The following is a 57,671-nucleotide window of genomic DNA, read 5'->3' as shown; positions in this document are numbered from 1 at the left end:
GAAGACCGAGGTTTGGTAGATGGGTGTGATTTTGGGCTGGATGTTAGGCATGAGCATGGACGCGCAGTCAGAACGTGAAAGCGCAAAGGTCGCTCTTTTACCCTGCTTTGCTCTGGTCAGCCTGAGCGGCCTTGTGCGCCCGGTTTTCGCGTCGAAACACCTCCATCAGCACCAGGAAATACGACACCAGCAGCGGCCCCACCACCAGCCCAATCAGGCCAAAAATCTCCACGCCCAGCACCAGTCCCACCAGCGTCACCAGCGGATGAATGTCGCCCATGCGCTTGGCCAGCATGATGCGCAGCACGTTGTCCACGTTGATAATCACGATGAAGCCTACCAGCAGAATCCCGATGGCCTGCCCGTTGTTTCCCTGCGAGAACTGGTACAGCGCCGCCGGTCCCCACACCAGAGGCGTGCCCAGCACCGGCAGAAACGCCATAAAAAAAGCTACCACTCCCCAGAACAAAGAATCCGGCACCCCAAAAATCCACAGCGTCAGCCCGGTTAGAATGCTTTGCACTAAGGCCACCACCACCTGCCCCAACACGTTGGCGTTCACGTTGTTTTTCAACGACTCGCCCAGCTCCTGCAGTGTCTCGTTCCGAAACGGCAGGTAGCGGTGCAGCCCCAGCAGAAAGTAGGTTTCCTGCATAAACATGTAGTACATCGTGAACAGCATCAAGCCCACGATTACCAGGAAGTTGAGCGCGCTGCTGGCCAGCGTGGGCAACCAGCCACTCACCTTGGCGCCGCCCTGCAGCAGCAGTTGCCGCACATTCAACTGCTCCGCGATTTTAAAGCCTACGGCCTTCTCCACCTTGTGCACCACTTCCAGAATTTGCTCCGGGTTCTGAGCAAACGCAATGAGCCGGTCGAGCAGCAGCGAGCTGAGCGCGTAAAACGGAATCACCAACACCACCAGCGTCACCACCAGAATGCCTATCGTGACCAGCTGCCGGTTCCAGCGTCGCCGGTGCACCAGCGCCACCCACCACGGCCGAAACACTACAAACAAGATGCCGGCCGCCAAAAAAGCCGTCAGGTACTGCGCCAGTCCGAACACCATCAGGCCTACCAGGCCCAGCAGCGAGGCCACCAGCAGCACATAGCGCTGGCGCGGCGTGTAAATATTCTCAACGGCAGCAAAAGGGTCGAATACGTTTGGCATTGCGCAAATGGAAAAGGTGGCAGTCTCGCCTTTTCCATACGGACAAGCCAGAATTTCGCCGCCCGCTGGACGCAAAAAAGGCCGTCCCTGCAGTGCAGGAACGGCCTTTGTATCCGTCAGATAAGCGGGAAGCCGCGGCTAAACTAAGCCAGTGCGCCTTCGGCCAGCACAATTAAGTTGTTGCGCAGCACTTCCACCACGCCGCCTTCGATGCGGATAACCTCGCGGCCACCCGCGCCGCCGGTCAGCGTCACGTCGCCGGCTTTGAGCGCGGCAATCAGCGGAGCGTGGTTGTTCAGCACTTCAAAAGAGCCATCGGCGCCCGGAAACTGGGCCGACGTCACTTCGCCTTCAAATACCTTGCGGTCGGGGGTGATGATTTCTAGGTGCATGTTTTTGAGATGAATTGTCAGGCTAAAAAAGAACGTCATGCTGAGCGAAGCCGAAGCATCTCTACCGCGCAAGTAACTATTTACTCTCGCGGTAGAGATACTTCGACTCCGCTCAGCATGACGTTCCACCGGACGTTCTTAGTTACTTGGCTTCGGCAATCAGGCGCTCACCTTTGGCCACGGCATCCTCGATGTTACCAACCAGGTTGAAGGCCGCCTCGGGGAGGTGGTCGTACTTGCCGTCGATGATTTCGTTGAAGCCTTTGATGGTGTCTTTGATGTCAACGAGTACGCCTTTGAGGCCGGTGAACTGCTCGGCCACGAAGAAGGGCTGCGACAGGAAGCGCTGCACCCGACGGGCGCGGTTTACCACCTGCTTGTCCTCTTCGGAGAGTTCGTCCATACCCAGAATGGCGATGATGTCCTGGAGTTCTTTATAGCGCTGGAGTAGCTCTTTCACGCGCTGGGCGGTGTTGTAGTGCTCGTCGCCCAGCACGTCGGCCGACAGGATGCGCGAGGTCGAGTCCAGCGGGTCAACGGCCGGGTAGATGCCCAGCTCGGCGATTTTGCGGCTCAGTACCGTCGTGGCGTCCAAGTGGGCAAAGGTGTTGGCCGGGGCCGGGTCAGTCAAGTCATCAGCCGGCACGTAAACGGCCTGAACCGAGGTGATTGAACCGCGCTTCGTCGAGGTAATACGCTCCTGCATGGCACCCATTTCGGTGGCCAGCGTGGGCTGGTAACCTACGGCCGAAGGCATCCGACCCAAGAGAGCCGATACTTCCGAACCCGCCTGCGTGAAGCGGAAAATATTGTCGATGAAGAACAGGATGTCGCGGCCGGCACCGGTGCCGTCGCCATCGCGGAAGCTCTCGGCAATGGTCAGACCCGACAGGGCCACGCGGGCACGGGCTCCGGGGGGCTCGTTCATCTGGCCGAACACGAGGGTAGCCTGCGATTTTTCCATCGCCGCCATGTCCACTTTGCTCAAATCCCAGCCACCTTCTTCCATCGAGTGTTTGAAGGCATCGCCGTAGAGAATGATGTTAGATTCGATGAATTCACGCAGCAAGTCGTTGCCTTCACGGGTACGCTCACCCACGCCGGCAAACACCGACAGGCCTTCGTAGGCCTTGGCCACGTTGTTGATAAGCTCCTGAATCAGTACGGTTTTGCCCACGCCGGCACCACCGAACAATCCAATCTTGCCGCCCTTTACATAAGGAGCCAGCAAGTCGATAACTTTAATGCCGGTGAAGAATACTTCCGACGACGTAGCCAGTTCCTCGAACGCCGGGGCGTTGCGGTGAATCGACAGACGCTGGCCGCTCTTGGGCTGCGGAATGCCATCAATGGCTTCGCCGATAACGTTGAACAGGCGGCCTTTCACGCCGTCGCCGGTGGGCATCGAGATGGGCGTACCCAGGTCGCGCACTTCGGCGCCGCGGGCCAGGCCCTCGGTCGAGTCCATGGCAATGGTCCGCACCCGGTCTTCGCCCAGGTGTTGCTGGCACTCCAGTACCACTACCTGGCCGTTCTCTTTGGTTACTTCGAGGGCGTCGAGGATGTTGGGTAGCTTCGTGTTTTCACCCGCGAAGCTTACGTCCACGACGGGTCCGATAACCTGGGTGATTTTGCCGGTATTGGCCATTTGGTTGTATTTATGATGAAGTTGATGCTCTTTTCAGGCCGCAAAATTACGGTAGAAGCCTGGCTTTTCCAACCATAACGTTTGCGGCGCCTGGCCCAATCGAAAAAAAACCCGAGACACCCTACCCCGTGAAAATCAGGCACCAATGAACCGAAAGCCGCTTTCCGGGCCGGTACCGTCATTTTTTTCTTCAAATTTTTTTCAAAAAATCCTTGCCTCGAATTTTTCCGGTAGTACATTTGCACTCCCAAACGGCACGTAGCCCGCCGGGAAATTGTCCGATGGTGTAACTGGCAACACGCTTGATTTTGATTCAAGAAAGTCCAGGTTCGAGCCCTGGTCGGACAACGACAACGCTCGAGTAAACGAAAAGGCGCTGGCTTCTCCAATTTCCGGAGTGGTCAGCGCCTTTCGCTTTTCTAGCCCGTCCCGGACGGCAGGCTTTCGCTGGCCTCATCCGATTATTCCGCGCCAAACCATTCAGCGGGCCGCGCAGGCTTCCCGCACAAAATCAGCACCTTCCCCTATGAAACAGGTCAAAATCTTCGCCGGCAGCGCCTCCAAGGCATTGGGCGAAAGCATTGCCGCTGCTTACGGCACCACTCTCGGCGACCTCAGCCTCCAGCGCTTCGCCGACAACGAGATGGGCCCGAGCTTCAACGAAAGCGTGCGCGGCTGCGAGGTGTTCCTCGTGCAAAGCACCTGCCCGCCCGCCGAGCACCTCATGGAGCTCATGCTGATGGTGGACGCGGCCAAGCGTGCCTCGGCCCACAAAGTCGTCATCGTGATGCCCTACATGGGCTACGCCCGCCAGGACCGCAAAGACAAGCCCCGCGTGAGCATCGGCGCCAAAGTGGTGGCCAACATCATCCAAAGCGTGGGCACCGACCGCCTGATGACCTGCGACCTGCACGCCGGCCAGATTCAGGGCTTCTTCGACATCCCAGTCGACCACCTCGATGGCGCCACCGTCACGGCGCCCTACATCAAGTCGCTGAACCTGAAAAACCTGATTTTCGCCTCGCCCGACGTGGGCGGCGTGGTGCGCACCCGCGCCTTCGCCAAGAAATTCGGCGCCGAAATCGTGGTCTGCGACAAGATGCGCCTGCGGGCCAATGAAATTGCCTCGATGCAAGTCATCGGCGACGTGAAGGGTATGGACGTGGTGTTCGTGGACGATATGGTAGACACGGCCGGCACCATCTGCAAAGCCGCCGACCTGGTGATGGAGCGCGGCGCCAACTCGGTGCGGGCTGTCATCACGCACCCGCTGCTCAGCGGCCCGGCCCACGAGCGCATTCGCGCCTCCCAGCTCACCGAGCTGATTACGACCGACACCATTCCGCTGCGCGAGGAGAACGACAAAATCCGGGTGATTTCGCTGGCGCCACTGTTTGCGGCCGCTATTCGCAACGTGGTGACGCACGAGAGCATCAGCTCTCTGTTTGTGTAGATTAGGTTCCTGAATGGGCATCACTCAGCACGTCATGCTGAGCGCAGCCGAAGCATCTCGCGTGTGGCAGTAATTTATTTACTATTGCGGTAGAGATGCTTCGACTGCGCTCAGCATGACGTGCTTTTTTTCAGCATTACTTAATTACTGCGCTCAAAACTGGCACAATTTTGTAGAATAGACTTCCCAACTGGAACCTTTTTCTGCAAACGTGATGCACAAGCTTTACACTTCCACCCTCACCCTTTTCGCGGCGCTGCTACTGAGCGCCTGTGTTTCTTCCGTTCACATCCGGGCGCTGGCCCCGGCAGCGGTGCCCATGCCGGCCAACCTGCAAAGCGTGGCCACCGCCAACCGCATTATCCCGGAATCGCGCCGCGATAAATTCTTCGACGTGCTGGAAGGCGCCTTCACGGGCGAAGGCGTGGGCGTGGACCGCGCCGGGGCCGACGAGTGCGTGAACGTGGTGGGCCAGGCCCTAGCTAACAACAGCTACCGCTTCAAGGTGACGCAGGCGCAGCTGCAGCTGCTGGGCCGCAGCCGCGAGTTTTTCCTGCCGCCGCTGGCCCCGCGCTACGTGCAGGACTTGTGCCGCCGCACGCAGGTCGACGGCCTCGTGGTACTCGAAGCCTTCGATTCCGACATGCTGCTGAGCCACACCAACGGCTTCCGCACTTATAAGGACAAAGAAGGCAAGGAGCACAAAGTGCCTACCGTGAGCGTGGAAATGGTAATGAAAATTGTGAGCGGCTTCCGCACCTACGGCGCGGCCCAGGGCTTCGTGCTCGACCAGGCCCGGCAGGAAGACCAACTGGTGTTTCGGGGCGAGGGCGACTCCTACCCCGCCGCCCTGCGCCAGCTGCCCCCACCCGAGGAGTGCATTCGGCGGGTGGCCCAGCGGGCCGGCGACGGCTACGCCCGCCGCATCGCGCCCTCCTACATCGACCTGCACCGCGACTACTTCGCGCAGGCCAAAAAAGATGCCCGCATGAAGGAGGCCGCCCAGCGTGCCGAAGCCGGCGACTGGGCCGGGGCGGCCACCCTCTGGCAGCAGTCGGCCCGCCACCTCAACCCCAAGATTGCCGGCCGGGCCTTCTACAACCTGGCCGTAGCCAGCGAGGTGCGCGGCGACCTGCCCGGGGCCATCGATTGGGCCAAGAAAGCCGCTTTCACCTGCAACAACGCCCAGGCCCGCTCCTACCTGCGCGTGCTAAACAACCGGATGCAGGCGCAAGCGCTGGTGCAGGAGCAACTCAAAAGCGTGCCGATAGCGAACTAGCGCAGCCAGTTTTTCTTCGTAACAGGTTGGCTTTTCGGCCGGTTTCGCCCTACCTTTGCGGCCCGTTTGCCTCCAACGTCGGAAGCAGGCGGGCCATTTTTTATCTTCAAAAGACCACTTTTATGAAAAGCCTCGAGATTGTAGGGTTTAAAAGAGCGAATCTCGGTAAAACGGACGCCAAGGCATTGCGCCTCGACGCTCAAGTACCGTGCGTATTGTATGGCGGCACCGATACCGTGCACTTCTCCGTGCCCGCTATCCTGTTCCGCGAACTGTTGTACACGCCGGAGGCTCACATTGTGGACCTGAACGTGGAAGGCACTATGTACAAAGCCATTGTGCAGGACGCCCAGTTCCACCCCGTAAATGAAATGCTCCTCCACGTTGACTTCCTCGAGCTGGAAGCCGGCAAAGAGGTGAAAATGGACATTCCCGTGAAATACATCGGCGTTTCGCCGGGCGTGCTGGCCGGTGGTAAACTGGTGAGCAAGCTGCGCAAAGTGCGCGTGCGCGCCACGATGGACAACCTCCCCGACTACGTGGAAGTGAACATCGGCGGCATGGAGCTCGGCAAATCCATCAAGGTGGGTGCCGTAGAGCCCAAAGGCTACACCATCCTGACCAACGCGGCGGCTCCCATTGCCACCATCACCATCCCGCGCGCCCTGAAAGGCGAAATGGCAGCCAACAAGTAATTCTGGACCGCAGATTTAACGGATTAAACGGATTTCACCGATTCTTTTCATCCAGCAATTTGCGTTTCAATCAAAAAGCCGCTCCAATTTTGGGGCGGCTTTTTATTTGGGAGCGAAAGCATCACACGCTTCATCATACCAAATGGCCGCAGTTTCTGAGAGTTGATGCCGGAACCTGCGAAATCCGTTCAATCTGTTAAATCTGCGGTTCAGATGAAATTTCTGGTTCTTTGCCTGGGCAACATTGGCCCCGAATACGCCGACACGCGCCACAACATCGGTTTCATGGTGGCCGATTATCTGGCTGCTAAGTTCGACGCGCCGCGCTTTGAAATCGGCCGCCACGCCTTCACCACCGAGTTCAAGCACAAAGGCCACACCTACGTGCTGGTGAAGCCCACCACCTACATGAACCTGAGTGGCAAAGCAGCAGCACACTGGTTGGCTACACTGAAAATAACGGCCGAAAACATGGTTGTGGTCACGGATGACCTGGCCCTACCCTTCGGCAAGCTGCGGCTGAAAGGCCAGGGGTCGGCCGGCGGCCACAATGGTTTGAAAGACATTCAGGCCACGCTGGGCACCGATGTGTATGCCCGCCTGCGCTTCGGCGTAGATGCTAATTTCCCGAAAGGCCGGCAGGTCGATTATGTGTTGAATCCGTTTTCGGCCGATGAATTAATTGAGTTACCGACGCGCATTGAAAAAGCCGGTGATGCCGTGCTGGCATTTGGCTCGATGGGTTTGGAGCGCGCGATGAATATTGTAAATGTGAAATAGCATCCGTCATTACGAGGCCGTAGGCCGTGGCAATCCGTCCTCTAAACGCGACAAGCTTTGGGAAGTGATAAGCTAGTTTTTAGAATGCAGAAAGTCCCAGTACCTGGCAGTACTGGGGCTTTTCTTGATGTTTTTTGGCATTGAGATGACGGATTGCCGCGTTGCGCTACGCTCCTCTCGCAATGACAAACGATATAATTACGCTATGCTACTGCCGTTGCGCACCGGGATGCCGGGCTGCATGAGTGCCAGTGTGCCATCAGCATTTTCAGCCATGAGCAGCATGCCCTGGCTTTGGATGCCTTTGATTTCGCGCGGCGCTAAATTCAGCAAAACCTGTACCTGCTGGCCAATGAGGGCTTCGGGAATAAAATATTCCGCAATGCCGCTCACAATGGTGCGCTGCTCCAGGCCTAAATCGACGGTGAGCTTAAGCAGCTTTTTGGTTTTGGCTACTTTTTCGGCAGCTACAATGGTGCCGATGCGCAAATCCATCCGCCCGAAATCATCGAACGACACGTCGGATTTTGCGGGCGTTACGGGTGTGTTGGCCAGCTGATTTTCTTTTTTGGTATCAAGCAGTTTTTGCACCTGCGTTTCGACCACTGCATCTTCGATTTTGGCGAATAGCAGCGCGGCTTCGCGCAACTGATGACCGGCGGGCAGGGCATCGCGGCGGCCGGCGCTGGCCCAACTGTCCAGTTCCAAATTGAGCATGTCGGCTAGTTTCTGGGCCGATTCGGGCAGGAAAGGCTCCAGCAGCGGCGCCAGGGCGGCAGCTATTTGCAGCGATACGTGCAACACCGTGCCGGTGCGCGCGGCATCGGTTTTAATGAGGTGCCAGGGCTGCGTTTCGGCCAAATATTTATTTCCCAAACGCGCCAGATTTAATACTTCGGCCAGTGCATCGCGGAAACGGTAGTTTTCAATCAGCTCCCCAATTTTCGCGGGAAATTCAGCCAACTGCGCAAAGGCGTCTTCGTCAATTGGCGCTAATTCGCCCAATTCCGGCACTTTACCTTCAAAGAATTTGTGCGTGAGCACCGTAGCACGGTTCACGAAATTACCGAGCGTGGCGACCAATTCGTTATTGTTCCGCGCCTGGAAGTCCTTCCAGGTGAAGTCGTTATCTTTGGTTTCGGGAGCGTTGGCGCACAGCACGTAGCGCAGTACATCGGCCTGGCCGGGGAAATCGGCGAGGTATTCGTGCAGCCACACGGCCCAGTTGCGCGAAGTGCTGATTTTATCGCCTTCCAGGTTCAGAAATTCGTTGGCGGGCACGTTATCCGGCAGGATGTAGTCGCCGTGCGCTTTCAGCATTACCGGGAAAATAATGCAGTGGAAAACGATGTTGTCCTTGCCGATGAAATGCACCAGTTTGGAATCCTTGTCCTTCCAGTAAGTTTCCCATTCGTCAGGGAAGGCTTCCTTAGTGGCCGAGATATAGCCGATGGGCGCATCGAACCACACGTACAACACTTTACCTTCGGCGCCGGGCACTGGCACGGGTACACCCCAATCGAGGTCGCGCGTGACGGCACGCGGGTGTAGGCCCTGGTCAATCCACGATTTGCACTGGCCGTACACGTTAGTTTTCCAGTCGCTTTTGTGGCCTTCCACTATCCATTCGCGAAGCCAGGGCTCGTACTGGTCGAGGGGCAGAAACCAATGCTTAGTATCGCGCAGAATGGGCTGCGCGCCGCTGAGCATGCTACGCGGATTAATTAATTCTGTCGGGCTGAGTGAAGTGCCGCAGCGCTCGCACTGGTCACCGTAGGCATTTTCGTTGCCGCAATTCGGGCAGGTGCCCACGATGTAGCGGTCGGCCAGAAACTGCTGCGCCTTTTCGTCGAAGTATTGCTGCGTGGTTTGCTCAATGAATTTGCCTTCTTTATTGAGCTTGGTGAAAAAACCACTCGAAACCTCGGCGTGCGTGGCCGACGACGTGCGCGAATACACGTCGAACGACACGTTAAAATCTTTAAACGAGTCGCGAATCAACGCGTGGTATTTATCAACTACCTGCTGCGGCGTCACGCCTTCTTTTTGGGCGCGAATGGTGATGGGAACCCCGTGCTCATCGGAGCCACAAATGAATTTTACGTCGCGCCCCGCCGACCGCAAATACCGCACGTAAATGTCGGCCGGCAAGTAAACACCCGCCAGATGGCCAATATGGACCGGCCCGTTTGCGTAAGGAAGCGCGGCGGTGACGGTATAACGTTTAGGAAATGAAGACATACAAAACAGAAAAAGAAACCGGCGGACTAAACGTTAATTTTTGAAAAAACACGCAGCAAGACTGCACTAAACAAAAGAACAAAGAAAAAAGGTTGAAACTAAATCAACCTAAAAACCAGCGAAACCGTTTGACAACTAATTCATTTTATATTTGACCGCGCCTATAATTAGGGCGATGTACAAATACGCATTTCTACCCTCTCCTTCTTCACCTTCATTCAACCATTTTTTTTCACATGAAAAAACCTGCTTCTCCGGTTAAAACCGAAAAACGCGCCAAGCGCACGCCCGAAGAAAAAGCGGCTCGCAAATCGGCCAAAAGCGCCGGTCGTGCCACTGCCGCCCTCGACGATGACCGGGCCAACAGCAAGGCCAGCCAGAAAAAGTCGCTTAAATCGGCCGCCAAACAATTGCAGAAAGAGTTGAACAACCGCATGAGTGAGGTGGTGGCTCGCATCCGCAAAGAAACGAAAGCCAAGCTGAAGGAAGTGGTGAAGGAAGCCACGCGCCGTCTTGATGGCGACACAGAGCGCATGTTTGAAGAAGCCCTGCATACCATTGTGCGGCACTACGATTCCGTTTCGGGTTCAGCCAGTACCGGCAGCGCTGCTGGCACAGCAGCAGCCAGCAGTTCCGCTACTGCGGGCCGCAGCCGTAAAAAAGGCCAGACCCTGAACAAGGACGGCTCGCCCCGCAAGCCCCGCGCTGCGCGCGCTGATGCCGCTTCGGATGCCACCGAAGATACGGATGCGCCCGCCGCTGCTTCTGGCCGCAAGCCGGCTACCGGCGCCAAGCGGGGCCCCAAACCAGCCGCTACTACCGCTGCCCCTTCCCGCCGCGGCCCCAAGCCCGGTACGCCCGCTACCGGCGCCCGCCGCGGCCCCAAGCCCCGCACCCAGGCCGCTTCTGAGCCCGAAGCCACGGGCCTGCTCAACTCGGCCGATAGCCCCAGCACCGGCGAGGTAAGCGCCTAGTTTTCCGTTGCCGCAATGACCAAAAAAAGCCCGCTCCATTTATGGAAGCGGGCTTTTTTAATATCGGAGTTGCTTAAACGTCGTGTCGAGTTCGCCGAGGTATCTCGTGTGTGGTAGCAATTCTTTTTTTTGCGATTGACTTACTGCGCGAGATGGCCCGGCAAGCTCGATATGATGTTCTCAATACGTACTCACGGACTTCACCAACCCAATTCCCTAAGGCCGACGGCGGGTAGTGTCCACGGGTGGGTCGTAGTTGAGGCGCTGGATGCGTGTTTCGGGCGAAGTGTTGTTGGGGTCGTTGGTGTTTACGTTTTCGATGCGCTTCTGGCTGTTGATGCCTGCTGCCTGCTCGCCCAGGCGCACGCGGTTAGGGGTGGCGTCGGGCAGCTCGCGGCCACCCACGGTGCCCGTGCCGTTGCTATTGTAGATGGCCCGGCGGTCGGCGTCGGAATTGACGGAGGTGGGCACGGCGGTTTCGGCCGTCTGCTCGGTGGCCGTGCAGGCCGGGAGGGCGAGCGCTAGGCTCAGGGCCAGCCACGGGCGGCCCAGCTTAATTGGGAAATGTATCATGAAGGGACGCCGGAAAAGAGCAGCCGGAACAGGCTGCCCGCTTCAAACGCATCGCAGGCCTATGTGGTTGGCTGAATTTAAGCTAACGCCGCGCGGTGCTGGCCGAACTTCACGCCGTCCCAGAGGGCCATGCGGGCCTCCAGGCAACGAATGGCCACTTGCTGGGCTTCCTGCCAACGCTCAGGCGCGTCGGCGCACAACTCGCGCACCATCTGGTGGGCCAAGGGCGCGTGCACGTCTTCGTCGAGCTCAATGTGGCGGTTGAGGTAATAGTTGAACGTATCAAGCTGTCCGGGAAAGCGGCGGCCCAGGTCGCCCACCAACTGGCGAAACATGTCGGGAATCAGGTCTTCGCGACCAAAGGTAAAAGCGGCAGCAATGACGTGGGGTTTGCCGGTGGCAATGACATCGAAAGTAGTGAGCACAAAATCGCGCACCGAAGCGGGGGCATTCGCTATTTCCAGGGCGCGCTCAATTGAGCGGCCCTCGGCCACGGCCGCCACCAGCTTGCGGATGGGCGCCGTATCGGCCCCGCATTCCTCCATGGCGCGCACATACAACTCAAAATGGCTGGTGGGCTGGCCCTGCGGGTCCACGTCGGACTCTTCTTCGAGCACGATTTCGTTGATGAGGCGGCGCGTGGCCGGCCGGGCGCTGGGTATCCACGGCACCTGCACACACGTCAAATCCCGCTGCAAGGCCTTAAGCAAGGACATGAAATCCCACACGGCATACACGTGGTGCTCCATAAACCGGCGCAGGTCGGTGAGGCTCTGCAGGCTGTGGTAGAGGCCGTTGTTGAGCAGTTGGCGGCGGGTGGCGGCCACCTCTTGCTGCAAAAAGTCGATTGGGTCAGAAGCACTTTCCATAGCACTGAAAGATTGAAGTATGATTATTCCGATTAATTTATTTCAAAAGCACACACCCACTATGGCCTATTGCTTTTACACAGCAACGAAATAGCCCCTGCGGATGGATTCCGCAGAGGCTACGTTTTGTGAATTTTCCCAGAATAATGCAGAGCACTCTACTTTTTCTTCTCAAACACCAATGCGTTTCCGTCCATGCAGTAGCGCTGGCCGGTGGGCTTGGGGCCGTCGTCGAACACGTGGCCGAGGTGGCCGCCGCACTTGGCGCACACAATCTCGTCGCGGCTCATGCCGAAGGTGTTGTCGGAAGCCACTTTCACGCTGTTGTCGGTGGCCGGGGCGTAGAAGCTGGGCCAGCCGGTGCCCGACTCAAACTTGGTGTCGGAGGTGAAGAGCAGGTTGTGGTCGGCGGCGCAGTAGTAGGTGCCGGCGGCGTGGTTGTCGTGGTATTTGCCGGTGAAAGCGCGCTCGGTGCCTTTTTCCCGCAGGATGTAGTACTGGTCGGGCGTGAGCAGTTTCTTCCATTCGGCCTCGGTGTGGCGCACCGGGAATTCGTCGGGCTTGCCCGTCACGGGCTTGGGCTGGAAGTAGGTTTTGCCGGCCACCGTACGGGCCGTTGGCGCGGTATTGGCGGCCACGTCGCGCTTCTGCGAGCAGGCTACGTTGAGGGTGAGCGCCGAAATAAACAAAAACAACAAGGAGAAACGCATGGTCAGGAAGCAGCTTAAGTGAGGAGTGGACTACATACGACGCGGGGCCGTGCTTGGGTCGGTGGGGTAGACGCGAATAGCGCGGGAACCTTACACCCCGGCTAAGCCATTTAAGGCGACGCGCTTGGCTCCCAAGTGGCTTCGGCCGGGCCTCACCCCAGCCGGCCGTTTGTTAATAGTTGAGTACCACAAGGCTTTGCGCCTTTTTATCCGTACCTTTGCACCCGCAAAACCAACCCATATGGCCAACAATATCCGGAACATTGCCATCATCGCTCACGTTGACCACGGCAAGACCACCTTGGTGGATAAGATTATCCACGCTTCCAAGATTTTCGACGCGCACCAGCAGTTCGACGACCTGATTCTCGACAACAACGACCTGGAGCGCGAGCGCGGCATTACCATCGTTTCCAAAAACGTGTCGGTACGCTACAACGGCACCAAAATCAACATCATCGACACCCCTGGTCACGCCGACTTCGGCGGTGAGGTAGAGCGCGTGTTGAAGCTGGCCGACGGCGTACTGCTGCTCGTGGATGCCTTCGAAGGCGCCATGCCGCAGACCCGTTTCGTACTCGGCAAAGCCATTGCTCTGGGTTTGAAGCCCATCGTGGTGGTGAACAAAGTAGACAAGGAAAACTGCCGCCCCGACGAGGTACACGAGCAGGTTTTCGACCTCATGTTCAACCTCGGCGCGTCGGAAGACCAGCTCGATTTCGTGACCTTGTACGGCTCCTCGAAGCAGGGCTGGATGAGCACCGACTGGAAGCACAAAACCGACAACCTGATTCCACTGCTCGACGCGGTTATCGAATCGATTCCGGCCGCGCCGACCCTGGAAGGCACGCCCCAGATGCAGATTACCTCGCTCGACTACTCGTCGTTCGTGGGTCGTATCGCCATCGGCCGCGTGCACCGCGGCACGATTAAGGAAGGCGGCAACATGAGCCTGATGAAGGCTGATGGCAGCATTAAAAAGGTGAAAGTGCGCGAGCTGCACGTATTTGAAGGCCTCGGCCGCGTGAAGGTGTCGGAAGTGAGCAGCGGCGAAATCTGCGCTGTGTCGGGCATCGAAGGCTTCGACATTGGCGACACGCTGGCCGATGCCGACAACCCGGAGGCCCTGGAGCGCATCAGCATCGACGAGCCAACGATGAACATGCTGTTCACCATCAACAACTCGCCGTTCTTCGGCAAGGAAGGCAAGTTTGTGACCTCGCGCCACTTGCGTGACCGCCTGTTCAAGGAAACCGAGAAAAACCTGGCTCTGCGCGTGCAGGCTACCGATAAGGAGGACTCGTTCCTCGTGTTCGGCCGCGGCATTCTGCACTTGTCGGTGCTCATCGAGACGATGCGTCGCGAAGGTTACGAGCTGCAAGTGGGCCAGCCCCAGGTTATTTTCAAGGAAGATGACAACGGCAAACGCCAGGAGCCCATTGAGCTGCTCGTGGTGGACGTGCCCGAGGAATCGGCCGGCAAGGTGATTGAGCTGGTGAGCATGCGCAAAGGCGAAATGACCATCATGGAGCCCAAGGGCGACCTGCAGCACCTGGAGTTCATGATTCCGTCGCGCGGCCTGATTGGCCTGCGCAACAACGTGCTGACCGCCACCGGCGGCGAGGCCATCATGAACCACCGCTTCGTGGACTACGAAGACCACAAAGGCACCATCCCCGGCCGTATCGCCGGTTCGCTGATTTCGCTGGAAGCCGGCCCCGGCACGGCTTACACGATTGACAAGCTGCAGGACCGAGGCTCGTTCTTCGTAGACCCGGGCGAGGAAGTGTACGGCGGCCAGGTTATCGGCGAGCACACCCGCCCCAATGACCTGACGGTGAACATCCAGAAAGGCAAGAAGCTGACCAACATGCGTGCTTCGGGCACGGACGACAACGCCAAGATTGTTCCCAAGCGCCAGTTCTCCTTGGAAGAAGCTATGGAATACATCCAGAAGGATGAGTACCTGGAAGTGACGCCGAAGTCGATTCGGATGCGCAAGATTCTGCTCGACGAAAACGAGCGTCTGCGCTACGCCAAGCAGGCTGACTAATGAGTGTTGGCTCGCTTTAATTAAGCAATACGCCCAGCTTCGCACCCCGAGGCTGGGCGCATTGTTTACAGGCGGGCCGGAGTGCGGACAGGTTGTTAGTTTTGTTGGTTGCTTGCTGGATATTTTCGCTGATTTCCTTTCATTCCATCTGCGTATTTATGCTCAAAAAATCTACCCTGCTTCTCCTGTTTTCCTTACTCGCCATGGGGCGGCCGGGCCACGCCCAGACGCCGGCCGCAACGATGACCGAACACCCGGACAAATCCGACTACAAACTCTCCCGCGCGGGTTTCGAAGATGCTTACGCGTTCAATGACACGGCGCGCGCCATTATTCGCATGTACTACGCCAAGTGGAACAGCGGGCGCAAAATCATGCGGTTTGCAGCCATTCCGGTGCCGGTGGTTACCCTTGTGGGACGGCACTACGAGCCCAATCCTGCCACCTACGGCGCCTCGCCCAACTACAACGCCTATTACTACGACTCGTGGGTGGCCCCTACGGCCTTCAGCCTGCTGGGCGTCTCGGCATTTGGCGTGATTCGGGCCGTTAGCAACGGACGCGACCAACTGTATCAGGTCATCCGGCAGTACCGGGCTACGCGGCGTCTGCCGCCGTCGGTGCGGCCGGCTGCCTTGGTGCCATTCCTCATGCAGGTGCAACAAGAGGGCGTGCAGCCCCGCTAATCTTAAACTTATGACGAATTTGCCATCTACCGATGCCCTGCACCGCTTCGTGCAGCTCTTTACCCTGAATGACGCGGAGGCCACTCAGCGCGTGAGCGAGCGGCTGGCGCTGGTATTGCGCGACCCGTCGGGCTACCAAGCGCAATATGCCGAGGAGTTGGAGGAACGCGGCATCGCGGCGGCGCTGCCGGCGCAGGAGCTGCGCGATTTGGCGCTGATTGATGCGTTGCTGAGCGAGGAACTACTCTGGGAAAGCGACTGGAAGGATACGGCGGCCGACCTAGTTTACGGTATCAATGAAACGCTGACGCAGCAAAAGCAGCCTGTGCAGCTTGCTGAACCTGCCAGTGGCCGGGCCACTGTGACCGGCCCTGAAGCGCTGGATATTGTGCAGGATTTGGCCGAGCCGGCTGGTCTGGCGGTGGTGCTGTTTACACTGGATAGTGACTCTTATGCCTTAAGCGTTGTAGCCGATGCGCAGGCTGAAGAAGCTCGCCAGCTGGCCAAAGAGCTGGGTTTCGGAGTGACGGTTTACTAGCGCGGTCCGCGCTGACGCACGGCTTCAAACGCCAGCACGGCGCCAGCCACGCTCACGTTGAGCGAATCGATGCGCCCCATCATGGGGATGATGATGGTTTCGTCGCAGGCGGCCTGGGCGGCGGGCGTCAGGCCGTCGGCTTCGGTGCCGAGGACGAGGGCCGTGGGCGGGCGGAAGTCGCACTCCAGGTAGGAATGGGCCTGGGGCGTGAGGGCAGCGGCGTAACTGCGGATGCCTTTTTGGCGCAGGAAATCGATGATTTCAGCAATGGGCGCGGCCACCACGGGCACCGAAAACACGCAGCCGATGCTGGAGCGAATGGTATTGGGGTTGAACAGGTCGGTGCGCGGGTCGCCGATGAGGACGGCGTCGACCGGGGCGGCGTCGGCGGTGCGGAGGATGGCGCCGAGGTTGCCGGGCTTTTCCACGGCTTCGAGCACGAGGAGGAGCGGGTTGGCGGGCAGGCGCAGGTCGGCGAGGGTACGGGCGGGGGTTTTGAGCACGGCCAGCAGGCCGTCGGAGCCTTCGCGGTAGGCTACTTTCTCGAAGACGGGGCGGGTAACCTCAAACCACTCGGGTGCGTCTCGTTTGCCCGAAAACAGGTTTTGCAAATCGGCCAGGCCGGTTTCGCCGGCCAGCTCGGGGCAGGTGTAGAGGGTGGCCACGGCCACGCCAGCTTCTACGGCAATGCTGAGCTCGCGCAGGCCTTCGACCAGGGTGAGGCCCAGGGCGCGGCGCTCGGCCGACTTCTGCTGCAGCTTCAGCAGCTGCTTGATGCGGGGGTTTTGGGGGCTGCTGAGGCGGTCAGTCGGGGCGAAGGGCATGGGCGCAAAGATACCCGGCGGCGCGCCGGGCCCAACCTTGGCGGCAGCGCGGGCGTAGGGCGGGCCAGTACCTTCGCTGCCAATGAAATCGAAAATTGACCCTAAAATCGTTGTGGGCTTGGCGCTGGCCGTGGGCGTGCTGCTGCTCACGGCGGCGGCCTCGTTCTGGAGCATCCGGGGGCTGAAAGTGCAGACCGGGCGCGTGCAGCACACCTACCAAGTGCTGCAAGAAGCCGAAGCCATCACGGCCGTGCTCAAGGATGCACAGGCCGGCACCCGCGGCTACCTGCTCACCGGCGACACGGTGTATCTGCGCCCCTACAGCATGGCGTCCAACCAGTTGCCCGACGCGCTGGCGCGAATGCGCGCCCTCACGGTGGACAACCCAGAACAGCGCGCCCGCCTCGATTCGCTGCAGATGCTGGTGGAGCAGGAATTCCGCATTCTGCGGCCGCTCACCGAAATCAAGAAATCCATGAGCCAGTCGGCTATGCAGACCTTGCTAGACACCGACCGCCAGACCCTGCGCCAGGTGCGCATCCTGTACGCCCGCATCAAGCGCAACGAGCTGGCGCTGCTGGCCCAGCGCAGCGAATTGCAAGACATTTTTGAAACCGCCACGCCCATTGTGGTGCTGGTGTCGGCCGTGCTGGCGGTGCTGATTGTGGTGTGGCTGGTGATGAAAATCGTGAGTGAGCTGGCCGACAACCGCCGCCTGCAGAGTGAATTGACGAACATCAACGCTGAAGTAAGCCGGCGCATTGCCCAGATTCGGGCCTTGGCCGAGCAAGTGGTGCAGGGTGATTACACGGTGAAAATCACCGATTCGGAAGCCGATAACCTCGGCGGCCTGGCCATTTCCCTCAACCGCATGACCCAGACGCTGGACGAGAGTTTCAGCGCCCTCGAAAAGCGCAACCAGGAGCTTGACCAGTTTGCCTACGTGGCCTCGCACGACCTAAAGGCGCCCCTGCGCGGCGTGACTACCATTGTGAAGTGGATTGAGGACGAGCTTTCGGCCGAGCTCTCGCCCCAGCTCCGCACCTACCTCGACCAGATGAAGGGCCGCCTCAGCCGCCTCGAAGACCTCATAAACGGCCTGCTGGCCTACGCCCGCATAGGCCGCACCGCCCAGCCGCCTGCCCCGGTGGAAGTGGGCCCACTGTTGGAAGAAGTGGCCGAGCTGGTAGTGCCGCCCGATTTCACGCTGCGCATCGGCCCCGACATGCCCACGCTGGTGACGGACCGCTTGGGCCTGCAGCAGGTATTCACCAACCTGCTGTCGAACGCTGTGAAATACCACCACCGCGGCGCCGGCCACCTCGAAGTAAGTTGCCAGGACATTGGCCGCTACTACGAATTCCGGGTGCAAGACGACGGGCCGGGCATTGCGCCGGAGTATCATCAGAAAATATTTCTGCTCTTCCAGACCCTGCGCGACCGGCACACGGCCGAAAGCACGGGCATAGGCCTGAGCATCGTGCAGAAAATCATCGACGAGCACAAGGGCACCATTCGAGTGGAATCGGCCCCGGGCCAGGGCGCCGGTTTTATCTTTACGTGGCCGAAGTAAACCCCGGCGTGCGGGAACCAGTCTGACCCGTTTTACCCTTATCCGGGTTCGTTTTTTTTGGCCGACCTGCCCTATTTTTCGTTTCTTATGCGTTCTGTTTTACTCGTCGAAGACGACATTTTTGATACCATGACAGCGGAGAAGTCCTTCGCCAAATTCAATGTGCCGCACCAGCTGCACACGGCCTTCAACGGCGAAGAAGCCCTCGACCTGCTCATGGGCCGCAACGGCACTGAGGCCCTGCGCCCCTTGCCCGAAGTGATTCTGCTCGACCTGAACATGCCGCGCATGAACGGCGTCGAATTCCTGACCGAGCTGCGCGCCAACCCCGAATTTCAGCACATTCCGGTGTTCATCACCACCACATCGAGCATGGATGTGGACCGCCTCAATACCGAGCGGCTGGGCGTAAGCGGCTACATTCTCAAGCCGCTGGACTTTGAAACCGGCACCGACCTTTCCGACAGCTTGAGCCTGCTCGAAAAGCTGTTGAACTAGCCCAGGCGGCTGCCCGGCCACTCACTTGAACTTCACGGGCGCTGGCGGAATTTGTGGGCTTTGCCGATGGTTTCGATTTTATGGCGGGGCCGGCGGCGCACGGCAACCGGGGCCCGGCCCTGCGAATTTGCCGGCCGTTGCTACCTTGTCTGGCCTCATTGCTGTTCCTGCTGTCTTCGTTATGAGAATCCCCGTTGTTTTCCCGGCTTTGCTCGCAGCGCTGCTTGGCGCGCAGGCCGCTCAGGCCCAAGACGATGGCCCACGCCAGCTCGGCGCTCCGCCCACCTTGCCCACCGCCCCCAAGCCGCGCCCCGCGCCCGCGCCGCGCCAACTCGATGCCGTGCCCACGCCGCCGCCCGACACCACGCGCCGCGCGGCCGTGACAGCCCCGCTGCCGGCGCCCATGCCCGCGCCCGTGTATGCGCCCACGCCGGCCGGCCAGTTGCCGGGCAGCAACACCCGCCCGCCCCGCTTTCAGGTGGGCCTGAAAAATGGCATGGTGTACAGCGGCAACGATGTGGAAACGAAAAATCCTCTCTTTGGCCGGCCGTACCTGTTGCTTGACGGGCAGCGCAAGTTTGAGATGGCCGAGGTGGGGTTCTACGACGACGAAACGGGCCACTATGTGCGCACTAATCTACCGGGCTCGTCGCGCGAGACAACCCTGCGCCGCGAGAAAACCGGCCGCATCAGCCTATATTCCATCACCACCACGCAGTATAGCTCGGGGCCGGGCAGCTTCGGCTACCCGGGGTACGGCTACGGCGGCTATGGCTACGGCGGTTTCGGCGGCTACCCCTACGGCGGCTATCGCACCGTGAAAACCGAGTACTTCTCCAAGGACAACGGCCCGATTCAAAACCTAAGCTCAAAAAACCTGATGCTGGCTACCAGCGACAACGCCGGGGCCCAGCAGTTGCTGTTTGAGGCCCGGCGCTACCAGCAGGCCACCGTGGCCAGCTACCTGGTGGGCGGCGGCCTGCTGGTGGCGGGCCTGCTCCAAAGCATCCGGCCCACCGATGCGGGCCGCAGCATCTCGCCGCTGGTGTACGTGGCCATTCCGGTGCTCATCGTGCCCATTGTGCTGCAAAGCAAGCAGGCGAATAACCAGCGCCAAGCCATTGCCCTGTATAATGCCGGAAGGTGAGAAAGAATTGTCATTGCGAGGCCGCAGGCCGTGGCAACCGAAGGTCCGCGTAGCTAATCCGTCCTGTTCTCAGCGACCAGGCTACTGATGTGATAAAGTTTTAAAAACGTAAAAAGCCCCGACGCTGTGCTATGTTGGGGCTTTTTGCTTATAAACAGAAGGCTTTCTGATGACAGCGCGTGTCTGGTTCTGACAGGACGGATTAGCTACGCGGACCTTCGGTTGCCAGGGGCTGCGGCCTCGCAATAACGGTCCCTTACTCCTACCGGCAACCCCAGCCCCGCCCACCCGCGTAGGCGCAGGATGAAACTGCCCGCCGCTACTGCTGAAACTTCCGCCACTGATTTCGCAGCCCGCCAGGCCAAGGCGCTGCTGGTTCACAAGCGGCTGTGCGCCGAGTACGGGGCCCCGTTCCTTTTCTTCAGCACCAAAGACCCGCTCAGCGAGCTGGTGAGTGCCTTGCTTTCGCACCGCACCAAAAACGCCGACTCGCACCGCGCCTATCAGGAGCTCACGGCCACATTTCCCACCTGGGAGGCTGTGCGCGACGCGCCCACCGAAGCCGTGCAGCACGCCATCCGGGCCTGCACCTGGCCAGAGCAGAAGGCGCCGCGCATTCAGGCCGTGCTGCGCGAAATCAGCGAACGGTGCGGGTCGGATGCTCCTTGTTCGCTCGATTTCCTGGCCGACATGCCCATTCCCGAAGCGCGAGCCTGGCTGGAAAGCATCAGCGGCGTGGGGCCGAAAACCAGCGCAGCTACGCTCCTGTTCAGCACCCTGCGCATCCCGGCCATGCCCGTCGACAGCCACCACCACCGCGTGGCCCAGCGCCTGGGCCTCATCGGGCCGAAGGTGGGCGAAGGGCCAGCCCACAAGCTGCTGGAGGCCCTGCTGCCGCCCGGCTGGGATGCCCAGCAGGTGTACGACCACCACGAGGCGCTCATGTTCCATGGGCAGAAGTGCTGCTATTTCAGCGGCCCCGCTTGCGGCCGTTGTGTGGTGCTGGACCAGTGCCCATTTGGGCAGGCGCGGATGGGCGGGTAGTGGGTTAGGTGAGCAAAAAGGACGTCATGCTGAGCGAAGTCGAAGCATCTCGCTTGTGGTCACTAACTAAAGTAGTCCTCACGATTGATTTATTACCACACGCGAGATGCTTCGACTCCGCTCAGCATGACGTCCTTTTTACAACCCATCAACTCACCAACCCACCAAATCATGATTCTGCACCTGCGCGCCAAGCCCAATGCCCGCGCAAACCAACTACTGCGCGCTGCCGACGGCACCCTCACCGTACGGCTGAAGGCACCCCCGCAGGAAGGCCAGGCCAATGCCGTGCTGTTGGCGTTTCTGGGCGAAACATTTGGTGTCTCCAAGAGTAGCGTGACATTGCTGAGCGGCCACACGACGCCGTTCAAGAAGGTGGAGATTGAAGGTGTGAGCGAGGAAGAGGGCGAACGGGTGCTGGCGCAGTTGCTGGCCTGAGGCCAGTTTGAGTTCGCCGAACATGTACCCAGAAGCGGTGCTCCGGTTCGCGTCAGAGCATATCGAAACCTTCGTGTATGCGCGGGCGCGGGCCGAAACACCGCTTCGGGGTAAGTTTGGCGGGCTTCAACAACTCCGGCGGGTGCTAACTTTCCATCTGAATTTCCCAGCCCTCCCCTCCCGCTATGTCTGCCGACCTCCAGCCGCTACTCGACGCCCTGCAATTTTCGCCCGATAACCTGCCCCTGCGCCAGCACCTGGCCCGCCAGCTCAACGCCGCCGGCCGCCACCAGGAAGCCGAAACCCTGTGCCGCGAAGGCCTGCGCCAGCATCCCACCGATGACGCCCTGCGCCTGAGTCTGGCCGAAGCCTACTTTGCCAGCAACAAGCATTCGGCCGCCTTCGTGGTGGTGGAGGAGCTACTGGAGCAGCGCGCCGACCACGCCGCCGCCCACCTGCTGCACGCCCGCCTGCTGCTGGCCGCCGGCCAGCCCGCCGAAGCCCGCGAAGCCTACGCCCACGCCCTGGAAATAAACCCCGGCCTGGCCGACCGCGACCTCGGCCAGGCCCTGGAAGCCGCCGCGCCGGTCAAGCGCGTGCCCGCGCCCGCTAATGGCGGCTACGCGCCCGCCCCGGACGAGGACGAGCCCAATGCGCAGGCCAAGCTCCTGGGGCTGGAGCGGCCCAAAATCAACTTCTCCGACGTGGGCGGCATGGAAGCGGTGAAGGACGAAATCCGGCTCAAAATCATTCACCCGCTGCAATTACCGGACCTGTACAAGGCCTACGGCAAGGCCAGCGGCGGCGGACTGCTGCTGTACGGCCCGCCCGGCTGCGGCAAAACCCACCTGGCCCGGGCCACGGCCGGCGAGGTACAGGCCAGTTTCATCAGCGTGGGCATTGCCGATATTTTGGACATGTGGCTGGGCAACTCCGAAAAAAACCTCCATCAGCTGTTTGAGCTGGCCCGCAGCCAGGCGCCGTGCGTGCTGTTTTTTGATGAGGTGGACGCCCTGGCCGCCAACCGCCACGACCTGCGCCAGAGCGCCGGCCGCACCGTCATCAACCAGTTTCTGGAGGAGCTCGACGGGGCCACGCGCTCCAACGAGGGCGTGCTTATCATGGCCGCCACCAACGCGCCCTGGCACCTCGACCCCGCCTTCCGCCGCCCCGGCCGCTTCGACCGCATCACGCTCGTGACACCACCCGACGAGCCGGCCCGCGCCGCCATTCTCGACATCCTGCTGCGCGGCAAGCCCCTAGCGCCGGGCGTGAACACGGCCGCCGTGGCCGCCCGCACCGCCGGCCTGAGCGGCGCCGACCTGATGGCGCTGGTGGACGGCGCCGTGGACGTGTGCCTGCGCGCCTCCATGCGCAGTGGCCGCCCCCTGCCCATCGAGCAAAGCCACCTGCTGGACGCCGCCAAGCTCGTGAAGCCCAGCACCAAGGAATGGTTTGCCACGGCCCGCAACTACGCGCTGTACTCGAACGAGGGCGGACTGTATGACGACATTCTGGTGTATTTGGGCGTGAAGAAGCCGGGCGGGCTGTGATGGCTGCGGCGGAGAGGCAGGCGCTTCGGCAGGAGCCGGACTGGTTTGTGCATGCCCGCAACCTGGTGGCGGTGCGCCGCTACGCGCTGGCCGAAGAGCTGACCCGCCGGGAGCTGGCCCGGAACCCGCGCTCGGCCGTGGCGCTCACGGTGCTGAGCATGGTGTTGAGCGAGCAGAAGCGCTACCCCGAAGCCGAAGCCGCTGCCCGAAGCGCCATTGCTGTGCGGCCTCTATACGGCGAAGCCTACTACCTGCTGGCCGTCTGCCTCATCAACCAGAAGCGCGCCACCGAAGCCGGCGCGGCCATCAACACGGCCTTGGAGCTGGACGCCAGCGACCCCAAATTCTACGCCCTGCGCGCCCAGATGGAGTTGGTCTGGCACTACCCGGCCCAGGCCCGGGCCACGGCCGAAGTGGGCCTGCGCTGGAACCCAACGAATCTGGATTGCCTGTACCAGTTGCTGCGGGCGTTGCGCCAGCTCGAGGACAACGCCCGGGCCGAAGCCACCGCCCGCACCATCGTTGGCCTGAACCCGAACCACTGGCGGGCGCACCTGGCGCTGGGCGAGCTATTGCTGCTGCGCGAGGATTACCGGCCGGCCGAAGAGCACTTCCGCACGGCCCTGCGGCTCGAACCCAGCTCACAGGATGCCAAAAACGGCCTCGCTATTACCTGGAAACAGCACTACTGGCTGCCCCGCCAGATGGAAAAGCTGGACACGCCCCTCATCAAAACCGGCGAATGGCTGGAGGCCCGGCTGGGCAAGGCGGGCTACGTGCTGCTGTTTATCGGGGTGGTGATGGTTTGCTCGCTGCTGTTTTTGCCGTTGGGGTTGCTGTATGGCTGGGCGTATCTGCGCTGGCGGCTGGCGCCCGTGGTGCTGCAGCTGCGGGGCCGCCCGCTGGCCTGGCTGGGGCCGCTGAACTGGCGGCTGGCGATGGCCGGCGTGGGGTGCCTGGGCGCCCTCATGCTGGCCGTGTTGCTGCCCACGCGGCTGCCGGTGGTGGCCGCCGCCCTGGCCGGGCTGGCCGCCGTGGGCGTGTGGCGAGAGGTGTGGGGCGAGCCCACGCCCGAGCCCGAACGCCAGCACATGGAATGGGCCTGGGTGGTGGGAGCGGCGGCCGTGGTGTTTCTGTTTTGGCTGGATGACGCGCCCCCGGCCTTCCGGGCACGTCTGACGCTGTTTGTTTACGCTGCAACGCTCAGCATCATGAGCCTCGTTCAGCCCCAGGCACCGGAATAGTTTTACTCGTCTAATTAGCCGGATTCGCCACCGCTATTCGCCTTCTGCCCTCTTCGTGTCTCCAAACCCGCAAAGCTTTCCCTCGCTGGCCAGTATCTGGCAGCTGCTGGAGCTGCACCGGCCGGCGCTGGCCGAAACCGCAGCCCGGCAGCGCCTGGCCGCCGACCCCGTTGAGTGGCGAACCCTGCTGGCCCTGACCGAAGCCCTGCGGCAGCAACAGCGCCTGGAGGAAGCCCAAGACGCAGCCGCAGCGGCCGTTCGGGCCGAGGCCAACGCCCACGAGGCGCACTTTGCGCTGGCCCAGGTGCTGGGCAGCCAGGGCCAGCTGCGCCAGGCCGAGCTACTGGTGCGGAATGCCCTGCGACTGGCCCCGTGGATGCCGCGCTACCACGGCTTTCGGGCCCAGCTTTTCTACCTGCAGCACAGCTACAACGCGGCCATCGACTGTGCCGAATCAGGATTGAAGCTGGCGCCCGAGCACGCCGACTGCCTGCTGTGGCGCGCCCTGGCCCAGGAAGGCCTCGACCAACCCGCGGCGGCCAACGAGGATTTCCAGCGTCTGCTACGCGTGGCCCCGGAAAGCGAGCTGGTGCACGCCCGCCTGGGCCAGGTGCTGCTGCGCCGCTATCAGCCCGCCGCTGCCAACCGCCACCTCACCGAAGCCTTGCGCCAAAACCCCGGCCGCGCGGCCCAGCTGGTGCCCCTGCTCCAGCTGGCGCGCCGCCGGCAGCTGTGGCCCGAGTGGTTTTTGCGCAGCGAGCAGCGCGGCGCCGAGCGCCGCGCCCTCGGCCAGGACCCCGGTTTGGGGTCGCTATTCAATCGGATTTGGGCCACCGGCGCGGTGGCGCGGGCTTGGTGGCGCACCCGGCACGACCCGATTTTTCAATTAACGCGGGCCCAGGTGTGGCAGCGCCGGCTGGGCTTGTGGCTGTCGCTGATTCTCGTTGCGCCGCCGGTCATACTTTTAGGCGACTACTTTGGGCTGTATGAAACCGACACACCACTCACAATTCCACAACTGATAAGCCTATTGGCAGGCGTCGTTGGCTTTATGTTCATCGCCTTTTTGATAAAGAAACAAATTCCTCCTGAGCAATTGCCGTAGCTTTTACGCCGTCTATCCCCGTGAATAATTCCGACACCGACTACCTCCCCCGCGTGCAGTTGCTGCTGAGCCAGAACCGCCACGCCCACGCAGCCCAGGAGCTGCGCCGCCAACTGGCGCAGGACCCGCACGACCCGGTGGCCCACGCCCTGCTCGCCGTGTGCCTACTGGAGCAGGAGCAGCTGCCCGAAGCCAAATCAGAAGCCGAGCTGGCCATTCACCTCGCCCCCGAATACGACTTCGCCTTCTACGCCCTGGCCCTGATTGAGCACCGCGCCCACCGCCCCAAGGAAGCCCTGGCCGCCATCAACGAAGCCCTCGCCCTCGACCCCAACGACGCTGACTACTACCACCTGCTGGGCCAGCTGCGCCTGCAAAGCGGGCAGTGGCAGGCCGCTCTGCAAGCCGCCCAAACCGGCCTCGGCCTCGATGCCGAGCACGCGGGCCTCCACGGCCTGCGCGCCCGCGCCCTGGCCCGCCAGGGCCGCCCCGCCGAGGCCGGCCACGCCGCCCGCTCGGCCCTGAGCTACGACGCCAGCAGCAGCCACACCCAGGCCCAGGCCGGCTGGGTAGCCCTCGAAACCAACCGCCCCAAGGAAGCACTCGAACACTTCCGCGAAGCCCTACGCCTCGACCCTGAATCGGACTTTGCCCGCGAGGGGCTGGTGGAAGCCCTCAAGGCCCGCTACTACGTGTACCGCTCGTTTATGCGGTTCGTGTATTGGTCGGGCACGCTGAGCGACGGGGTGCGGCGCGGCATGTTTCTGGGCGCTTGGGTGGTGACGCGCTTTGTGCCGCTGCTGCTGCCCATCTATCTGGTTTTTGTGTTTCTGAGCTGGTTTTCGGATGTCATTTTCGAAAGCCTGCTGCGCGTGAGTGCCTACGGGCGCCTGGCCCTGAGCGAGCGGCAGACGCGGCATTCCAACCAGTTTCTGGGGCTGCTGGCGGTAGCGCTGGCAGCCCTAGTGGCCCACTTTGCGGTGCCCAAGCTGCCGGCCACCGCTACGCTGGGCATGGTGGCGCTGGGGCTGCTCTTCCCGCTGGCGGGCACCTGGCGGCTGCCGGCGGGCACCCCGGTTTGGCAACGTTCGCGCTGGGCGGGCTTTGCCCTGGCCAGCGTGGGCCTGCTGGCTGTGGCGCTGGAGCTGTTGGGCCTTGGCGGCGATGGCCTGGCCTTCGGCGCCTTCCTCATCGGCGCGCTGGCCTACACCTGGGTTTTCGCGTTGCGGTGATTTCATTTAACAGGTATCAATTAATATTTAACAGCCGTTCCGATTGCTCCATTTGGGCAGTTTGAACGGCTGTTAAATGTTAATTGATACCTGTTAAATGAAATTACTTCCCTCGCTTCCAGCGGTAGTATTTCCGGTACCAGGGCGAGGTTTTCTTGAACAGGCTGCTGGTCGATTCATTCGGAAACATGTTCACCCGGAACACCTGCATGCGGTCGTCCTCGATGGCCATACCGCCGGTATCGGTCGAAACGCCTAACGCAAAACCAGCGGCGCGCACGGCGTCTTTAACCGCCTCATTCAGGTCGCCGAAGGGGTAGGCGAAGCTCACGATTTCGGTTTGCAACGCGGTTTCCAGGGCGGCTTTGCTGCGTTGGATTTCGCTGGCGGCTTCGGGTAGCGTCAGCGTAGTGAGGTGCGGGTGGCTCATGGTGTGCGCGCCAATTTCCCAGCCGGCGGCCACGAAGGCTTGCTTTTGCTCACAGTCCATGATGTCGGCGCGGGGCTCAGTGGGGTCGGCGGCCAGGTCCCATTGGTTGTAGCGCACCTCAAAATCGCCGAGCAGGTATAGCACACCGCGGTAGCCGTATTGCTGCATGAGCGGCAGCAGGTTGGTGTAGTTGTCGAGGTAGCCGTCGTCGAAGGTGAGGATGAGGGGCCGGGCCGGAAACGCGCTAAGCGGCCGCTCGCCACGGGCGTACTGCAAATAGTCGGCGAAGGTGATGGGCGTCAGCTTACGCTTTTTGAAGTAAGCCAGGTGCCTTTCGAAATTCTCCTTCGTGACGTAAATCTGGTGTTTGGTGGCCAGCGGCGCGTCGGGAATCTTGTGGTACATCAGCACCGGAATGTAGCCGATACCGGCCTTTTGCATGCGGGCTACCTGGTAGGTTTCGAGCACCCGGGTAGCCACCGTGGCTAGGTCGTAGTGCGCCCGCACCCGCCGTTGCAGGGCTTCGGTCACCGGCGCGGGCGCTTGCAGAAAAGCCCGCGCATCTGCTAGCACGGCCGCAAAATCGACCTCCGCGCCTGCCTGTTGTGCCGAGATGTCGCCAAAGTTGGAAGCGGCCGCCGCAGCACAAGTGGCTTCCGTCACGAGGCCTTCGTAGCTGGCCTCGCCCAACGCCAACACCGCCCGGCCGACGCCCAGCGCCTCAATGGCCACGCGCCCGGCCCCGATTACCAGCGTGGTGCGGGACAGCCAGCCGGCCACGTCGGTGGTGAAGCCCACCACTTCCATCCGCTCGCCAAACTCAGTTTGCAGCTGCGCCAGCGCGGCCTTGCCCGCGGCCGGCAACTGCTCCAGTTCACCACCGATAAGTGCCACCCGCAGCGCTGGAAACTCGCGCAGCAACACCGGAAACACCTGCATGAGCAGGGCGGCCGCCCGTTCGCCCTTACCCCCGTTAAATCGCCCGACAAACGCGAGCCTTGGCGGCTCGCTCAATGAAGAATTATTGGACGCTTCCAATTCTTCATTGAGCGAAGCAGGATGCGCAGCGTCGAAGGCCAGGCCGTTGGGAATGGCCACAATTTTGGCGGGCGCCATTTTCACTTCCGTGATGAGGTGCTGGCGCAGGTTTTCACAAATGGCGATGACTTTGTCGCCGTACACATCGAACAACGAGGTGGACGTGTGCAGATGCTGGCGGCCGTGCACGGTGCTCACCAGTGGCACTCCGAGGCCGCGCAAGCCGAGGTAGCTCACCCAACTGGCGGCGCGGGAGTGGGCGTGCACCACGTCGATGCTCTCCTGCCGCACCAGCTGCCGGATGCGGCGCGCATTGCGCAGGCGCTGGCCGTAGCGGCGGTTCACGATGGGCGCTTTCAGCTGCGTGGCGCCGGTGGGCAGCTGGTCAGAGTCGGAGAGCAGCCACACTTGGTGGCCCTGGGCGCGGTGCGCTTCGGCCAGCTGCACGGCGTAGGCCACCGAACCCGCAAAAAACTCAGCCGACAGAACGTGAAGAATGCGCATGGGGCAAAGGTATTGCCGGACGCCGGGCCTGAACGGAGCAGCCCCCGTACCCCGTGGCTAAGCGTGGCAAGGATTAATCGTGGGGCAATCATTTGCTAGTGTTTTGCTTAAAACAACCCTAATTAGCTTTATTACCTCTTGGCTAGACAATGCAACTATCTGTTAGTTTGCCGCATACTTGCATTAAGCTCAACCGCAAGCTAAATTTGCCTTTTTTTAGGCAAAAACGCATATATGCTGTTTAACTCTTTTGAGTTTCTGATTTTCTTTCCGGTCGTTACCGTTCTGTTTTTTCTGATTCCGCACCGCTACCGCTGGCTGCACCTGCTGGTGGCCAGCTGCGGTTTCTACATGGCGTTTATTCCGATTTATATTTTTATACTGCTACTTACCATTGTCATTGATTACTACGCCGGTATTCTCATCGAGAATGCGGAGGGAAGTCAGCGACGGTTTTACCTGGCCATGAGCTTGGTGGCCAACATCGGCGTGCTGGCCGTTTTCAAGTATTATAACTTCTTCATCGACAACGTCAACTCGCTGCTGCACCTCAGCAGCCCCACGGCGTCGTTGCCGCTGCTCAACATCATTCTGCCCATTGGCCTGTCGTTTCACACGTTTCAGGCCATGAGCTACACCATTGAGGTGTACCGGCGCAACCAGCCGGCCGAGCGCCATTTCGGCATCTACGCGCTGTACGTGATGTTTTACCCGCAGCTGGTGGCCGGCCCTATCGAGCGGCCGCAGAACGTGCTGTACCAGTTTCATCAGCGCCAATATTTTAACTACAGCCGGGTGGCCAGCGGGCTGCGCCTCATGGCTTGGGGCCTGTTCAAGAAAGTGGTGATTGCCGACCGCATGGCTTACCTGGTGAACGAGGTGTACAACACGCCGCACGACTACCGGGGCCTGCCGCTGCTGGTGGCCACCATCTTCTTTTCCGTGCAGATTTACTGCGACTTTTCGGGTTATTCCGACATGGCCCTGGGGGCGGCCCGCGTGATGGGCTTCGAGCTGATGAAGAACTTCGACCGGCCTTATTTTTCCAAAAGCATCTCAGAATTCTGGCGGCGCTGGCATATTTCGCTCTCTACCTGGTTCAAAGACTACCTCTACATCAGCCTGGGCGGCAACCGCGTGGCCCTGCCCCGGGCCTGCTTCAACCTGTTTTTCGTGTTCATGGTGAGCGGCCTGTGGCACGGGGCCAACTGGACGTTCATCGTGTGGGGGGCGCTACACGGCATCTACCTGGTGGTGGGCATGCTCACCAAGAGCGCGCGCAACCGCTTCATCGAGCGCACCAACCTCACCTTCCTCAACAACGCCTTGCTGAACACCGCCCTCACCTACGGGCTGGTGGCCTTCGCCTGGATTTTCTTCCGGGCCAATACCCTGCACGATGCCGTGTACGTCATCCGGCACACGCTCGACCTCAGCCCCGACCTATGGCACATCTCGGCGGTAAAGGTCTTTTATAAGCGCAACGAGTGGCTGGCGCTGGCCGGGGCCCTGGCTGTGCTGTTTGTGGTGGAGAAATACCAATTCCGCCTGTCCATCGGCAACTGGCTGGCGCAGCAGGCCACGCCCGTGCGCTGGGCCATGTACTACGGCATTGTGCTGTACATCGCCCTGCTGGGCGCTTTCGAGCACGTGCAGTTCATCTACTTCCAGTTCTAGGCCGCATGTCAGCTACTCAATCTACCAAAACGGGCGGCACTGGTGCCACCCAGGCCGTGCACCAGCACCCTCAAGCCCCCAAAACAGGCGGCGCCGGGCGCTTGCTGCTCAAGGTCCTGCTGCTCGGCAGCCCCTTCCTGGCCATTCTGATTACCTACTTCGTATTCGACCCGTTTCGGGTGCTCTATCATTACCAGCGGTTTGAAGGGCCGCTGGTGGCCATTGCCAACCGCGACTACATCAGCACCCAAACCTACCTCAACACCTACGAGCGCCGCCCCTATAGCAGCTTCATTCTCGGCAACTCGCGCACGATGGGCTACCTCACCCGCGACTGGGCCAAGCTCACCGGCGACTCGCTGTCGTTCCACTACGACGCTTCTTCGGAGTCGCTCTACGGCATCTGGCAGAAGCTTTTGTTTCTGGAGCAGCACCACGCGGCCCTGAAAAACGTGCTGATAATCTGCGACCACGAGCTGCTGAAAAAGGTGGACGACTATGACAGCCACCTGCTGCGCAAAGACCCGCGCACCACTGGCGCTTCCACGTTTGCCTTCCAGCTCTCGTTCGTGAAGGCTTATTTTTCCAACACGTTCTTCTATCAATACCTATATCAGCGGGCCACCGGCAAGTTCACGCCGGAGCTGGAAGAAATTCTGGAAGGCCGCCGGGTAGCCTACGACCCACTGACAAATGACCTGACCCTGCCCGATGTGGAGCAGGAAATCAAGCGGGATTCGCTGGGCTTCTACACTAAAAACGACCGATTGAAGCGCAGCCGCAAGCCCAGTGTGTTTAAGGCCGTGATTGGGGCCGAGCAGCTGCGGCAGTTGGTGGCCATCCGCAACGTGTTTGCCCGCCACAACACCAACTTTCAGTTCGTCGTCAGCCCGCTCTATTACCAGCAGCACCTGAACCCGGCCGATATTTCCATCCTGCAGCGCACTTTCGGCGCTAGCCACATCCACGATTTCAGCGGCACCAACGAATTCACCAGCCAGAACGGCAACTACTACGAAGACTCGCACTACCGCCCCAAGGTGGGCCGTGAGATTCTGCGCCGCATCTATTCCGCGCCGGGTGATTCAGCTTCCACCCGACCGTAGCCGGCCATTACCCCCAGGCCCGTCCGGTCACGTTGTCCATATACTTCTGGCCGTTGCCGGTATTCAGGAGGAGAATTTTCTCGTCAGGATTCAGCCAGCCGCTGGCCAGCAGCTGGCGGGCGGCCGTCCAGACCGCGCCGCCTTCGGGAGCGACGAACAGGCCTTCGTGCCGGCCGAGGTCGCGCATGCCGGCCAGCATACCTTCTTCGCTCACGCTCACCACGGTGCCGTTCGATTCGCGCAGCACGCGCAGCATCATGGCCTCGCCCAGCGGGTGCGGCACGGCTAGGCCGTTGGCTAGCGTGGCGCGGCCCTGATAGGCGTGGCAGTTGGGCTGGCGGCCGGTGTAGGTTTCGAGCAGCGGGCAGCAGTTTTCGGCCTGCACGGCTACCATGCGGGGCAATTTTACATCGGGCGCGAGCCAGCCGAGCTGCTTCATTTCCTGAAAAGCTTTCCAGATGCCGATGAGTCCGGTGCCGCCGCCAGCGGGGTAGAGCAGCACGTCGGGCAGCGTCCAGTTCAGCTGTTCGGCAATTTCGTAGCCCATGGTTTTCTTGCCTTCGAGGCGGTAGGGCTCTTTCAGGGTCGAGATGTCTAGCAGGGCGCCGTCGGCGTTGCGCTGGCGCACGCGGGCCCCGCAGTCGCTGATGAGGCCGTCGACCAGCTCCACTTCGGCCCCGTACCAGTAGCATTCTTCCTTGAAAGCGGCCGGGGTATGGCGCGGCATCACCACCACGGCGCGCAGGCCGGCGCGGGCGCAGTAGGCGGTCAAGGCCACGCCCGCGTTGCCGGCGGTGGGAATGATGCAGCCGTCCACGCCCAGCTCTTTGGCTTTGGAAACGGCCATGCTAAGGCCGCGCGCTTTAAACGAACCGGTGGGATTTTGGCCTTCGTCCTTGAGCAGCAGGTGGGCCAGGTCGTAGCGCGCGGCCAAGCGCGGCAAGCGCAGCAGCGGCGTCAGACCTTCGCCCAACGTGACTTTGTTTTCTTCGTGCAGCAGAGGCAGCAGGGCCCCGTAGCGCCACATGGAGGCATCGGCCTGGTCGATGACGGCGCGGCTCAAGGGCTCGTGCAGGTCGTAATCGGCCACCAGCGGCACGTTGCAGCAGGCAGAAACCCGCTGTAAATCGAAGGCGGAATAGTCGGTGCCGCAGGCAGAGCAGTGCAGCGCAGCGAGGCGGGAAAGGGATTCGGAGGCAACGATTTTCATGGGGCAAAGTACGGAATGGCCTTGCCCGGGGTATGCCGCAATGGGATGGGCATTTGGAATAGCCTATTCCTTGCCGGAATAGTAGCGCCGCGTGAATTGCAGGAAATCTTTGTAGGGCGCGTTGTTCTCGGTGCCCTTGCGCTGAATGAAATTGAACTCGCGCCGCAACGAGAAATCCCTGATTTTCACCTCCGAAAACTCGCCCGAGGCCAACTCTTTCAGCACCGCCTGCCGGGGCAGGAAAGCCAGGCAGGTGTCGACGCGCACGAAGTTTTTGAGGGCTTCGGTGCCGCCCAGGCGCACGCGCACCGGCAGCGCGGCCAGCTTGATGCGGTGCCGGGCCAGGGCTTCTTCCAGCACAGCCAGCGTGCCCGAGCCGGCCTCGCGCAAGGCCAGCGGCGTGGTGAGCAGGTCGCGCACTTCGAGGGTGCGCCCGGCCAGCGGGTTGCCGGCAGCGCACACGGCCACTACGTCGTCGGTGAGCAGCGGCGTGTAGGTCACGTTGCTCACTTTGTGGATGCCTTCGATGATGCCGAGCTCGATTTCGTGGTCGAGCAGGGCGCGCAGGATGTTGTCGGAATTGCGGTTTTTGAGGCTGAGCTGGCGGTTGGGGTGCTTCTGCAGGTAGGCCGACACCACGGGCGGCAGCACGTAGAGCGAAATGGTGGTGCTGGCCCCGATGAGCAGGTGCTGCGTGGGCGCGAAATCGGGGCTGAGCGCGCTCATTTCCTGGTGCAACTCTTGCTGCAGCTGCTTGGCCTGCAGCAGCTTTTCGTAGAGCTTGCGGCCGGCGGGGGTGAGCTGGATGCTGCTGCCCAGGCGCTCGAACAGGCCGGTTTTGTAGTGCTCCTCCAGCGCCTTCACCTGCTTGCTCACGGCCGATTGGCTGGTGAACAGCGCCTGGCTGGCCTTAGTGAAGCTCAGGCGCTGGGCCACTTCAAGGAAGACTTCGTGCGGGTGCGAGAGCATGGGCTGTCTACGTTATGGCCGCGCCGCCAGCCGCCGTTGAAACGCGGCCAGAAACAAGCCCACATGGTAGCCATCGCCGAGACTGTGATGCAGGTGCACCGATACCGGCATTTGCAATGTGGCACCCTCCGGAAAGACCTGGCCGAAGGAAATTTTGGGGCAGCTGTCGGGGTGCGAGAAGCTGCGTGCGTGCGAGAGGCCCGTGAAGCGCACCCACGGCAGGGCCGAGCAGTGCACCACGTCGGGGCGGCCGGTGGTATCGTTCAGGCGCAGGCCGGTGCTGGCCTGCACGGCCGCGATTTCGGCCTCGGCGGCGGCAATGAAACCGGCCAGCGTGTCGTTTTGTTCGATGAAGGAAAAGGCGAACGTGTGGTCGGGCCGGCCCAGGGTGGCGGAGGCGTGAATGCGGTCGTAGAGGAACACTTGGCCGTTTTCGATGCGGTAGCGAAAGGCTTTGACTTCGTTGGCCGCCTCCAAGGCGTGATAGAGGTAGTAGAGGAAGAACGACACGCCCAGCCGTTTGGCTTCGGCCTGCGCCGTGGTACAATCCACGTTGGCGGTGAGGCCGAAGAAAGGCTCTTCGAAAGATGAGAAGAAGGCAAAATGCTCGCGGCGCGGCCAGGTTTCGAGGTCAATCAGGTGCTTCATGGCGGGCAAAGGTCGGTAGCTTTGCGACGTTGCCGAACGTTTCTATACGGTCATGCCGAGCGCAGCCGAGGCATCTCGCGTGCTACCACTATTCAAACCGTTCTCACGATTGAGTTACTACTTCACGCGAGATGCCTCGGCTGCGCTCGGCATGACGTTCTAAATCATTCCCACCCCCATGCCTACGCAAACCTTCATCGCCTTCGACGCCGACGACACGCTCTGGCCCAACCAGCCGCATTTCGATCACGTCGAAGCCCAGCTGCTCCAGATTCTGGCGCATTACGCGGATACCGATACCATCAACGCGCGGCTCTACGATGTGCAGCGGGCCAACATGCAGCTGTTCGGCTACGGCGCCAAGTCGTTTATGCTCTCGATGATTGAAACCACGATTCAGCTCTCGGGCGGCGCGGTGGTGGGCTCCGAAATCCAGCGAATTCTGGACCTGGGTAAAGACCTGCTGCGCTTCGCCATCGAGCCGCTGCCCGATGTGGTGGAGGTGCTGACGGAGCTAAAAGAGCGCGGCCACAAGCTCATCCTCCTCACCAAGGGCGACCTGTTCGACCAGGAAAGCAAAATTGCCCGCTCCGGCCTGGGCGACTTTTTCGACTACGTTGAAATCGTGAGCGAAAAGGACGTGCCGACTTACCGCCGCCTGTTCGCCCGCCTCGGAGCCACGCCGGAGAACTTCGTCATGATTGGCAACTCGCTGAAATCCGACATTCTGCCGGTGGCGAAGCTGGGTTTCTCAGCCATCCACGTGCCCTACCACGCGAACTGGATACATGAGCACGTGCCCGCCGAGCTGCTGGCGGGCGTGGAGTTCCGGGCTGTGGAGCGGCTGCGCGAGGTGCTGGGGCTGGTGGGGTAGTTTGAAAAAATGCGGCTCTTAACGCGGTGAAAGACTGGACTGACCTGCGCTACCTACTTAGCGGCAACCGCCGGCAGCAGCGGGCCTACGCTATGCTGCAAACGTTGAATTTGGGGACCATATTGGCTGATTTCAAGCCCGTGCTGGCCGGCACCATTCCGCTGGGTATTGACATTCCGGGCAGTGATTTGGACTTGCTCTGCGAAGTACTTCCGGCCGAAACGCAACGCTTCATCGAGCTGCTGCAGCGACATTACGGCCACCGCCGCGGCTTCCAGTTGGAGCAGCACGTCATTGGCAGCCAAGCATCTATCGTCAGCAGTTTCCGCTACCGGGGCCGGGAGGTGGAAATATTCGGGCAGGCCTTGCCAACGACGCAGCAGAACGGCTTCCGTCACTTGCTGGTGGAAGCTGCCGTGCTGAAAGCAGGCGGCGAGGCGTGGCGACGGGCCGTGCGGCGGTTGAAAAAGCAGGGCTTGAAGACGGAGCCCGCGTTTGCCCAATTGCTGCAGCTGCCGGGCACCCCGTACGAGGCGCTGCTGACGCTGGAAGGGAAAACTGCTGCCGAGTTGGCCGGCTACCTGACGCGCCGTCCATTGCCCAAGGCGTGAAGCGGCGGGCAGAAACGCCGCCATTTTCTTCGGGTCGCTACGGCTGCGGCGGCCGGGAAGCTCGGCCCTTGAAACACCGGCTCAGCAGCCCGCCGGCCAGCAGGCCGCCCATCAGCACGGCCACGTTGAGGCGCTCGGTGGCCAGCCCCAGCAGCAGGTGGACGAAAACAAACAGACCTGCCAGCGTGGCAAATACTTCGAGCCGGAAAGCCGCACCGCCGGCCCGAGCCGGGATTGCCAATGCTATTCCCAACCCGAAAAGCCCCATCACGGCCCCGCTGGCACCTACCGCCAGGCTGGCCGGCTGCCCCCACACGCTGGCCAGGCCGCCAGCCAGGGCTGCCGCGGCATAAACGCCCACCAGCCCGCGCCGGCCCACCACGGGCTCCAGGGCGCGCCCGGCAAAAACCAGCGCCCACGCCGAATTGAGCCAGGATAAGATGCCATCGGTGAGCAGCGGGCTGACGAGCAGGCGCCACCACTGCCCGCCGCGCACGCCCGGACCAGAACTGGCCCCCCAGGCCAGCAGGTCGGCGGTTTCAACTTCAAAAAAGCCCAGGCCGGCCACCACCAGCACCAGAAGAGCCGCGCCGTGCAGGCCCAGCAGCAGAGGCGTGGCAAAGAAGCCCGGCCGGGGCCGCAGCCACGCCAACGCCTGGTTTACATATTCATCGTCGGTAGCGAAACGGCCGGTTCCGCGATAGTGCTGCAAGCGCCGCTCGTTCACCTTCGGAAAGAGCAGAAACCCCAGAAACAAACCGCCGCCCCATAGCAGCGCGAGCCGCAGGGCATGCAGCGCGTCATCAGACCGCTGCGCGAAGGGCCGGTAACGGGCTTCGAGCAGAATGGGCCGTGTGGCTGACCTAACTGCCCACGGGCTGCGGGCCACGGCGGCCAGCAGGCCGGGCGAGGGCTCAGCCGTTACCAAATACGTGAAGCTTTCTGGCCCCGACACGCGGGCAGCCACGGTAGTTTCCTGCCTGAAGCGGGTAAAATCGGTGTTGCTGTAGTCACGGGTGTTGCTGGTGGTGATGAAAGCATCGGCCAGCCAACCAAGTGCTGCGCCCCCAGCCGTATCGGCGGCCGTGCGGAACACGGGCGTGGCGGCGTAAATCGTGAGGCGCGAACCGCCCTTGATAGAGCCGTACTCGTCTTCGAACGTGGTGTGGCGACGGGCCAGGTAGGCGTGTTGCAGTACGTAAGCCGTATTGGCAGGGTGGCGCGGCACCTCGGAAGCATCGCGCAGCATCACCAGCTGCAACAGGCTGGCTTGCGCCGCCGCCGCCGCCGCCGCCGTGCCGGCCGCGACCCCGATAGTGATGGTGGCCAGGTAGTAGAACAAGGAACGCCAGCCGCCTCTGGGCCCGTCGGGCAACAGGTGCAGCCGGGGCCGCAGGCCTACGAGGGTGGCGATGCCGCCCACCGTGCCTAGCAGGAAAAACTGCGTGCCGATACCCGTCCGTAGCTGCACGCCTAGCGTGGCCCCCAGCCCCCACACCAGCCCCGCCCAGAGTACCGCATAACCGCTGGCCACCAGCAGTACCAGGCGCACAAAAGGCCAGAATATCAGCCGCAGCTTGAGTAAGAAATTTTCCATTTTCGGCTTGAAATTACCGCACCGCTTTCGCGTTATGGCAAATTCCCGGCTTCTGCCTACCTTCCGCCCGGCTTTCCCCCACACCCCTTCCCCATGCTGGCCCGTTACCGCTTTTTGCCCCTGCTGCTGATGCTGCTGGCGGCTGCCTCGTGCTCGAAAAAAACCGCCCAGGAGCAAGCCGCCGAAACGGCTCAGACCGACGGCGACGAAATCGACCCGTACTCCAACCTGGTGTTCACCTTCGATGAAAAGGTGGTGGACGAGGCGCAGCAGAACCGCTGGGACACCACGCGCTACGTCACGTTCTCGCCCAACATCCGGGGCAAGTTCAAGTGGACCGGCGACCGGGAGCTGACGTTTTCGCCGCTGGAGCCCTTCCGGCCCAGCACCGTTTTTTCGGCCTCTTTGCGGCCCGAGACGCTGCCCAGCGGCAAGCAGAAGCTGGCCCTGAACCGGCCCAAATTCCATACGCCGTACCTGGATATGGCCGCGCCGCAGGTGTTCTACGGCAGCTCGAAGCGGGCGGCAGGCACGGCCGAGCTGCGCGCCAACCTCGTGTTCAACTACCCCGTGCGGCCTTCGGATGTGAAATCGCGCCTGAAGGTGACGCAGGGCGGCAAGCCCGTGGCCGTGGAGGTGAACTCGGCCGAGCCAGATGCGATGGTGGCCGTGACCTTTATGCAGGACGTGCAGCCGGGCACGCCGGTGCAGATTGACATCGCGCCCGGCCTGCGCCCGGCGGCCGGCACCAAGGCCACCGAGAAAGTCCTCACGGCCCAGGCCGAAATCCCCGACCAAAGCACGCTGGAAGTGCGCGAGCTCACCGGCTCCCTGCTCAACGGCCAGCCGGTAGTAACGCTGCTGCTTAACCAGCCTGTGAGCGCCGCCGACGTGCAGCCCAATCTGAAGGTGACGCCCGCCGTGGCCTTTTCGGTGGAGGCGCTGGAAAGCGGCTTTGCGCTGCGCGGCGGGTTTGAGGTGGGCAAAACCTACCAGATTTCGCTGGCCGCCGGCACGCGCGGCCTGCTGGGCGGCAGCCTGGGCGAGGCGTTCAGCCAGGGCGTTTCCTTTGGCGATGAGCGGCCGAGTCTGAGCTTCACCAGCAGCGACAAGGCCATGTACCTCGATGCGCTGGGGAACCGGAACCTGGGCTTGCGCATCAACGAAGTGGCCAAGGTGAAGGTGACCATTGCCAAGGTCTACGCCAACAACATTCAGCAGCTGCTGCGCGGCGAAAAGCAGTACGGCTACCCCGAATACGACGAGGACGAGCCCCGCGAATCGAACACCGACGAAAACGGCGATTATATCGACCGCAGTTTCCAGTACTACGACACCGAGAATATTGGCAACGTGCTGTCGGAACGCACCATTTCCGTCGATGGTCTGCCCAAGGAAGGCGGCCTGCGCCTGCTCAATCTCAACCTGAAAGACCTCGAATTTCAGGGGCCGATGAAGGGCCTGTACGTCATTCGGGTGCAGGATACGGAGCGGCAGTGGCTGCAAGTGAGCAAGCTGGTGGCCGTGACGGACCTCGGCCTGATTGTGAAGCAGGGTGCGACGGGCGGCACGGTGGTTTTTGCCAATTCCATCCGCACGGCCGAGCCATTGAGTGGCGTGACGGTGAACCTAGTGAGCTCGAATAATCAGGTGATTGGCACGACGACGACGGACAAATCCGGCGTGGCGCAGTTCGACTCGGCCGCCAGCATGAAGCGCTTCACGCTGGGCATGATTACGGCCGTCAAGGACGCCGATTTTTCCTTTCTCGATTTGACCAAAAGCCGGGTCGAAACCTCGCGCTTTGAGGTGGGCGGGCTGACCTCGAACGCGGCGCATTACCAGGCGTTTTTGTACGGCGACCGCAACCTGTACCGGCCCGGCGACACGGTGCGGACCAACACCGTCATCCGCACCGAGGACTGGAAAAACCCGCCCGCCGGCCTGCCGATGAAAATCCGCCTGCTGCTGCCCAGCGGCAAGGAATACAGCAGCTTGCAGCAGAAGCTAAGCGCGGCGGGCAGCTTCGAAAGCCGCTTCATTCTGCCGCCCACCATCATGACGGGCCTCTACACGATGGAGGTACTGACCGGCAACGACGTGCTGCTGACCTCGCGCCAAATCAGCGTCGAAGAATTCATCCCCGACCGGATGAAAGTAACCGTGACGGCCGCGCCCAAAGTGCTGAAACCGGGCCAGGACGTGACGGCCAGCATCACGGCCGTGAACCTCTTTGGCCCGCCCGCCGCCGACCGCAAGTTTGAGGTCGAATTCTCGCTCAAGCAGAAGGTTTTCTCGGCCCCGAAATACCCCGATTACAGCTTTACCATCAACAGCGGCGAAAAGCGCCGGACCACCAACGAGGACGGCGAGGAAGCCAGCGAAAGCGCCCTCACCGCGCGCTTCGAGAAAACCGTGCGCGAAGGCAGCACCGACGCCGCCGGCCACGGCACCGCCACCTACACCGTGCCCGATTACCGCGACCTCGGCACGCTCGAAGGCGTGGCCTTCGCCACGGTGTTCGACGAAACCGGCCGGCCCGTGAACCGCCTCGCCACCTTCGACGTGCAAACCCAAGCCACGATGTTCGGCATCGCCAACCTGCCCGACCTCATCAGCACCAAGCAGGCCCTCACGGTGAAGCTGCTGGCCCTCACGCCAGCCGGCAAGCCCACCTCGGCCCCGGCCGATATCAAAGTGGTGCGCAAGCTCTGGGAAACCGTGCTGGAGCGCCAGGGCGGCCGCTACGTGTACAATTCGCAGCAGCGCGACCAGGTGATTCTGAGCCAAAGCCGGACCGTGGGGGCCGAAACCAGCTTCAGCTTCACCCCCATCTACTCGGGCGAATACGAGGTGCGCGTGAGCCGGCCGGGCGCCAGCAGCTACGTCACGCAGCGGTTTTACGCCTACGGCTACGGCGATACCCAGGCCAATTCCTTCGAGGTGAACAACGAGGGCGAGGTGACCATCGAGGCCGACAAGCCCAAGTACGCGCCCGGCGAAACGGCTAATCTGCTGTTGAAATCGCCCTTCGCCGGCCGCATTCTGGTGACGGTGGAGCGGGCCAACGTGCTCGACCATTTCTATGTGACCACCGACGGCAAGGCGGCCGAGGTGAAAATCCCCATCAAAGCCGAGCACGTCCCCAATGTGTACGTGACCGCCACCGCCGTGCGCGCCCACATCGCCCAGGACCGCCTGCCCCTCACCGTGGCCCGCGGCTTCCTGCCCCTGACCGTGGAAAAAACCGATTCGCGCCTCGCCGTGGCCATTGCCGCGCCGGCAGCCAGTCGCTCCCAGACTTGGCAAACCGTGGAAATCACCACCGCGCCCCGCGCCCAGCTCACCCTGGCCGTGGTGGACGAAGGCATTCTCCAGCTCAAAAACTACCAGACGCCCGACCCGCACGCCTACTTCTACCAGAAGCGCGCCCTCGAAGTATCGGCCTTCGACGTGTACCCCTTCCTGCTGCCCGAGCTCGGCACCAGCAGCAGCGGCGGCGACGCGGCCGATATGCGCAAGCGCACCAACCCCGTGCCCAACCGCCGCGTGAAACTGGTCTCGAAATGGAGCGGTGTCCTCACCGCCGACGGCGACGGCAAAGTGCGCTACCGGGTGCGCGTGCCGCAGTTCAGCGGGGCGCTCCGCATCATGGCCGTGGCCTACAAAGACGATGCCTTCGGCTCGGCCGAGTTCACGATGAAGGTGGCCGACCCGGTGGTGATTTCCACGGCGCTGCCCCGGTTCATGAGCCCCGGCGACACGATTGACGTGCCGGTAACGCTGACGAATACGACAGGTAAGCTAATGAGCGATGTTGCTGTTCGCATGCATGTCAATAGTCCACTTCACACAGCACCGCCAATGAATGCAATGGACCCTCTTGATGCTCCCGCTGGCGAGAGCTGGGACGCGACCTCTATTCATGAACTCAAGCCTGGTACTGAAATGCGACGCACTTTTCATATCCGAGCTTTAGCTAGTATAGGCGTTGGCATTGTCAAAGTCGAGGTATATTCAAAAGCCACTAAAGAGACCTTCACCGAAACCATCGAACTCCCCATCCGCCCCGCTGCCTCGCTCGAAAAGCGCACCGGCAGCGGCGTGATTGCCGGCGGGGCCACGCTCCCGCTCAACCTGAAAACCGATTTCCTGCCCACCTCGCTCAGCAGTCGGCTGGTGGTGAGCCGCTCGCCGCTCACGGAGTTCAGCAAGGATTTGCGCTACCTGCTGCAATACCCCTACGGCTGCCTGGAGCAAACCGTGTCGGCCGCCTTCCCGCAGCTCTACTACGCCGATTTGGCGGCCACTTTGCAGCAGAAAACCGGGGCCGCCGCCAAAGCCCAGCGCTACAATCCGAACTACCACGTGCAGGAAGCCATCCGCAAGATTGAGAGCATGCAGCTCTACAACGGCAGCCTGAGCTACTGGCCGGGCGGCGACTACGACAACTGGTGGGCCACCGCCTACGCCGCTCATTTCCTGCAGGAAGCCCAGCAGGCCGGCTTCGCGGTGAATAAATCCGTCCTCGACAAAGTGCTGAAATACTTGGCCTTCCGCCTCAAAAAGCGCGAAACCGAACCCTACCAGTACTTCGACGTCAGCAACATCGCCCGCCAGCGCACGATAGCCAGCAAGGAAATCGCCTACTCGCTCTACGTCCTCGCCCTGGCCGGCCGCCAGGACCCCGTGGCCATGAACTACTACCGCGCCAACCGCCCCCTGCTCACCGAAGACTCCCGGTTCCTCCTCGCCTGCACCCAGAGCTTGCTCGGCAACCAGCGCGCCTTCCGCGAGCTGCTGCCCACCAGGTTCGGCAGCGAGCGGGCCGCCCGGCGTGCCCTCGACGGCTCGTTCTACTCCCCCATCCGCGACGAAGGCCTCATCCTCAACGCCCTCGTCAGCACCGACCCCAACAACCCGCAAATCCCCGGCATCGCCCGCCAGCTCAGCCGCCAGATAAAGCAGGCCTACTGGCTCAGCACCCAGGAAAGCGCCTTCGCCCTCCTCGCCCTCGGCAAAATAGCCCGCCAGAACGCCCGCAGCACCGCCACCGCCACCCTGACCATCGACGGCAAACCCGCCGGCAACTTCGACGGCAAAGACCTAACGCTGCGCAACGTAGCTAACCGCAACGTCAGCATCCGCACCGCCGGCAAAGGCAGCCTCTACTACTTCTGGGAAACCGAGGGCATCTCCGCCAGCGGCCAGGTGAAGGAGGAAGACGCCTACCTGAAAGTGCGCCGCCAGTTCCTGAACCGCGACGGCGTGCCGCTGGGCACCCCCACCTTCCGCCAGAACGACTTAGTGGTGGTGAGAATTTCCATCGAAGCCGGCGACGCGGCTGGGGAGGTAAAAAACGTAGCCATCACGGATTTGCTGCCCGCCGGCCTGGAAATCGAGAACCCGCGCATCGGCGCGTTGCGCGAACTGGCTTGGGCGAAGGATGCCAGCACACCAGATTATATGGATGTGCGGGACGACCGGATTAATCTATTCACGACGGCCACGGGCAAACCGAAGAACTTCTATTATCTGTGCCGCGCGGTATCGAAAGGCACGTTCAAGCTAGGGCCAGTGAATGCGGATGCGATGTATAACGCGGACTACCATTCGTATAACGGGGCCGGCGTGGTGCGGGTGCGGTAAGCTCAAAAGCCGGCTTCTCCATTACGTGGGGAGGCTGGCTTTTGCGTTTACCTTCATCATTTTCAACTCAGTTTCGCCCGCAGAATCCCAACCGAATAGGCATCTGAAATATGTTCCTGTTCCAATCGGTTTTGTTCCGGCCTGGTGATTAGAAATAGGTAGAGTTTTTCCTCACTGGGGGTTAGAAGCTTGAAGTTGATTTGGGATGGAATGGTGCCGGCATGGGCAAAACATTCATGGTCCTGATAAGTCTTTTCATCCATGAGCACCGAACGGACTTGCGGAAAATAGCTGCGCAGCTGCGTCAGAATACGCAGGCCGTGCAGGTCCAGGTCGCCCCAGTACCACAGCGGCAGATGGTGTAGCCAGTGGCAATGGCGCAGGCGCTCCACGGCGTAGCCACTGCCCCAGATGGCGAGGGTGGCAGGCAACGGGGGCAACGTCAGAAAAGTGAGTTTGTTCTCGACCACCAGCACTTTCAATCCGGGCTGCATGGGCAAAGTCAGGCGCTCAAAATCCGGTTGCGGAATGGTGAGGTCGGCAAGGCCGCCAAAAGCGGCGGCCAGCGTTTCATCCAATAGCCGGAAACGGACGGCGGCCGCATCGGTTCGCAGGCCGAAGCGGGTGGCAAAATCGGTGGTCGGCTCCTGCTGCTCGGGGGGCAACAGGTAGCTCAGTAAGCTGCTCAGAATGCCGCTGTGCTGCTCCACGAATTTGCTGTGCACGCCGGGCACCTGGCGGGCGTACAGATTGGGCCGTGGATTTGCCAGGAAGAACTGGCAGACCGTCAGCAGTTCCGGCCAGTACCCGGTATGCGGAGTTAACCGTTCAGGATACTGCTCCAGCCAGCCGGTCAGGGCCGGCAGTTGCTGCCGAATGAGGTCGGCTTGCGCTTGAAAGCGGGCAAAATCTGCGGCCAGACCACAGAGGCGCAGGTAATCCTCCAGCGTTTCCAGCTGGATTCGGACGGGCACGCCCTGCTCGCCGTGCCGGGGCGAGCGCACCGTGGCCCAGTGCACCACGTAGCCAAAGCCCCGGCCCTCGCGGGAGCCGGCGCGCAGGGCTTGCAGCTGCTGCGTGCGTTGGGCGGGCTCGGTGGTCAGGCTGCCTTTGTTGCCGGCTATCACCAACGGGAACTGCGCGGGCAGTGTGCCGGCCAGCCACGCCTGTAGCAGGCGCGGGTAGTGGCGGCGGGCTTTCGCGCCAATTTCTTCGGGCGTAATCATGCGCTGGCCGGCACCTCGTCGGTGGAGGCAGCCACTGGGGCCGCGTGGCGCTGCCGGTACTGCTCCAGCGTCAGGTCCCACACTTCCGATTCGAAGGTGGGCCGGCGGCGCACCAGGTGCAGGTGCTCGATGAAAGGGGCGGCCAGGGGAATGTTGTCCAGCGGCGTCACAATCATCAGCTGCAGGCCGAGCTGCGCAAAGAGCTTCAGGGCATAGGTCGAGTTGGCGGCGTCGCTCTTGCTGAAGGTTTCGTCGATGACCACGAAGCGAAACGAGGGCTGATGACGGCCGGGCTTCAGGGCATTGTACTGGTAGGCGATGGCGGCGGCCAGCACGGTATAGGCCAGCTTGGCCTTCTCGCCGCCCGAGCGCCCGCCCGAATTGGAATACACGTTGATGACCTGCCCCGTTTCGCGGGCCACTTCTTCGGCGCCGAATTGCAGCCAGTTGCGCACGTCCAGCACCTTGCGGCGCATGGTGTCGTCGCGGTGCAGCTCATCGAGCAGGGTTCGGAGGTTTTCGAAGGCAATCAGGGCTTGCTGCGGGTCGCGCGAGGCCAGCAGCTCCTGGTTAGGCACGGCTTGGTTCAGACGGGCGCGAAACGCGGCGATGCCTTGCGTGGCCCCGTCGCGCACGTCCGTGGCCGTGAGGCGGATGTAGGCGCGCGGCTGCCGGCTGAAATCGATGCTCACTAGTGCTTCGTTCAACTCGCCAATGCTGCCCCGAACATCCCGCAGCTGCTCAGCCAGCGTCTTGCGGAATTTGAATACGAACTGTAAGACATCCGTTGTCAGATGTTTCTGGAATTGCTGCTGGTATTGGGGCAGGTTTTCGACGCTTAGGCGCTGGTGCAACAGTTCGTAGTCGCCCAGACTATCGGGGCTGGCCAGCAGGTTGGCGCATTCAGCGTACCACTGCGCAGCATAAGCCTCGGGTAGCTGGTTGGGCTTGCGAAACTGGTTCATCTGGTTGACCAAGCGGGGCAGCAGCTTTTGAACCTGCCCGGCGTGGCCGGCATGGCGAGTGCGCAGCTGGCTTTCCGTGGTGGCGCGCTGGTGGTCGGCTTCTTCTACGGTGGCGGGGTCCGGCAGCGGGGCGGCCAGCCACAGGCCGGCGGGCACCGGGCTAGGCGTGTTGGGCCAAGCATCGGTTTCGCTTTGCAACTGGCCAGTCAGTCGCTGAACATCGTTTTCCAGTCCACCCAATAATTTATCGACCTGGGTTTTATCAGCCAGCACCTGGGCTTCTTCGGCGCGGGCGGCTACTAGCTGCGCCTGCGTCCGGCGTAGCGCTTCGTCGTTGTCGCGCTGGTGCTGGAGCTGCTCCTGCTGCTGGGTTAGCTGTTGGTGGCGTGTCTTTTCGGTGGCCCAATCCAGCTCCTCAAATGATTTCACGCAGAGTAGCAGTCCAAGCTGCTCCTGCTTTTTGCGAAGCTGCCCCCGGGCTTCGCGGATGCGCCCAACGGCTTGGGCGGCGGCATTTTCCCGCTGTTGCAGCTCACGCAGCTCATCTTCCAGCGCGGTTCTTTTCGCTTGCTTGTCCCAGCCCAGCACGTAGTGGCGTGGGCCGGTTTTGCCGGGGCGGTCGTCCTTTTCGTGGCGGTGGCGGGTGCGCGTCAGGCCCGCGCTGGTGAGTACCAGGGGCTCCGTACCATCCTCAAAGCGCGCCAAATCATCGGTGCAGCAGTAGTTGTAGTGTTGGTATAGGTGCGTCCGCAGCCACGCTTCAAACAGCGGCTTTGGCGCAATATCCAGCTTGCGGAGCAGCGAGTCGGCTCCTAATTCCCCACTGACCAGCCCCTGGCCGGGCTCTACGCGGTGGTATACCAGCCGGCCGCCCAGGTTGGTTTCGTGCATGTAGCGGTTGATGCGGGCAGCCAGCGCGGTGGGCACTAGCAATTGCAGGCCCACGCCGTGCAACAATTTTTCGATGGCGGGCCGCCATTCGGCAGCCTCGGCTTTCACCTGCAGCAGCTCGCCGATGAACGGAACCTGCGCCGGGCCGATGTCCAGCGTTTCGCACAGGCGCTGGCGCAGGGCCGTCATTTCCCGCGGAATCAGGGTGCGCTGCTCGCGGAGAGCATCCAGGTCTTTCTCGCCTTGTTCGCGCAGCTGCTGGGCAGTTTGTTGCCGGCCCAGCTGGCCGGCCAGGTCAGTTTCGAGTTCCTCTTCGGTGGTTTTCGATGCGGCTACCTGCTGCTCGGCCTGCTGGCGGGCCACGTCAAACTCCGGGGCGGTGGTGGGCATGGCCAAACCAACCTGCTGCGCCAGTTGGGCATACTGCTCGTGGAATTCGCGCTTTTGGCTCAGGCGCTGGGTGGCGCTGCGCAACTGCTCGCGCACAAGTTCCAGCTTGCGGCCCACGTCGGAATTGCGGACGTCAAACTCCAGCTGACTGATGCGCGGCTTCAGCACTTGCAAGGCCTCGTGCAGGGCCTGTTGCCGCGTCGTAGCGGCGGCGGCCTCTTGCTTGCGTTGGGCCAATACCTGGCGCAACACGGTTATTTTGCGCTGGCCAAAGACTTCGGGCACTGCCGCCAGGGCTATTTCCAGCGCGGCGCGGCTGGCCTCGGCCTGCTGGTACTCGCGGCCGGTTTCCACCACGGGTTGCAGTAGTTGGACCTGCTGTCTGGCTTTCTGAAGGAGATAGTAAACCTCCAACAAGTGCCGGTAGGCATCATACAGCTCCCGGAACGCCGCTTCGCCCCCGGCATCGCCAAGCATTTCGCGCCGCACAAACTCATCCAGGCTGCCCAGCATTTTCATGCCAACGGTTTTGCCGAACAGCGTCAGGGCTTTATCTGAGCGCACGTCCACCGTCCGTTGCCATTCGGCCGCGTATTGCTCAAACGATGGCGTTTCCTTGAAAACGCCCCCGGCCAGCAGATGCGTGCGCCAGCCAGCGGGCTCGCCAGCTAACCGGGCTTGCAATACCTCATCGGCCTTCAAACTGACTGCGCGCGGCAGCACCAGGTAGTGTGTCACGAGCTCGCCCTGGCGGAAGCGGCGGTACTGCACTAGGGTAAGGGTCTGGCCCAGGTCGGCGTGGTGGAAAGTGGCCGACAGCCAGCTGTAGTAGCCCGTGCCGGCCCGCAATACCTGTGCGGTTACGTCGCCCGTTTCAGCATCCTGACCGGTGCCATAGGCTCCTTCCATGTAGGACTTGATGCTCCGGTCACGCTTGGCCTCCGTGCCGCTCGACTGGTTGAAATGCCGGTGCTGTGGGGGCGTGAGCAATGTTACCAGGGCATCAACTACCGTCGTCTTGCCCGCCCCGTTGGGGCCCGTGAGCAAGGTGGTGCTGCCGCCGGGGCTAAGCTGCCACACCGGCCCGTGAAACGTGCCCCAGTTATAAATTTCCAACGTGTGCAGCCGAAAGCCGGGTAGAGCCGTCGCGAAACCAAAGTCAAGTGCGTGCATGGGTTACAGGGAAGGAAAGGTAGGTTCGGACGATTCCTCGTCGGGTAGCTCAGCACTGGCTGGGCCGGCCAGGTGCTGGCGCAGCTGGTCGCGCACTTCCAGCAGTTTCGCGTTGCTGATGAGGGCCGTTACCAAGCGGCAGATTTCGTAGCGTGGCTCTGGGTCCAGGGTTTTGTCTGGGGCCGTGGTGCGTAAAAAGCCCAGCCGTTCGGCCGTTTTCAGGTCGGCATCCAACTGCTTGCTGGCCTTGGCCTCGTCGGTGGTGGGACGGGCAAACAGCTCCAATTGCTGGCGCAGCTCGGCCCGGGTCACAAAGCAGCGGCGCGTGTCGTCGGTCGCGGCCTGGTCGAAACGGTCGAGGTGGTAGCGCAGCGCCACGCACAGCATGGTCAACTCGTAGGACAATTGGTGGCGGCGCATCAGGCGCGGCAGGTCGGGCTGGCTGGCGTCGTACTCGTCTTCGTCGGACGCGGGCTGCGTTACATAGGCCAGGCCCTGGTCCTTGTCCAAGTGTAGCTTCAGCCCGATTTTGGCTAGGTACTGGCCGATGCTCACCTGCAGTTGTTCCAGCTCGCGCCATTGGGTTTTGTCGGTGTCGTACACGGCACCGAGCAACAGGCGCAGCACATGCGGGGCGAAATCAGCAGCCATCGGTAGAAAGTCTGGAATAGAATTATTCAGGAAGCGGTGAAGTAGACTTTGGGCAGCCGCACCCGCCGGGCATCCGGCAAAGCAAGGCATTCGGTCGGGGCATCGGGGTCGAAATGGGCCGGTTGCCGGGTTTCGCCGGCCAGGTAAGCCACCAGCTCCGGCAAGCCTTGCGGCAGGCCATATTGGGCCACCACATCGGCCAGCGCCACCGTGGGCCGCAGCAACAGCATATCGCTCAATTGCTGCTCCAGGCGGCGGACATCAACGGGCGGGGCTTCCTCGCCCAGGGTCGCCAGCAGGTCGGCCACGGAAGCCGAGGTAGCGGACTGGGGCCGGGCGCAGGCCACCACCTGCGGCGGCTCAAACTGCGGCGGGCGGGCCAGGGGCAGGTACACGGCGGCTTCGTCGGTTTCCAGAGTAATAAAATGGCGCACATCCGGCGGCTGGGGCGCGGCTCGGCGGGCCAGGTCGCGGATGTCGCGGAGCAGCGTGGCCGTGAGGCGGCGGTCGGCCACGGCCTCCTGGGCCAGGGCGCGGTGCAGCTTTTCGGCCAGCACCTGCTTGGCGGTAATCACCACATCGGCCTCGGTGTGCAGGTGCTCCTTGAGGCGCGCCAGCAGCGGGTGCGGCTGCCCCAGCTGCCGGGTGTGCAGCACCTCGTGCGCGGCTTGCACCAGCGTGCTCCATTCGTCCCTGGCCTCGTCTTCGTGCAGAAACAGCCAGAACGCCTGGAAGCTCTGGCCCTGGTCCGACTGCTCCAGGTGCTCCCGCTCCTGCAAGGCCCCGCCCAGCAGCTGCCCCCGGTGCTGCGTGGCGGCCTGCTGCTGCATGAGACGAAACGACATTTCGCGGAAATTCTGCCGCACGGTTTTGAAATCGCCGAGCAGCAGCTCAGCCGTTTGGCCCAGCTCGGTGTACCGCTCGCGCACCTGCGTGTCGGAAAGCGGCGTCACCTGGTTGGTGGCCCGAATATGTTCGATTTCCTCATCGAGCCGCTGGCGCTGGGCTTCCAGCTCCCGAATGCGCTGCTGGGGGTCGTCGTGGCTGCGCTCCAGCAGCTCCCGCAAGCCCGCAAACAGGCTTCGGAACCGGGACTCGGTGCCCACAAACGTGCGGGTTTCCAGCATGGCCAGCCACCGAAACACCATTTCGCTGTGCGTGGTCAGCTCGTAGTGCACCTGGCCGTCGCCTTCCTGCCGCCGGGCCAGCAGGGGCATGGTTTCGTCCGTCCAGCGCCGGAGCCATTCCTGTGCCCGCAGACGCGGGTTGGGCTCATGGTCGGGCTCATACGTCTCCACGTGCTGCTCCAGGCGAACCAACAGCCGCTCGTGCGGCACCCGGCTGATGTGGTGCTGCCGGAAAACCTCGTACAGAAAACTGACCGTGAACGCCGGATTATCCTTTTGCCCGCGCAACAGCGCAATGGCCGGGGCCGGCTTTTCGCTGAGCAGGTAGCGCGCGGTAGCGTAATCCAGCACTTGCTCCATGAGGGGTAGACAGGTCCGTAGTTAAGCACAATTTATTTTAGACCAGCCCGGCAATTTGCGGGAATATATTGGGTTTAGCAAAGAAAATCAGATACTCATCTAATCCAGTACTGATAAGCACAAGCGTCAGCAACACATTCCGCCTATTGAACAGTACCTGGGCTTAGTGGCCGGGCGTTATCTAAAAGCAGCCCAAGGTCTGCCTACCCGCTGTAGGGCCTGAGTGCACGAGTATATTTGAGTATGAATCGGCGGAATGGATTGCGGCTTTTAAGCACTTTGCTGATTGGTGGGTTGATACTGTTTGGGCTCGACTGGCTCTGCCCCCTGCCGCCTGCCCCGCGCTACTCCCCCATCGTGCTGGCCGCCGATGGCACCGTCCTTCACGCCTTCCTGAACCCCACTCAGAAATGGCGCATGAAAACCGAGTTAGCCGAAATAACGCCCGCCTTGCAGCAGGCCATTATCAATAAAGAAGACCGGTATTTTCGCTACCATTTCGGCGTTAATCCGGTGGCAATTTTGCAGGCCGCCGGGCGGAACATCTTCAAAAAAGGCCGCACCACCGGGGCCAGCACCATCACCATGCAGGTGGCCCGCCTGCTGGAACCCAAGGAGCGCACTTTCGGCAACAAGCTGCTCGAAATGCTGCGCGCCACCCAGCTGGAAGCCCATTACAGCAAAGCCGAAATTCTGCAGCTCTACCTGAACCTGGTGCCCTACGGCGGCAACATCGAAGGCGTAAAATCGGCCGCGCTGCTCTACTTCCAGCAGCCGCCCGACTACCTTTCCCTGGCCCAGACCGTGACGCTGGCCATCATTCCCAACCAACCGCGCGTGCTGGTGCTGGGCAATAACAACGACCGAATTCTGGCCGAAAGAAACCGCTGGCTGCGGCAGTTTCGGCAGCAGCATTTGTTTCCGAATCAGGATATTGAGGATGCCATCAATGAACCGCTCGATGCCCAGCGCCACGCTGCACCCACGCTGGCCCCGCACCTGGCACGCCGGCTAGTCACGCAGTTTCCCAATCAGCCTATCATCCATTCCACGCTTCGGCGCAACCCGCAGGCCAAGGCCGAGGATTTGACCAAAAACTACGTGCGCCGCCTGCGCGAGTTGGGTATTTCGCAGGCCGCCGTGCTGGTCGTGAACAACCACACCCGCGCCGTGGAAGCCTACGCGGGCTCAGCCGATTTTCAGGATGCGGCCGGTAGTGGGCAGGTCGATGGCGTGCGGGCCATTCGCTCGCCGGGCAGCACGCTAAAGCCATTTTTGTATGCGCTGGCAGTTGATAGGGGCATTGTGACGCCGAAGCTGAAGCTGCCCGACGTGCCTACCAATTTCAACGGTTTCCGGCCCGAGAACTTCGACAAAAGCTGCGCCGGCGAAGTGACCGTGGAACGTGCCCTGACCTACTCCCTCAACATTCCGGCCGTGCGCGTGCTGGCCGAGGTGGGCGTGCCCGTTTTCACCGATAAGCTGCGGGCGGCCGGCTTCAAAAGCGTGGCGAAAGCGGCCCCGCGCTTGGGCCTGAGCACCATTCTGGGCGGCTGCGGAGCCACGCTGGAGGAACTGACGGGCCTGTATGCGGCGCTGGCCGATGGCGGGCGATACGCACCGCTGACGCTGGCGCTTAATGAAGAATTAGGAATGAGGAATGAGGAATTGAAGCGTAAGTCCCCTTCAGCGTCTTCAGGCCCGAAGGCTCGGGCTCAAAATTCCTCATTCCTCATTCCTCATTCCTCATTAATCTCCCCCGCCGCCGCCTTCCTCATCACCGACATCCTGGCCCAGCGCACCCGGCCCGACCTGCCGATGGGCTACCAAAACAGCCGCCACCTCCCCAAAATCGCCTGGAAAACCGGTACCAGCTACGGCCGCCGCGACGCCTGGAGCATCGGCTACAACCAGGACTATACCATTGGGGTTTGGGTGGGCAATTTCAGCGGGCAGGGCAGCCCGGCCCTCACCGGGGCCGACGTGGCCTCGCCCCTGCTCTTCGACCTGTTCAACACGCTGGCCTACAACTCGCCCAACCGCTGGGCCGTGCCGCCCGCCACCCTCGATTTCCGGCTTGTCTGCGCCGAAACGGGCCTCGTACCCGGCGAGCACTGCCCCAACCAGTTGATTGACTACTACCTGCCCGGCACCTCCACGGCCCGGCACTGCGAGCACCAGAAAGAAAGACTGATTTCGGCTGATGGCACGATTTCCTACTGCCGGGCCTGCATGCCGGCGGCTGGGTTCCGGCGCCAGCTATTTCCGAATCCGCTGCCGGAAGTGCTGGCGTTTCGGGAGGCGCAGGGGCTGCCATCGAGCCGGCTGCCGCCGCACAACCCCGCCTGCCAACTGGTGCGCGGCACCGACGGCAGCGCGGGCGCAGCCCTGGCCATCACCTCCCCGCTCGACCATGCCGAGTACGTGCTTGACCGCCACGACAAGCAGCAAATGCTGCTGAGTTGCGCGGCAGGCAGCGAGGTGCGCCAGGTATTCTGGTACGTGAACGACCGGTTTCTGCGCGCCGCAGCGGCTACGGAACGGGTGTTTTTCCGCCCGCCCAGTGGCACGGTCAAAATTTCCTGCGCCGACGACCACGGCCGCAACGTGGACATTCAGCTGCAGGTGGCCGAACTGTAGCGCCCAGCTCAGCCTGGACCCTACAGCTGGTCATCGGCTGACTGCCAACTTGTAGCCTGATTTTTTTAGAAGAAATCCTGGCGTGCGGTCGCCCTGACAGGAAATCGGCCGGCTTCGTTTTACGGGTTCGCAACCTTTCGGTCCGAATTGGGTTAACGAACCTTGGCTTATGTGGCTTTTACCGATTTGCTATGTTCGATGCCCTTGCCAGCTAGCTGAGTTGCCTCTGTTTACCCTTCTATGAAACGAACGCCACTGGCGCTGAAAGCGCTGTTTCGACTACTCCTATTCGCCCCATTTTACGCCTTTTCCCAACCCGTTCTTCCGCCCGATAAGCCGCTCACGCAGCAGGAGTGTGTCGCGTTTGCTTTGCAAAGCCAGCCGTTGGTGCGGCAGGCGCTGATTGACCAGGAGATTGCCAAGGCCTCGAACCAGGTGGCGCTGGCGGCTTGGCTGCCGCAGGTGGGTGTTTCGGGCACGGCGCAGCACTATTTTGGCTTGCCGTTCACCATTTTCCCCAACCCGGCCACGGGGCTGAACGAGCCGCGCCAGCTGGGCGTGCGCAACGTGACGACGGTGGGCCTCTCGGGCACGCAGGTCATTTACAATAACGACGTGTACCTGGCCGCCCGCAGCAAGCGCTTCAACAACCAGGCGGCCCAGCAAAACACGGTCAATACGCGCATCAGCACGGTTTCCGATGTGAGCAAGGGGTTCTACGACGTGCTGCTGTCGCAACGCCAGCTCGACGTGTTTGCCCAGGACATTGCGCGGCTGCAGCGCAACTACCGCGACGCCCGCCTGCGCTACGAAACCGGCGTGGCCGACAAAACCGAGTACCTGCAGGCCGAGATTTCGCTCAACAACTCGCTGGCTGGCCGCAAGCAGTCGCTAGAGGCCGTGAACGCCAAGCTGGCTTACCTCAAGCAGCTCATGGGCCTGCCGCCCGAGCGCAAGCTGGCCCTGCAATACGACACGCTCAAGCTGGAGCAGGACGCCGCCATGGACACCACCGTGGCCCTGAATGTGGCCAACCGCATCGAAATCCAGCAGCTCCAGACGCAGAAAGCCTTGCAGGGCATTACGGTTGACTACTACCGATTAGGTTTTCTGCCTTCAGTTTCGGCGTTTGGCAACTATAACTCGGTGTTTCAGAACAACGACGTGAGCGAGCAGTACCGCACGCGTTTCCCCAACTCCTATGCGGGCATGCAGCTGGGTTTGCCGCTATTCACCGGCTTTCGACGTACTCAGAACCTGCGCCGCGCCCGCCTCGAAAACCAACGCCTTGACGAGGACGTGAACAACACCCGTAACCAGATAAACACGGAGTACGCCACGGCCCTGGCCAACTACAAGGGCTACTACACGGAGTACCAGCTGGGCAAGCGCAACCTTGAAGCTTCCAAGGAAGTGTACAACGTCATCAACCTGCAGTACCGCGAAGGCATCCGGGCCTACATCGACCTCATCGTAGCCCAAACCACCCTGCGCACCTCCCAGCTGAACTACTACACGGCCTTGTTCCAATTGCTGAGCAGCAAGGTCGATTTGCTCCGCGCCATCGGCGAGCTGCCGACGGATTACTAATGAAGCGTAACCTCACCACCGGCCCCTCTCCCGCGGAGAGGGGAGCCTGATGAATCAGCCGGCAGCGCCGCCGTGTCTCCCCTCTCCGCAGGAGAGGGGCCGGTGGTGAGGTGAACGGTACCACAAACTCGAACTCTAAAACGCCGCTGGCCCCCGGCCACCCGCGACAAGCTATGTTGAAGATGAACAAGAAATACCTGGTGCTGGGCCTGTTGGGGCTGGCCGCCTGCGGCAAAAAAGACGAGGAGAAAAAGAACGCCGCCCCGCCGCCTACATCTGTGACGCTGGTAGCCGCCCGCACCACCGAAGCCGTGTACTACGACGAATACCCCGCCACCGTGACGGCCCTGAACGTGGTGGAGTTGCGCTCACAGGTGACCGGCTTCGTCACCGGCATTTCCTTCAAGGAAGGCGACGTGGTGCCCAAGGGCAAAGCGCTGTATGAAATCGACCGCCGCCAGTACGAGGCCGCCTACCAGCAGGCGCTGGCCGGCCTGCGCAGCGCCCAGGCCAACGCCGCCAACGCCCAGGTGAACGCCAACCGCTACGAGCGCCTGGCCTCGCAGGATGCCATTGCCCGGCAGGTGCTCGACAACGCCACCACCGCCCTGGCCACCGCCCGCGCCCAAGTGGCCGAGGCCCAGGCTGGCGTCAACATCGCCCGCAACAACCTGAGCTTCTCTACTATCACGGCGCCATTTACGGGCCGCATCGGTATTTCGGAGGTGCGCCTGGGCTCGCAGGTGGCCGCCGGCACCACGCTGCTCAACACCATTTCGAGCGAAGACCCCATCGGCGCCGACATCGTGGTGACGCAGACGGATATCGAGCGTTTCAACACGCTACTCAATTCTAAAACCTCCCGCGCCGACTCGACCCTGCGCCTGGTGCTGCCCGGCGGCAAAACCTACCCCCTACCCGGCCGCATCCGCACTATCGACCGGGGCGTGAACAGCGGCACGGCCACTATCACGGTGCGCGTGGAATTTGCCAACCCCAACCGGGAGCTGAAAGACGGAATGAGCGCCGTGGTGAAGGTGCTCAATACGCAGTCGGGCCGGCGCATTGTGGTGCCCTTCAAGGCCATTGTGGAGCAGATGGGCGAAAACTTCGTGTACGCCGCCACCGACAGCAGCACTGCCCAGCAGCGCAAAGTGAAGCTCGGCCCGCGCCTGAAAGACCAGATTGTGCTGCTCGAAGGCGTGAAGGAAGGCGACAAAATCGTGACCGAAGGCGTGCAGAAGCTGCGCGACGGCGCCAAGATTACCACGGAAGTGCCCAAGGCGCCGCCGGCCACGCCAGGGAAATAAGCCGGAGCTGGCATTCCCGTCATGCAGAGCGCAGCGAAGCATCTCGCGTGGGGTAGTACCTCAATCGAAAGAGTTAGTTGAAGCACGCGAGATGCTTCGCTGCGCTCTGCATGACGTTCTTTTTATCTAACTGAATCCATAGGCTAACGGCCCTCAGCCCGCCGCCCCCAGCTATAGCAAATGATAGCAGAAACCTTTATTCGCCGGCCCGTCACGGCCATTGTCAGCTCGCTGGTCATCGTGCTGGTGGGCTTGCTGGCCATGCTGAAGCTGCCCATCGGGCAGTACCCCGAAATCACGCCGCCCACGGTGTCGGTATCGGGCACCTACACCGGGGCCGATGCCCAAACCGTGGAGCAGACCGTGGCCACGCCCGTGGAAGTGCAGGTGAACGGCACGCCGGGCATGACCTACCTGCAAAGCAACAGCACCAGCAACGGCCAGATGAGCATGACGGTGAACTTTGAAGTCGGCACCGACATCAATATCGCCGCCCTCGACGTGCAGAACCGTGTGGGCATTGCCCTGCCCACCCTGCCGCAGGAAGTGCAGCGCCTCGGCCTCACGGTGCGCAAACGGAACCCCAGTATCCTGATGCTGGTGGCCCTTTTCGCGCCCAAGGGCAGCCACAACGCCACCTTCCTCGACAACTACGCTAACGTGTACATCAAGGACGCGCTGCTGCGCACCAAGGGCGTGGGCGACATCGTGAGCCGCGCCGATGACTTCTCGATGCGCCTCTGGCTGAAGCCTGACAAGCTCTCGCAGCTCGGCATCACGGCTAATGATGTGCTGGCCGCCATTCAGGAGCAGAACGCCCAGATTGCGGCCGGCTCCATCGGCGCGCCGCCCCAACAGATGGGCCAGACGTTTGAGTACATCGTGACGGTGCAGGGCCGCCTGGCCACGACGGAGCAGTTCGGCGACATCATCGTGAAAAGCCGGCCCGACCAGGACGGCGGCATCGTGTACCTCAAGGATGTGGCCCGCATGGAGCTGGGCAAGTTCAACTACGGCAACAACTCCTACGTGGACGGCAAACGCGCCGCCTACCTGCTGGTGTACCAGGCCCCCGGCGCCAACGCCCTCGAAACCTTCGAGAACGTGAACAAAACCATGGAGCAGCTTAAAAAGCAGTTTCCTACCGACCTAAGCTACGTGGTGCCCTTCGAGGCCGCCAGCGTGGTGAAGGTGTCCATTCACGAAGTGGTGGAAACGCTGGTTATCGCCCTGCTGCTGGTTATCGTGGTGGTGTTTCTGTTTCTGCAAAGCTGGCGCTCCACGCTCATTCCGGTGCTGGCCATTCCGGTGTCCATCGTGGGCACGTTCATGTTCTTTATTCCGCTGGGCTTCACCATTAATACACTGACGCTCTTCGGCTTCGTGCTGGCCATTGGCATTGTGGTCGATGACGCCATTGTGGTGGTGGAAGCCGTGGAGCACAACATGAACGAGCGCGACATGAATGTGCTCGACGCCACGCTGGAAGCCATGCGCGAGATTTCGGCCCCGGTTATTGCCATTGCGCTTATTCTGGCGGCGGTGTTTGTACCGGTGGGTTTCATCCCCGGCATCACCGGGCGCTTGTACCAGCAGTTTGCCGTCACCATTGCCATTTCGGTACTGATTTCGGCCTTCGTGGCCTTGTCGCTCACGCCTGCGCTGTGCGTGCTGTTGCTCAAGCCCACCAAGTGGGATGAAAGCTCGACGGGCCTGAACAAATTCTTCTTCAAGTTCAACAACTGGTTTGGCCGCATGACCGACAAGTACGGCAGCGGGGTGGCCAGCACCATCAAGCACTCGCGCCTGGCGGTGGTGGTGTTGGTGTGCATCATAGCCGGGGCCGTTTTGCTCTTCAAAAATAAGCCCAGCGGCTTCCTACCCACCGAAGACGAAGGCCGCATCATCATCACATTCAACCTGCCCGAAGCATCCAGCACGGCCAGCACCGTGGCCACGCTGCAGGGCATGATGAAGGAGCTTTCGCAAGTGAAAGGCATCCGGCACTACGCCGCCCTCGGCGGCCTCAATGCCGTAAACTTCTCCTCGAAATCGAACTCCGGCACCATCTTCTGCCAGCTGGAGCCCTGGGAAGACCGCAAGGAAGTGGAGCTGCGCCTGCAGGGCCTGATGGCCACCGTGCAGCAGCGCATGGCCAAGTTCAAGGAAGCCACCACGGTGGTGATTTCGCCGCCCGCCATCCCCGGCCTCGGCAACACGGGCGGCTTCTCCTTCGTGCTGCAGGAGCGCGAAACCCAGGGCGATGTGCGGAACTTCGACGCCAACCTGCAGGGCTTCCTCGGCGCCATCCGCAA

General features: G+C 61.6%; 44 protein-coding genes and 1 tRNA gene (2 of these 45 cut by a window edge). 27 read left to right on the top strand and 18 right to left on the bottom strand.

The features are described 5' to 3' along the window. From Q5H92_RS09695 to atpD, 4 genes are all read right to left on the bottom strand, one after another. Positions 1-51: the 5' end (the start) of a trans-sulfuration enzyme family protein gene (locus Q5H92_RS09695; RefSeq protein WP_305011316.1), read on the bottom strand. The gene continues 1,074 nt to the left of window position 1, outside the view; only the first 51 of its 1,125 coding nucleotides appear in the window; the start codon lies at positions 49-51; its stop codon lies off the left edge, out of view. A 46-nt stretch (positions 52-97) separates the two neighbouring features. After that, positions 98-1,171 (bottom strand): AI-2E family transporter, encoded by a 1,074-nt coding sequence (locus Q5H92_RS09690; RefSeq protein WP_305011315.1) that lies wholly within the window; start codon positions 1,169-1,171, stop codon positions 98-100. A gap of 143 nt (positions 1,172-1,314) precedes the next feature. Further along, positions 1,315-1,563 (bottom strand): ATP synthase F1 subunit epsilon, encoded by a 249-nt coding sequence (gene atpC / locus Q5H92_RS09685; protein ID WP_305011314.1) that lies wholly within the window; start codon positions 1,561-1,563, stop codon positions 1,315-1,317. A 142-nt stretch (positions 1,564-1,705) separates the two neighbouring features. Then, positions 1,706-3,211, bottom strand: a complete 1,506-nt coding sequence (atpD, locus tag Q5H92_RS09680; RefSeq protein ID WP_305011313.1) for a F0F1 ATP synthase subunit beta — start codon at positions 3,209-3,211, stop codon at positions 1,706-1,708. Positions 3,212-3,486: 275 nt separating this feature from the next. Between atpD and Q5H92_RS09675 the strand changes: the two genes are divergently transcribed. The 5 genes from Q5H92_RS09675 to pth all read left to right on the top strand — a co-directional run bounded on the left by Q5H92_RS09675 (position 3,487) and on the right by pth (position 7,418). Further along, positions 3,487-3,559, top strand: a tRNA-Gln gene (locus Q5H92_RS09675). Positions 3,560-3,737: 178 nt separating this feature from the next. Beyond that, positions 3,738-4,664 carry a ribose-phosphate pyrophosphokinase gene (locus Q5H92_RS09670; RefSeq protein ID WP_305011312.1) on the top strand — a complete coding sequence of 309 codons (927 nt, stop codon included), beginning with the start codon at positions 3,738-3,740 and terminating at the stop codon, positions 4,662-4,664. Positions 4,665-4,878: 214 nt separating this feature from the next. After that, on the top strand, positions 4,879-5,943 hold the full coding sequence (locus Q5H92_RS09665) for a DUF6340 family protein (RefSeq protein WP_305011311.1): 1,065 nt from the start codon (positions 4,879-4,881) through the stop codon (positions 5,941-5,943). Positions 5,944-6,065: 122 nt separating this feature from the next. Beyond that, positions 6,066-6,638 (top strand): 50S ribosomal protein L25/general stress protein Ctc, encoded by a 573-nt coding sequence (locus Q5H92_RS09660; protein WP_305011310.1) that lies wholly within the window; start codon positions 6,066-6,068, stop codon positions 6,636-6,638. Positions 6,639-6,851: 213 nt separating this feature from the next. After that, complete coding sequence (gene pth, locus Q5H92_RS09655) at positions 6,852-7,418, top strand: aminoacyl-tRNA hydrolase (RefSeq protein WP_305011309.1); 567 nt, start codon at positions 6,852-6,854, stop codon at positions 7,416-7,418. 198 nt (positions 7,419-7,616) lie between these two features. Here the strand turns inward: pth and metG are convergent, their stop codons facing one another. Further along, positions 7,617-9,659, bottom strand: coding sequence for a methionine--tRNA ligase (gene metG / locus Q5H92_RS09650; protein WP_305011308.1), 2,043 nt, complete (start codon positions 9,657-9,659; stop codon positions 7,617-7,619). A gap of 236 nt (positions 9,660-9,895) precedes the next feature. On the opposite strand from metG, the gene Q5H92_RS09645 reads away from it, so the two are divergent. Continuing rightward, entirely contained in the window at positions 9,896-10,633 is a 738-nt protein-coding gene (locus tag Q5H92_RS09645; RefSeq protein WP_305011307.1) for a hypothetical protein, read from the top strand. Positions 10,634-10,849: 216 nt separating this feature from the next. Here Q5H92_RS09645 and Q5H92_RS09640 read toward each other — a convergent pair whose 3' ends face one another. The 3 genes from Q5H92_RS09640 to msrB form a co-directional block, all read right to left on the bottom strand. Next, complete coding sequence (locus Q5H92_RS09640; RefSeq protein ID WP_305011306.1) at positions 10,850-11,206, bottom strand: hypothetical protein; 357 nt, start codon at positions 11,204-11,206, stop codon at positions 10,850-10,852. A gap of 77 nt (positions 11,207-11,283) precedes the next feature. Beyond that, the gene (locus Q5H92_RS09635; RefSeq protein WP_305011305.1) at positions 11,284-12,075 is read right to left on the bottom strand and encodes a DUF3050 domain-containing protein; all 792 of its coding nucleotides are present in this window, start codon (positions 12,073-12,075) and stop codon (positions 11,284-11,286) included. A 158-nt stretch (positions 12,076-12,233) separates the two neighbouring features. Then, positions 12,234-12,785: a peptide-methionine (R)-S-oxide reductase MsrB gene (gene msrB, locus Q5H92_RS09630; protein WP_305011304.1), complete on the bottom strand. Its 552-nt coding sequence runs from the start codon at positions 12,783-12,785 to the stop codon at positions 12,234-12,236. Positions 12,786-13,026: 241 nt separating this feature from the next. On the opposite strand from msrB, the gene typA reads away from it, so the two are divergent. The 3 genes from typA to Q5H92_RS09615 all read left to right on the top strand — a co-directional run bounded on the left by typA (position 13,027) and on the right by Q5H92_RS09615 (position 16,062). Further along, positions 13,027-14,838 carry a translational GTPase TypA gene (typA, locus tag Q5H92_RS09625; protein ID WP_305011303.1) on the top strand — a complete coding sequence of 604 codons (1,812 nt, stop codon included), beginning with the start codon at positions 13,027-13,029 and terminating at the stop codon, positions 14,836-14,838. Positions 14,839-14,996: 158 nt separating this feature from the next. Beyond that, positions 14,997-15,524, top strand: a complete 528-nt coding sequence (locus Q5H92_RS09620) for a hypothetical protein (RefSeq protein WP_305011302.1) — start codon at positions 14,997-14,999, stop codon at positions 15,522-15,524. A 10-nt stretch (positions 15,525-15,534) separates the two neighbouring features. Beyond that, positions 15,535-16,062, top strand: coding sequence for a DUF6630 family protein (locus tag Q5H92_RS09615; RefSeq protein ID WP_305011301.1), 528 nt, complete (start codon positions 15,535-15,537; stop codon positions 16,060-16,062). On the opposite strand, the gene Q5H92_RS09610 is transcribed toward Q5H92_RS09615, so the two are convergent. Next, positions 16,059-16,886, bottom strand: coding sequence for a TrmH family RNA methyltransferase (locus Q5H92_RS09610; RefSeq protein WP_305011300.1), 828 nt, complete (start codon positions 16,884-16,886; stop codon positions 16,059-16,061). The two genes, Q5H92_RS09615 and Q5H92_RS09610, sit on opposite strands and share 4 nt — an antisense overlap. A gap of 82 nt (positions 16,887-16,968) precedes the next feature. Between Q5H92_RS09610 and Q5H92_RS09605 the strand changes: the two genes are divergently transcribed. The 9 genes from Q5H92_RS09605 to Q5H92_RS09565 all read left to right on the top strand — a co-directional run bounded on the left by Q5H92_RS09605 (position 16,969) and on the right by Q5H92_RS09565 (position 26,720). Then, complete coding sequence (locus Q5H92_RS09605; RefSeq protein WP_305011299.1) at positions 16,969-18,459, top strand: sensor histidine kinase; 1,491 nt, start codon at positions 16,969-16,971, stop codon at positions 18,457-18,459. Between the two features lie 87 nt (positions 18,460-18,546). Beyond that, positions 18,547-18,957 (top strand): response regulator, encoded by a 411-nt coding sequence (locus tag Q5H92_RS09600; RefSeq protein WP_305011298.1) that lies wholly within the window; start codon positions 18,547-18,549, stop codon positions 18,955-18,957. A 181-nt stretch (positions 18,958-19,138) separates the two neighbouring features. After that, positions 19,139-20,104 carry a hypothetical protein gene (locus Q5H92_RS09595; protein ID WP_305011297.1) on the top strand — a complete coding sequence of 322 codons (966 nt, stop codon included), beginning with the start codon at positions 19,139-19,141 and terminating at the stop codon, positions 20,102-20,104. A gap of 303 nt (positions 20,105-20,407) precedes the next feature. Further along, entirely contained in the window at positions 20,408-21,148 is a 741-nt protein-coding gene (locus tag Q5H92_RS09590) for an endonuclease III domain-containing protein (protein ID WP_305011296.1), read from the top strand. A 126-nt stretch (positions 21,149-21,274) separates the two neighbouring features. Beyond that, positions 21,275-21,586: a DUF167 domain-containing protein gene (locus Q5H92_RS09585; RefSeq protein WP_305011295.1), complete on the top strand. Its 312-nt coding sequence runs from the start codon at positions 21,275-21,277 to the stop codon at positions 21,584-21,586. A gap of 185 nt (positions 21,587-21,771) precedes the next feature. Next, positions 21,772-23,139, top strand: coding sequence for an ATP-binding protein (locus Q5H92_RS09580; RefSeq protein WP_305011294.1), 1,368 nt, complete (start codon positions 21,772-21,774; stop codon positions 23,137-23,139). Next, on the top strand, positions 23,139-24,383 hold the full coding sequence (locus tag Q5H92_RS09575) for a tetratricopeptide repeat protein (RefSeq protein WP_305011488.1): 1,245 nt from the start codon (positions 23,139-23,141) through the stop codon (positions 24,381-24,383). Before Q5H92_RS09580 ends, Q5H92_RS09575 begins: the two co-directional genes overlap by 1 nt. Positions 24,384-24,438: 55 nt before the next feature. Then, entirely contained in the window at positions 24,439-25,488 is a 1,050-nt protein-coding gene (locus Q5H92_RS09570) for a tetratricopeptide repeat protein (RefSeq protein WP_305011293.1), read from the top strand. A 20-nt stretch (positions 25,489-25,508) separates the two neighbouring features. Beyond that, positions 25,509-26,720 (top strand): tetratricopeptide repeat protein, encoded by a 1,212-nt coding sequence (locus tag Q5H92_RS09565; protein WP_305011292.1) that lies wholly within the window; start codon positions 25,509-25,511, stop codon positions 26,718-26,720. Positions 26,721-26,823: 103 nt separating this feature from the next. Here Q5H92_RS09565 and Q5H92_RS09560 read toward each other — a convergent pair whose 3' ends face one another. Then, entirely contained in the window at positions 26,824-28,692 is a 1,869-nt protein-coding gene (locus tag Q5H92_RS09560; RefSeq protein ID WP_305011291.1) for a polysaccharide deacetylase family protein, read from the bottom strand. Between the two features lie 234 nt (positions 28,693-28,926). Between Q5H92_RS09560 and Q5H92_RS09555 the strand changes: the two genes are divergently transcribed. Then, complete coding sequence (locus Q5H92_RS09555; RefSeq protein WP_305011290.1) at positions 28,927-30,369, top strand: MBOAT family O-acyltransferase; 1,443 nt, start codon at positions 28,927-28,929, stop codon at positions 30,367-30,369. Positions 30,370-30,374: 5 nt separating this feature from the next. Further along, a complete protein-coding gene (locus tag Q5H92_RS09550; RefSeq protein ID WP_305011289.1) occupies positions 30,375-31,475 on the top strand; it encodes a hypothetical protein in 1,101 nt (366 codons plus the stop codon). 7 nt (positions 31,476-31,482) lie between these two features. Here the strand turns inward: Q5H92_RS09550 and Q5H92_RS09545 are convergent, their stop codons facing one another. From Q5H92_RS09545 to Q5H92_RS09535, 3 genes are all read right to left on the bottom strand, one after another. Then, positions 31,483-32,685, bottom strand: a complete 1,203-nt coding sequence (locus tag Q5H92_RS09545; RefSeq protein ID WP_305011288.1) for a threonine synthase — start codon at positions 32,683-32,685, stop codon at positions 31,483-31,485. 63 nt (positions 32,686-32,748) lie between these two features. Continuing rightward, positions 32,749-33,654 (bottom strand): LysR family transcriptional regulator, encoded by a 906-nt coding sequence (locus tag Q5H92_RS09540; RefSeq protein WP_305011287.1) that lies wholly within the window; start codon positions 33,652-33,654, stop codon positions 32,749-32,751. Positions 33,655-33,666: 12 nt separating this feature from the next. Beyond that, positions 33,667-34,302 carry a CatA-like O-acetyltransferase gene (locus tag Q5H92_RS09535; RefSeq protein WP_305011286.1) on the bottom strand — a complete coding sequence of 212 codons (636 nt, stop codon included), beginning with the start codon at positions 34,300-34,302 and terminating at the stop codon, positions 33,667-33,669. Between the two features lie 178 nt (positions 34,303-34,480). Between Q5H92_RS09535 and Q5H92_RS09530 the strand changes: the two genes are divergently transcribed. Together Q5H92_RS09530 and Q5H92_RS09525 are read left to right on the top strand one after the other, a co-directional pair. After that, positions 34,481-35,176, top strand: coding sequence for an HAD family hydrolase (locus tag Q5H92_RS09530; protein ID WP_305011285.1), 696 nt, complete (start codon positions 34,481-34,483; stop codon positions 35,174-35,176). Positions 35,177-35,202: 26 nt separating this feature from the next. Next, on the top strand, positions 35,203-35,787 hold the full coding sequence (locus Q5H92_RS09525; RefSeq protein WP_305011284.1) for a DUF4269 domain-containing protein: 585 nt from the start codon (positions 35,203-35,205) through the stop codon (positions 35,785-35,787). A gap of 37 nt (positions 35,788-35,824) precedes the next feature. Here Q5H92_RS09525 and Q5H92_RS09520 read toward each other — a convergent pair whose 3' ends face one another. Next, on the bottom strand, positions 35,825-37,384 hold the full coding sequence (locus Q5H92_RS09520) for a rhomboid family intramembrane serine protease (protein ID WP_305011283.1): 1,560 nt from the start codon (positions 37,382-37,384) through the stop codon (positions 35,825-35,827). A 93-nt stretch (positions 37,385-37,477) separates the two neighbouring features. Between Q5H92_RS09520 and Q5H92_RS09515 the strand changes: the two genes are divergently transcribed. Then, positions 37,478-43,033, top strand: a complete 5,556-nt coding sequence (locus tag Q5H92_RS09515) for an alpha-2-macroglobulin family protein (RefSeq protein WP_305011282.1) — start codon at positions 37,478-37,480, stop codon at positions 43,031-43,033. A 62-nt stretch (positions 43,034-43,095) separates the two neighbouring features. Here Q5H92_RS09515 and Q5H92_RS09510 read toward each other — a convergent pair whose 3' ends face one another. The 4 genes from Q5H92_RS09510 to Q5H92_RS09495 are packed head-to-tail and all read right to left on the bottom strand — an operon-like array spanning position 43,096 to position 49,816. Beyond that, a complete protein-coding gene (locus Q5H92_RS09510) occupies positions 43,096-44,259 on the bottom strand; it encodes a Wadjet anti-phage system protein JetD domain-containing protein (RefSeq protein WP_305011281.1) in 1,164 nt (387 codons plus the stop codon). Beyond that, positions 44,256-47,678 carry an ATP-binding protein gene (locus tag Q5H92_RS09505; RefSeq protein WP_305011280.1) on the bottom strand — a complete coding sequence of 1,141 codons (3,423 nt, stop codon included), beginning with the start codon at positions 47,676-47,678 and terminating at the stop codon, positions 44,256-44,258. The genes Q5H92_RS09510 and Q5H92_RS09505 overlap by 4 nt, the downstream gene beginning before the upstream one ends. A 3-nt stretch (positions 47,679-47,681) precedes the next feature. After that, positions 47,682-48,329: a DUF4194 domain-containing protein gene (locus tag Q5H92_RS09500; protein ID WP_305011279.1), complete on the bottom strand. Its 648-nt coding sequence runs from the start codon at positions 48,327-48,329 to the stop codon at positions 47,682-47,684. A 26-nt stretch (positions 48,330-48,355) separates the two neighbouring features. Further along, positions 48,356-49,816 (bottom strand): DUF3375 family protein, encoded by a 1,461-nt coding sequence (locus tag Q5H92_RS09495; protein WP_305011278.1) that lies wholly within the window; start codon positions 49,814-49,816, stop codon positions 48,356-48,358. A 294-nt stretch (positions 49,817-50,110) separates the two neighbouring features. Between Q5H92_RS09495 and pbpC the strand changes: the two genes are divergently transcribed. From pbpC to Q5H92_RS09475, 4 genes are all read left to right on the top strand, one after another. Next, positions 50,111-52,456: a penicillin-binding protein 1C gene (pbpC, locus tag Q5H92_RS09490; protein ID WP_305011277.1), complete on the top strand. Its 2,346-nt coding sequence runs from the start codon at positions 50,111-50,113 to the stop codon at positions 52,454-52,456. Between the two features lie 240 nt (positions 52,457-52,696). Further along, on the top strand, positions 52,697-54,046 hold the full coding sequence (locus Q5H92_RS09485; RefSeq protein WP_305011276.1) for a TolC family protein: 1,350 nt from the start codon (positions 52,697-52,699) through the stop codon (positions 54,044-54,046). A 182-nt stretch (positions 54,047-54,228) separates the two neighbouring features. Further along, a complete protein-coding gene (locus Q5H92_RS09480) occupies positions 54,229-55,356 on the top strand; it encodes an efflux RND transporter periplasmic adaptor subunit (protein ID WP_305011275.1) in 1,128 nt (375 codons plus the stop codon). A 180-nt stretch (positions 55,357-55,536) separates the two neighbouring features. Beyond that, positions 55,537-57,671: the 5' portion of an efflux RND transporter permease subunit gene (locus Q5H92_RS09475; protein WP_305011274.1), read on the top strand. Its footprint extends 1,090 nt past the window's final position; 2,135 of the gene's 3,225 nt are visible here — the first part of the coding sequence; it begins with the start codon at positions 55,537-55,539; its stop codon lies beyond the right edge, outside the window.

It is taken from the genome of Hymenobacter mellowenesis (assembly GCF_030581005.1).
GTDB lineage: Bacteria > Bacteroidota > Bacteroidia > Cytophagales > Hymenobacteraceae > Hymenobacter > Hymenobacter mellowenesis.
The sequence above is the reverse complement of the archived record's forward strand: the minus strand, read 5'-3'. Positions and strand labels throughout refer to the sequence as shown.

Excerpts from the sequence above, each read along its gene's own strand:
- Q5H92_RS09690 (WP_305011315.1), bottom strand. The coding sequence starts at position 1,171 with ATGCCAAACGTATTCGACCCTTTTGCTGCCGTTGAGAATATTTACACG.
- msrB (WP_305011304.1), bottom strand. The coding sequence starts at position 12,785 with ATGCGTTTCTCCTTGTTGTTTTTGTTTATTTCGGCGCTCACCCTCAAC.
- Q5H92_RS09500 (WP_305011279.1), bottom strand. The coding sequence starts at position 48,329 with ATGGCTGCTGATTTCGCCCCGCATGTGCTGCGCCTGTTGCTCGGTGCC.
- Q5H92_RS09535 (WP_305011286.1), bottom strand. The coding sequence starts at position 34,302 with ATGAAGCACCTGATTGACCTCGAAACCTGGCCGCGCCGCGAGCATTTT.
- Q5H92_RS09575 (WP_305011488.1), top strand. The coding sequence starts at position 23,139 with ATGGCTGCGGCGGAGAGGCAGGCGCTTCGGCAGGAGCCGGACTGGTTT.
- Q5H92_RS09670 (WP_305011312.1), top strand. The coding sequence starts at position 3,738 with ATGAAACAGGTCAAAATCTTCGCCGGCAGCGCCTCCAAGGCATTGGGC.
- Q5H92_RS09480 (WP_305011275.1), top strand. The coding sequence starts at position 54,229 with ATGAACAAGAAATACCTGGTGCTGGGCCTGTTGGGGCTGGCCGCCTGC.
- Q5H92_RS09595 (WP_305011297.1), top strand. The coding sequence starts at position 19,139 with ATGAGAATCCCCGTTGTTTTCCCGGCTTTGCTCGCAGCGCTGCTTGGC.
- Q5H92_RS09485 (WP_305011276.1), top strand. The coding sequence starts at position 52,697 with ATGAAACGAACGCCACTGGCGCTGAAAGCGCTGTTTCGACTACTCCTA.
- Q5H92_RS09495 (WP_305011278.1), bottom strand. The coding sequence starts at position 49,816 with ATGGAGCAAGTGCTGGATTACGCTACCGCGCGCTACCTGCTCAGCGAA.
- Q5H92_RS09635 (WP_305011305.1), bottom strand. The coding sequence starts at position 12,075 with ATGGAAAGTGCTTCTGACCCAATCGACTTTTTGCAGCAAGAGGTGGCC.
- Q5H92_RS09505 (WP_305011280.1), bottom strand. The coding sequence starts at position 47,678 with ATGCACGCACTTGACTTTGGTTTCGCGACGGCTCTACCCGGCTTTCGG.
- Q5H92_RS09590 (WP_305011296.1), top strand. The coding sequence starts at position 20,408 with ATGAAACTGCCCGCCGCTACTGCTGAAACTTCCGCCACTGATTTCGCA.
- Q5H92_RS09620 (WP_305011302.1), top strand. The coding sequence starts at position 14,997 with ATGCTCAAAAAATCTACCCTGCTTCTCCTGTTTTCCTTACTCGCCATG.
- atpD (WP_305011313.1), bottom strand. The coding sequence starts at position 3,211 with ATGGCCAATACCGGCAAAATCACCCAGGTTATCGGACCCGTCGTGGAC.
- Q5H92_RS09610 (WP_305011300.1), bottom strand. The coding sequence starts at position 16,886 with ATGCCCTTCGCCCCGACTGACCGCCTCAGCAGCCCCCAAAACCCCCGC.
- Q5H92_RS09580 (WP_305011294.1), top strand. The coding sequence starts at position 21,772 with ATGTCTGCCGACCTCCAGCCGCTACTCGACGCCCTGCAATTTTCGCCC.
- Q5H92_RS09645 (WP_305011307.1), top strand. The coding sequence starts at position 9,896 with ATGAAAAAACCTGCTTCTCCGGTTAAAACCGAAAAACGCGCCAAGCGC.
- Q5H92_RS09605 (WP_305011299.1), top strand. The coding sequence starts at position 16,969 with ATGAAATCGAAAATTGACCCTAAAATCGTTGTGGGCTTGGCGCTGGCC.
- Q5H92_RS09665 (WP_305011311.1), top strand. The coding sequence starts at position 4,879 with ATGCACAAGCTTTACACTTCCACCCTCACCCTTTTCGCGGCGCTGCTA.
- typA (WP_305011303.1), top strand. The coding sequence starts at position 13,027 with ATGGCCAACAATATCCGGAACATTGCCATCATCGCTCACGTTGACCAC.
- Q5H92_RS09530 (WP_305011285.1), top strand. The coding sequence starts at position 34,481 with ATGCCTACGCAAACCTTCATCGCCTTCGACGCCGACGACACGCTCTGG.
- Q5H92_RS09585 (WP_305011295.1), top strand. The coding sequence starts at position 21,275 with ATGACGTCCTTTTTACAACCCATCAACTCACCAACCCACCAAATCATG.
- Q5H92_RS09545 (WP_305011288.1), bottom strand. The coding sequence starts at position 32,685 with ATGAAAATCGTTGCCTCCGAATCCCTTTCCCGCCTCGCTGCGCTGCAC.
- Q5H92_RS09550 (WP_305011289.1), top strand. The coding sequence starts at position 30,375 with ATGTCAGCTACTCAATCTACCAAAACGGGCGGCACTGGTGCCACCCAG.
- atpC (WP_305011314.1), bottom strand. The coding sequence starts at position 1,563 with ATGCACCTAGAAATCATCACCCCCGACCGCAAGGTATTTGAAGGCGAA.
- Q5H92_RS09510 (WP_305011281.1), bottom strand. The coding sequence starts at position 44,259 with ATGATTACGCCCGAAGAAATTGGCGCGAAAGCCCGCCGCCACTACCCG.
- Q5H92_RS09660 (WP_305011310.1), top strand. The coding sequence starts at position 6,066 with ATGAAAAGCCTCGAGATTGTAGGGTTTAAAAGAGCGAATCTCGGTAAA.
- Q5H92_RS09640 (WP_305011306.1), bottom strand. The coding sequence starts at position 11,206 with ATGATACATTTCCCAATTAAGCTGGGCCGCCCGTGGCTGGCCCTGAGC.
- metG (WP_305011308.1), bottom strand. The coding sequence starts at position 9,659 with ATGTCTTCATTTCCTAAACGTTATACCGTCACCGCCGCGCTTCCTTAC.
- Q5H92_RS09520 (WP_305011283.1), bottom strand. The coding sequence starts at position 37,384 with ATGGAAAATTTCTTACTCAAGCTGCGGCTGATATTCTGGCCTTTTGTG.
- pth (WP_305011309.1), top strand. The coding sequence starts at position 6,852 with ATGAAATTTCTGGTTCTTTGCCTGGGCAACATTGGCCCCGAATACGCC.
- Q5H92_RS09515 (WP_305011282.1), top strand. The coding sequence starts at position 37,478 with ATGCTGGCCCGTTACCGCTTTTTGCCCCTGCTGCTGATGCTGCTGGCG.
- Q5H92_RS09540 (WP_305011287.1), bottom strand. The coding sequence starts at position 33,654 with ATGCTCTCGCACCCGCACGAAGTCTTCCTTGAAGTGGCCCAGCGCCTG.
- Q5H92_RS09560 (WP_305011291.1), bottom strand. The coding sequence starts at position 28,692 with ATGCGCATTCTTCACGTTCTGTCGGCTGAGTTTTTTGCGGGTTCGGTG.
- Q5H92_RS09615 (WP_305011301.1), top strand. The coding sequence starts at position 15,535 with ATGACGAATTTGCCATCTACCGATGCCCTGCACCGCTTCGTGCAGCTC.
- Q5H92_RS09555 (WP_305011290.1), top strand. The coding sequence starts at position 28,927 with ATGCTGTTTAACTCTTTTGAGTTTCTGATTTTCTTTCCGGTCGTTACC.
- Q5H92_RS09600 (WP_305011298.1), top strand. The coding sequence starts at position 18,547 with ATGCGTTCTGTTTTACTCGTCGAAGACGACATTTTTGATACCATGACA.